This is a genomic window from Roseisolibacter agri (genome assembly GCF_030159095.1).
GTDB lineage: Bacteria > Gemmatimonadota > Gemmatimonadetes > Gemmatimonadales > Gemmatimonadaceae > Roseisolibacter > Roseisolibacter agri.
Window position 1 is genome coordinate 1 of sequence record NZ_BRXS01000008.1, and the last position, 57,671, is coordinate 57,671.

Annotated in this window: 36 protein-coding genes and 2 pseudogenes (1 of these 38 running past the window's edge); 28 read left to right on the plus strand and 10 right to left on the minus strand. The window is 74.4% G+C overall.

Translation table 11 applies throughout. The features are described from left to right. Nucleotides 1-1,313: 1,313 nt before the first annotated feature. The 4 genes from rosag_RS23200 (at nt 1,314) to rosag_RS23215 (ending at nt 3,901) form a co-directional block, all read left to right on the plus strand. Nucleotides 1,314-1,619: a BlaI/MecI/CopY family transcriptional regulator gene (locus rosag_RS23200; RefSeq protein WP_284352567.1), complete on the plus strand. Its 306-nt coding sequence runs from the start codon at nt 1,314-1,316 to the stop codon at nt 1,617-1,619. Nucleotides 1,620-1,623: 4 nt separating this feature from the next. Continuing rightward, nucleotides 1,624-2,844 (plus strand): M48 family metalloprotease, encoded by a 1,221-nt coding sequence (locus rosag_RS23205; protein ID WP_284352568.1) that lies wholly within the window; start codon nt 1,624-1,626, stop codon nt 2,842-2,844. Nucleotides 2,845-3,212: 368 nt separating this feature from the next. Further along, on the plus strand, nt 3,213-3,713 hold the full coding sequence (locus tag rosag_RS23210) for a hypothetical protein (RefSeq protein ID WP_284352569.1): 501 nt from the start codon (nt 3,213-3,215) through the stop codon (nt 3,711-3,713). After that, nucleotides 3,710-3,901 (plus strand): hypothetical protein, encoded by a 192-nt coding sequence (locus tag rosag_RS23215; protein WP_284352570.1) that lies wholly within the window; start codon nt 3,710-3,712, stop codon nt 3,899-3,901. Before rosag_RS23210 ends, rosag_RS23215 begins: the two co-directional genes overlap by 4 nt. 334 nt (nt 3,902-4,235) lie before the next feature. On the opposite strand, the gene rosag_RS23220 is transcribed toward rosag_RS23215, so the two are convergent. Together rosag_RS23220 and rosag_RS23225 are read right to left on the minus strand one after the other, a co-directional pair. After that, complete coding sequence (locus tag rosag_RS23220) at nt 4,236-5,174, minus strand: copper resistance protein B (RefSeq protein ID WP_284352571.1); 939 nt, start codon at nt 5,172-5,174, stop codon at nt 4,236-4,238. Beyond that, the gene (locus tag rosag_RS23225) at nt 5,171-7,330 is read right to left on the minus strand and encodes a copper resistance system multicopper oxidase (RefSeq protein WP_284352572.1); all 2,160 of its coding nucleotides are present in this window, start codon (nt 7,328-7,330) and stop codon (nt 5,171-5,173) included. Before rosag_RS23225 ends, rosag_RS23220 begins: the two co-directional genes overlap by 4 nt. Before the next feature lie 2,025 nt (nt 7,331-9,355). On the opposite strand from rosag_RS23225, the gene rosag_RS23230 reads away from it, so the two are divergent. Then, nucleotides 9,356-11,152 (plus strand): copper resistance CopC/CopD family protein, encoded by a 1,797-nt coding sequence (locus rosag_RS23230; RefSeq protein WP_284352573.1) that lies wholly within the window; start codon nt 9,356-9,358, stop codon nt 11,150-11,152. Nucleotides 11,153-11,280: 128 nt separating this feature from the next. Here the strand turns inward: rosag_RS23230 and rosag_RS23235 are convergent, their stop codons facing one another. Both rosag_RS23235 and rosag_RS23240 read right to left on the minus strand, forming a co-directional pair. Continuing rightward, nucleotides 11,281-11,901 carry a DUF305 domain-containing protein gene (locus rosag_RS23235; RefSeq protein WP_284352574.1) on the minus strand — a complete coding sequence of 207 codons (621 nt, stop codon included), beginning with the start codon at nt 11,899-11,901 and terminating at the stop codon, nt 11,281-11,283. A gap of 338 nt (nt 11,902-12,239) precedes the next feature. Beyond that, entirely contained in the window at nt 12,240-12,923 is a 684-nt protein-coding gene (locus rosag_RS23240; RefSeq protein ID WP_284352575.1) for a DUF305 domain-containing protein, read from the minus strand. Nucleotides 12,924-13,732: 809 nt separating this feature from the next. Between rosag_RS23240 and rosag_RS23245 the strand changes: the two genes are divergently transcribed. The 4 genes from rosag_RS23245 (at nt 13,733) to rosag_RS23260 (ending at nt 19,947) form a co-directional block, all read left to right on the plus strand. After that, the gene (locus tag rosag_RS23245; protein WP_345784878.1) at nt 13,733-15,736 is read left to right on the plus strand and encodes a heavy metal translocating P-type ATPase; all 2,004 of its coding nucleotides are present in this window, start codon (nt 13,733-13,735) and stop codon (nt 15,734-15,736) included. A gap of 237 nt (nt 15,737-15,973) precedes the next feature. Continuing rightward, nucleotides 15,974-17,476 carry a DUF4198 domain-containing protein gene (locus rosag_RS23250; protein ID WP_284352577.1) on the plus strand — a complete coding sequence of 501 codons (1,503 nt, stop codon included), beginning with the start codon at nt 15,974-15,976 and terminating at the stop codon, nt 17,474-17,476. 156 nt (nt 17,477-17,632) lie between these two features. Further along, the gene (locus rosag_RS23255) at nt 17,633-18,001 is read left to right on the plus strand and encodes a four-helix bundle copper-binding protein (RefSeq protein WP_284352578.1); all 369 of its coding nucleotides are present in this window, start codon (nt 17,633-17,635) and stop codon (nt 17,999-18,001) included. A gap of 866 nt (nt 18,002-18,867) precedes the next feature. Continuing rightward, a complete protein-coding gene (locus rosag_RS23260) occupies nt 18,868-19,947 on the plus strand; it encodes a DUF4198 domain-containing protein (RefSeq protein WP_284352579.1) in 1,080 nt (359 codons plus the stop codon). Nucleotides 19,948-20,023: 76 nt separating this feature from the next. Here rosag_RS23260 and rosag_RS23265 read toward each other — a convergent pair whose 3' ends face one another. After that, nucleotides 20,024-21,196 carry an acyltransferase family protein gene (locus tag rosag_RS23265; RefSeq protein ID WP_284352580.1) on the minus strand — a complete coding sequence of 391 codons (1,173 nt, stop codon included), beginning with the start codon at nt 21,194-21,196 and terminating at the stop codon, nt 20,024-20,026. A gap of 621 nt (nt 21,197-21,817) precedes the next feature. Here rosag_RS23265 and rosag_RS23270 point away from each other — a divergent pair. After that, on the plus strand, nt 21,818-22,396 hold the full coding sequence (locus rosag_RS23270; RefSeq protein WP_284352581.1) for a class I SAM-dependent methyltransferase: 579 nt from the start codon (nt 21,818-21,820) through the stop codon (nt 22,394-22,396). A gap of 1,006 nt (nt 22,397-23,402) precedes the next feature. On the opposite strand, the gene rosag_RS25475 is transcribed toward rosag_RS23270, so the two are convergent. Both rosag_RS25475 and rosag_RS23280 read right to left on the minus strand, forming a co-directional pair. Continuing rightward, nucleotides 23,403-24,020 (minus strand): DUF411 domain-containing protein, encoded by a 618-nt coding sequence (locus tag rosag_RS25475; protein ID WP_284352582.1) that lies wholly within the window; start codon nt 24,018-24,020, stop codon nt 23,403-23,405. Between the two features lie 79 nt (nt 24,021-24,099). Next, the gene (locus tag rosag_RS23280) at nt 24,100-25,398 is read right to left on the minus strand and encodes a type II restriction endonuclease (protein ID WP_345784880.1); all 1,299 of its coding nucleotides are present in this window, start codon (nt 25,396-25,398) and stop codon (nt 24,100-24,102) included. A 451-nt stretch (nt 25,399-25,849) separates the two neighbouring features. On the opposite strand from rosag_RS23280, the gene rosag_RS23285 reads away from it, so the two are divergent. From rosag_RS23285 to rosag_RS23350, 14 genes and pseudogenes are all read left to right on the plus strand, one after another. Beyond that, nucleotides 25,850-28,240 carry a TonB-dependent receptor gene (locus tag rosag_RS23285; protein ID WP_284352584.1) on the plus strand — a complete coding sequence of 797 codons (2,391 nt, stop codon included), beginning with the start codon at nt 25,850-25,852 and terminating at the stop codon, nt 28,238-28,240. 172 nt (nt 28,241-28,412) lie between these two features. Beyond that, nucleotides 28,413-29,996 carry a hypothetical protein gene (locus rosag_RS23290; RefSeq protein WP_284352585.1) on the plus strand — a complete coding sequence of 528 codons (1,584 nt, stop codon included), beginning with the start codon at nt 28,413-28,415 and terminating at the stop codon, nt 29,994-29,996. 595 nt (nt 29,997-30,591) lie between these two features. Then, nucleotides 30,592-30,972, plus strand: coding sequence for a PadR family transcriptional regulator (locus rosag_RS23295; protein WP_284352586.1), 381 nt, complete (start codon nt 30,592-30,594; stop codon nt 30,970-30,972). 17 nt (nt 30,973-30,989) lie between these two features. Beyond that, the gene (locus tag rosag_RS23300; RefSeq protein WP_284352587.1) at nt 30,990-33,641 is read left to right on the plus strand and encodes an ADOP family duplicated permease; all 2,652 of its coding nucleotides are present in this window, start codon (nt 30,990-30,992) and stop codon (nt 33,639-33,641) included. 245 nt (nt 33,642-33,886) lie between these two features. Then, nucleotides 33,887-34,763 (plus strand): annotated as a pseudogene (locus rosag_RS23305) (IS5 family transposase). 124 nt (nt 34,764-34,887) lie between these two features. Further along, the gene (locus tag rosag_RS23310; RefSeq protein ID WP_284352588.1) at nt 34,888-35,304 is read left to right on the plus strand and encodes a hypothetical protein; all 417 of its coding nucleotides are present in this window, start codon (nt 34,888-34,890) and stop codon (nt 35,302-35,304) included. Nucleotides 35,305-35,437: 133 nt separating this feature from the next. Next, complete coding sequence (locus tag rosag_RS23315; RefSeq protein ID WP_284352589.1) at nt 35,438-37,165, plus strand: TolC family protein; 1,728 nt, start codon at nt 35,438-35,440, stop codon at nt 37,163-37,165. Between the two features lie 146 nt (nt 37,166-37,311). After that, nucleotides 37,312-38,643 carry an efflux RND transporter periplasmic adaptor subunit gene (locus rosag_RS23320; RefSeq protein ID WP_284352590.1) on the plus strand — a complete coding sequence of 444 codons (1,332 nt, stop codon included), beginning with the start codon at nt 37,312-37,314 and terminating at the stop codon, nt 38,641-38,643. A gap of 16 nt (nt 38,644-38,659) precedes the next feature. Beyond that, nucleotides 38,660-41,899 (plus strand): efflux RND transporter permease subunit, encoded by a 3,240-nt coding sequence (locus tag rosag_RS23325; protein WP_425607534.1) that lies wholly within the window; start codon nt 38,660-38,662, stop codon nt 41,897-41,899. Between the two features lie 74 nt (nt 41,900-41,973). After that, entirely contained in the window at nt 41,974-42,546 is a 573-nt protein-coding gene (locus tag rosag_RS23330; RefSeq protein WP_284352592.1) for a hypothetical protein, read from the plus strand. A 180-nt stretch (nt 42,547-42,726) separates the two neighbouring features. Beyond that, nucleotides 42,727-43,548, plus strand: coding sequence for an alpha/beta fold hydrolase (locus tag rosag_RS23335; RefSeq protein ID WP_284352593.1), 822 nt, complete (start codon nt 42,727-42,729; stop codon nt 43,546-43,548). Between the two features lie 448 nt (nt 43,549-43,996). Further along, entirely contained in the window at nt 43,997-46,411 is a 2,415-nt protein-coding gene (locus tag rosag_RS23340; RefSeq protein ID WP_284352594.1) for a TonB-dependent receptor, read from the plus strand. 160 nt (nt 46,412-46,571) lie between these two features. Then, a complete protein-coding gene (locus tag rosag_RS23345) occupies nt 46,572-47,714 on the plus strand; it encodes a PepSY-associated TM helix domain-containing protein (protein WP_284352714.1) in 1,143 nt (380 codons plus the stop codon). A 357-nt stretch (nt 47,715-48,071) separates the two neighbouring features. Then, nucleotides 48,072-48,278: a hypothetical protein gene (locus rosag_RS23350; protein ID WP_284352595.1), complete on the plus strand. Its 207-nt coding sequence runs from the start codon at nt 48,072-48,074 to the stop codon at nt 48,276-48,278. Between the two features lie 89 nt (nt 48,279-48,367). Here the strand turns inward: rosag_RS23350 and rosag_RS23355 are convergent, their stop codons facing one another. From rosag_RS23355 to rosag_RS23365, 3 genes and pseudogenes are all read right to left on the minus strand, one after another. Next, nucleotides 48,368-50,791: a heavy metal translocating P-type ATPase gene (locus rosag_RS23355; RefSeq protein ID WP_284352596.1), complete on the minus strand. Its 2,424-nt coding sequence runs from the start codon at nt 50,789-50,791 to the stop codon at nt 48,368-48,370. Between the two features lie 96 nt (nt 50,792-50,887). After that, nucleotides 50,888-51,070: pseudogene (locus rosag_RS25435) on the minus strand (cation transporter); the annotation flags it as partial. Between the two features lie 362 nt (nt 51,071-51,432). After that, the gene (locus rosag_RS23365; RefSeq protein ID WP_284352598.1) at nt 51,433-51,828 is read right to left on the minus strand and encodes an ArsR/SmtB family transcription factor; all 396 of its coding nucleotides are present in this window, start codon (nt 51,826-51,828) and stop codon (nt 51,433-51,435) included. A 288-nt stretch (nt 51,829-52,116) separates the two neighbouring features. Between rosag_RS23365 and rosag_RS23370 the strand changes: the two genes are divergently transcribed. The 4 genes from rosag_RS23370 to rosag_RS23385 form a co-directional block, all read left to right on the plus strand. Further along, a complete protein-coding gene (locus tag rosag_RS23370; RefSeq protein ID WP_284352599.1) occupies nt 52,117-52,584 on the plus strand; it encodes a hypothetical protein in 468 nt (155 codons plus the stop codon). A gap of 405 nt (nt 52,585-52,989) precedes the next feature. After that, nucleotides 52,990-54,444, plus strand: coding sequence for a TolC family protein (locus rosag_RS23375; protein ID WP_284352600.1), 1,455 nt, complete (start codon nt 52,990-52,992; stop codon nt 54,442-54,444). A gap of 313 nt (nt 54,445-54,757) precedes the next feature. Continuing rightward, nucleotides 54,758-55,735 carry an efflux RND transporter periplasmic adaptor subunit gene (locus tag rosag_RS23380; RefSeq protein ID WP_284352601.1) on the plus strand — a complete coding sequence of 326 codons (978 nt, stop codon included), beginning with the start codon at nt 54,758-54,760 and terminating at the stop codon, nt 55,733-55,735. 11 nt (nt 55,736-55,746) lie between these two features. Next, on the plus strand, nt 55,747-57,671 hold the 5' portion of the coding sequence (locus rosag_RS23385; protein WP_284352602.1) for an efflux RND transporter permease subunit. Its footprint extends 1,231 nt past the window's final position; only the first 1,925 of its 3,156 coding nucleotides appear in the window; the start codon lies at nt 55,747-55,749; its stop codon lies off the right edge, out of view.

The window sequence follows — 57,671 nt, forward strand, 5'->3', positions numbered from 1 at the left end:
TGCTCGGGGAGGACGCCCGTCGCCCCGAGTTCGCGGCGAGCCCGAGACCGGAGCCCCGGGCGGTCATCGCCCAGCGGTCATCGCCCAGCGGTCATCGCCCAGCGGTCATCGCCCGCGGGACGGCGTGGGCGGTGCGCCGGGCGCCGGCGGCGCGCGGGGACGAGGCGGCGCTCGCCCCCTGGCCCCCCGGCCGCCCTGGCCGCCTTCGAGCCGTGCCGAGACGCCCCGGTGTCAGGGCGTGACCGGCTGTGCCGGCGGCGCGCTCTGGTCACGCAGTACGCAGGGGCCCCCGGGGAGGCGCACGCGGTCGGCGCAGAGCCGCCGCGGGGTGGCACGGTCGAGTCCGGCCGCCTTGCCAGAAGCCTGCGGGCGCGCCTTCACGGCCGAGACCGTGGCGTCGCGTGATACCGGTGATACCGGTCGCGCGCAGGCGGCGACGAGAAGGCTAAGACGCAGAACGGCTCGCATGCGTCTCCGAGGCGTCGAGAACCGGACTGTACTGCGCGCTCGCGAGACCTGTCGTCGCTGCACTATGAGAAGCGCGCCACGACCTCACGCGACGAGCCCGCGCCGGCGACACGGCCCTGCGGCCGCCCCCAAGCGCCATGCACCGAGCAGTCCGCGCGGTGGTGGGCACGGAACCCCTCAGGCTTCTCGGCGGCACGGCGCGGCGGCATGGCGCGGCGGCATGGCGCGGCGGCATGGCGCGGCGGCATGGCGCCGCGGCGCGTGTCGTCCTAGCCTCCAGGTGTGCATACCCCCCGCTCCCGCGGTCCGGCGGTGTGGTGATGGGTGCCGCGTGCGGTCACCGGATTCGGTCACAGGAGGCGCGCAGGCGGTGGTTGGACAGGCGTGAGCCGGCCGCTCCCCGGGCGACGACGGGCGGTGGTCACCCGCTTCACCCGGGCCACTCACGCCCACCACGGCGCGACCCCCGGCCCTTGGGCCGTGGTGGTGCCGCGAACGGTTGCGGGGAGCTCGGTGGACACCGCCGCGGGTGGCGGGTCGCCAAGGGGGGCAGGGAAGTATTTACGAGACGTAAAATGGCCACTAGCTTACACCGCTGTCCGGACCTCCCACCGCGAGCCCACCCGTGAGCACCCGCCGCACGCCCCGTCGGTCCGCCGACACCACGCCCCGTCTGCAGGACACCGTCCGCCTCTCGGCCGAGGGGCTCGCCAAGGTGCTGGGCGACCTCGAAGCGCGCGTGCTGCAGACCGTCTGGGACCTCGGCACCCCGGCGCCCGCGCGTGCCGTGTACGAGCGGGTCGCCGAGGAGCACCCGGTGGCGCCGCTGACCGTGATCGCTGACCGTGATCACGGTGCTCAACAAGTTGGTCGACAAGCGCATCCTCGAGCGCCGCAAGGTGGAGGACCTCTACCACTATTCAGCCCGGATGTCCGAGCCCGAGTTCATGGCGCACGCGTCGCGCCGGGTCGTGGAGGGCATCCTGTCGTTCGAGCCGGAGGCGGTCGCCGCCTCGATGGTGGACGTGCTGGCCGAGCGCGACCCCGAGCAGCTCGCGGAGCTCGCGCGCCTGATCCGCCGTCGCATGCGCGAGACGGGCGAACCGCAGGGCGAGCCGGCGCCGCCGTCCCGCGCGCGGAGGAAGCCCTAGGGTGATGAAGCCGCCGAGGCGGTCGCCCGCGCCGCCCCCGGCGGCCGCGCCGGGCGCGTCCGCGCCGTCGTACCTCCGCGCCTCGACCCGGGCGCGCGAGAACCGGCAGCGCCGCGTGCTCCTCCTTGGCATGGCGACGGCGGTGCTGCTCGCCCTGGCGCCCGTCGTCGGCCGCCACGTGATCGGCGCCGCCCACCAGCCGCTGACGGGCATCGACCACATTGGAGCGCTCTGCCTCGTGGCGTTGCACGTCCTGCTCACGCCGGTGCACGAGGCGCTACACGTCCTGCTGGCCGGCGGCTTCGCCTACGCGGTGTGGGACCGCGCACGCGCGTGGCGGCGGGCGCGGCGCGCCCTGACGCCGCTCGACGGGGTTGTGCCGGCGCGCGGCGACGCCTTCTGGGAGGCAGCCGCGCGCGGCGGGCTCGATCCGGCGAGGCTGCGGGTCGTGGCCGGGCTGCCGTCGCCGGCGTTCACCGCGGGTTGGCTGTCGCCCGTCGTCTACGTCGCGCGCGAGCTGGTCGAGGACGGGCCGCGCCGGCTGCCGCCGGAGGAACTGGCTGCGGTGATTGCGCACGAGCGCGCGCACGTGGTCCGGCGCGACCCGCTCCGGTTCTCGCTGTTGCGCGCGACGGCGAAGACGCTGTTCTGGATCCCGGGACTGCGCGGCCTCGCGGACGACGTGGCGGACGAGGCGGAGATCCGCGCCGACGACGCGGCGGCGGCCGTCGTGGGGCCGCTGACGCTCGCCTCAGCCCTCGTAGCCCTCGCGGCGTGGCGTCCGCCGGCCGCGGCCTTCGGCGAGCCGATGCCGGACTACACGGTCGGCTTCGCCCACCCGGTCCGCTCCATGCCCACAGGCGTGAGCCGGGCGGGCGTGCCGTTCGTGCGCCACGATCTGCTGGACCGCCGGGTGCGCCGCCTCGCCGGCGAGGACACGACGCCCGCGTCGCGCGTCACGCGCCGCTCGCTCGCGAGCGCGGCGGCCGCGCTGGTGGTGGTGTGGACGTCGGGCCTCGTGGATGTACACGAGCTGCCGCATGACACGGCGGCGAGCGGCGCGGTCGCTGTCGCGCACGCGGCGCACTGCCACCATCTCCGCACGTCCGCGATCTCGCACCTGTTCTGCCGGCTCGGCGCGACTGGCGGGTGGATCACCCCCGGCGGCTCCGACTGTCCGCACCGGGCGCGACCGGGCGCGCCGCCGCCCATTGGCGGCGCCTGACGGGCGCCGCGCGCCCACGATCCCCCGGTATTGTTGCGCGCTGGTACGTCCCACGGTCTGTAACGCAAGACGGACCGTCCCGTGCCTTCTGACCCGTGCCCTGGCGTCGTCCGCTGGCGCGCGCTGACTCCGCGACCGCCGGTCGCCGGCCCCCTCCGCCCCCGCGTTCTGGCCGCCGTGCTCGGGGCGCTTGCTGCCGAGGGAGGGGCGCGCCGCTTGGCGGCCCAGACAGACTACGACAACACGGACGGGGGCCGTCCCCTCACCACGGAGGGCGCGTACCCGGTCGGACGGCGCGCCCTCGCGTTCCCACTCGCGCCGCTGCGCGTGGAGCGCGCGCGCGGGGCGGCTTCTACAGCTGGGGCATCGTGCCGGCGGTCGCCCTCGGCGTCCTGACGCGCACGCAGCTCGAGGTCGGCGTTCCGCTGGCGTACGTCGGTGGCACCGCCAGGCGACGCGCGTCGGGCCTGGCGGACGTTGAACTCTCCATGCTCCGCAACCTCACCGTTGAGTCGGCGATCCCCGCGCTCGCACTGGTTGGCGACGTACCGATTCCCGCCGGCGGGTTTGGGCCCGACCGGGCGTACCCGTCCCTCAAGGGCATCGGGACGCAGACGGTCGCGTGGGCACGGTTCCACGTGAACGGCCAGCACACGTTCGGTGACCGCCTCAGCCGCGACGCGACCGACCTCGCCGCCGCGGATTCTGCCGGCGTACCGGACTGGTGCCGCCCGGTCACCGGACGCCCCAGAGCGGTGCACTCTATCCGCGGGCAGGTGACGACGTTGGCCCCGGCGCGGCGGAGCTATCGCAATGGCAGGCAGGCGTCGCCGTTGACCGCACCTTTCCCCTCCGCGCCCTCCTCGTGACCAGTGAGGTGGTCGCACGCCGACCGCTGCGCCGGGGCGAGGACGTGGAGTCGAGCACGGGCGGGGGCGTCCGCTACCAGCTCAGTTCCCGCGTCGCCGCCGATGCCGGCGCGGGCTATCGGCTCACGGGAAGCGAGGGGGGCTGGTTCGCCACGTTCGGCGCCGCCGTCGTCGTTCGCCGGCTGTAGTCAGGGCGCTGCGCCGCCGTCGCCTGCCGCCGCGTCCGTCCTGCGCTCCCGTCACCGCTTGGCACCTCGCGCCGCACCACCTGCCGCACCAGCTCCCGCTCCGCGGACGCGCAGGGCGAGCGCACCCGGGAGGCGCCGCCACGTCCTGTCGGCACCACCACACCGAGCGCCCCCGCCTCGCCGGGGCCCGCCTGACGCACGCGCACGCGCTGAGCCCACCGTTCGTCTGGCGTGCGCCGTGCGCGCGGCGTATCGCAGCGCCTCTCCGCGCCTCTCCGCGCCTCTCCGCGCCTCTCCGCGCCTCTCAGCGCCTCTCAGCGCCTCTCAGCGCCTCTCAGCGCCAGACGCGAACGCCCGCCACCAGACCTGCCGTGCGGTCCGACTCGCCCGCGGCCCGCGCCAGGCCTGCCGACCCGCCCGTGCGCCGGAACCAGGAGAGCCCCACGTAGGGCGCGAAATCACGCCGGAACTCGTAGCGCAGGCGCACCCCGAGCTCCGCGTCGGTGAGGCCAGGAGCGTACAAGAACTCTGGCACGCGCTGGACGACCGCGTGCAGCTCGGCGCGCGGCTGCACGATGAGCCGCTGCGTCAGCAGGAAATCGGTGGTCCCCGCGATGCGCGCCGAGACCTGTCCTGTCGGGCTCACGTACAGCGAGGGTTCGAGCGTGAACCACCCCGGTGCGAGACCCTCCATCCCAAAGTGCAGCAGCCCCCGCGTGCGCAGCGGGCCGACCTCGCCACGCCGGCTCTCCACGCGCACGCCGACGAGCGCACTCCAGAACGGCGAGACAAGCCGACCGTAGTTCACGTCGCCGCGCAGGTCGATCTCCCGCCCGCCACGCGTCGGCTGCTCGGCGTCGACGTTGAGGAAGACGCGGTGGTAGTCGCCGCCGATCCAACCCGTGCCGTCGAGCGTGATCGGCAGGGCTGACTCGCCCGAGGCGATCTCGAGCACTTCGGTCAGCAGGAAGACGCGGCGCGTGCGGTCCATCATCATCCCGTGCGCCGGTCCCGTGCCCTGTCCGTGCGACTGTCCGGTCACCCGACCCGACCGCCCGCCCGTGGTGTCGCCCGTGATGCGGGTCGGCGGCTCCGTCCCAGGCGGCGCCGGCGTGCTGGGCGATGCAGGCGTGCCCTGCGCGCCCGCCGGCCGCGCGGCCATGGCGGCGAAGAGCAGGGCCGCCGCCGCCGCCCACGCGCGCCGCCGCCTCACCTGACGTGTCGCGCCGCGCAGTGCGCAGCCGCCCGTGCGCGTACCAGCCAGGCCGCTCATCGGGCCTCCTGCGCGGTGACCGGCGCGCCACCCGTTGGCGGCACGACGTCGAAGACGCGGAACATCCCCATCTCCATGTGATACAGCACGTGACAGTGGAAGGCCCACGGCCCCAGGTCGTTCGGGACCGTCACGAACGACACGCGGTCTGCGGGCTTGACGTTCACCGTGTGCAGCCGCGGACATAGCTCGCCGTTCCCGTTCTCGAGCAGCATCCACATGCCGTGGAGGTGCATCGGGTGCGCCATCATCGTGTCGTTGACCATCGTGAAGCGCACGGGCTCCCCCTGCGTGAGCCGCAGCGCGTCCGGCGCGTCGGAGAACTTGACGCCGTTGATGGACCACATGTACCGCTCCATGTTGCCCGTCAGGTGCAGCTCGATCTCGCGCACCGGCTGGCGCCGCGACTCGGGGTGTGGCGTGAGGGCGCGTAGGTCCGTGTAGACGAGCACACGCCAGCCATCCTCGCCGAGCCCGGGCCCGGGCTCGGCGAGCCGACTCCCGGTGACCTCGGCCGGCTTGGTCATGGCGGTGTCGTGGTCGTCCGGGCCGTGGAGCATCGGATCCGGGAGCGTGCCGAGCGGGCGGAGCCCCGTCTTCCGCTCGATGCTGCCGTCGTACAGGCGCGTGCCGGGCTCCCACGGGCGTGGCTCGGCCATGCCCCCCATGGCCATTCCCCCCATCCCGCTCATGCCGGCCATGTCGTGGCCGGCCATCGCGCCGGCGGGCTGTCCGCTCGACTGCTGCCCTGTGGGCTGCCCTGTGGGCTGCCCTGTGGGCTGCCCTGTGGGCTGTCCCGTCGCCGGCATGCCGCCGTGGCCGGCGTGCCCGGTGGCTGGCGAAGGAGCGGGCGCCGGCGTCGGTGCGCCATGCCCAGCGTGGCCGCCGCCCGCGCTGGATGGCGCTCCCATGCTTCGGCCGCTCATCCCGCTCATCCCGCTCATCCCGGCGTGGCCGCCCATCGCCATGCCCATGTCCATCATGGTCAGCTCGGGCCGCGGCCGCCGGCGCGGGATCGGGCCCGCCATGCCGGCCTGCGGCGCGAGGGTTCCGCGCGCAAAGCCGCTCCGGTCCATCGACTCGGCGAAGATCGTGAAGGCGGCGGCAGCGTTCGGCTCCACGATCACGTCGTAGGTCTGTGCGATCTCCACGCGGAACTCGTCGACCGTCACCGGCTGCACGTACTGCCCGCTCACGGCGACGACCGTCATCGGGAGGCCCGGGATGCGCACGTCGAAGTACGTGCCGGCGCCCGCATTGATGAAGCGGAGCCGCACGCGCTCACCCGGACGGAAGAGCCCGGTCCAGTTCGCCGCCGGCGGGAGCCCGTTGCACAGGTACGTGTAGACCGGCGCGGTGATGTCCGAGATGTCGGTCGGGCTCATGCGCATCTGTGCCCACATCCAGCGCTCGCGGATCGCGTCGCGCCATCCCATGCGGTCGACATCACGGAAGAAGTCTGCAGCCGTGCGCCGCTGGAAGTTCGAGTACGTCGCCTGCTTCTTCAGCCGGTCGAGCACACGGTACGGGTCCTCGAACATCCAGTCGGAGAGCATGACGACGTACTCGCGGTCGTACGCGAACGGCTCCGGCTCGGCCGGGTCGATGACCAGCGGTCCGTAGTGGCCCACCTGCTCCTGGAGCCCCGAGTGGCTGTGGTACCAGTAGGTGCCGTACTGCTTCAGGGGGAAGCGGTAGGTGAACGTCGTGCCTGCCGGGATGCCCGCGAAGTTGACCCCCGGCACGCCGTCCATCGGGTTCGGGAGGATGATCCCGTGCCAGTGGATGGACGTGTCCTCGCGCAGGGCGTTCGTGACGCGGATGATGGCCTCGTCGCCCTCACGAAACCGCAGCAGCGGCCCCGGCACGGTGTCGTTCATCGCGACCGCGGTCGCGCGGCGCCCGTCGACCGTGATCGCGGTCTCCGCCACGCGCAGGTCGACGCTCGCGGCGCGAGCGGCCGGCGCGAGGCTCGCGCGCGCCGTCGGCGCCGGGCCGTGGCCTGCTGACACCTGCGCGTACGCGGGCGTGAGCCGGTTCACGGCGGCGAGGGCGCCCATCGCCCCGGCGGCGTGCAGAAAGTGCCGGCGCGAGACCGGCGTGGTCGCCAGCGCGCCGCTCTCGGGTACGCCGTGCACGTGTGTGTGGCGGGACATCAGACAGACGGGAAGACGGTGAACCGGTGAGCCGGCAGGCGGGCAGCGCCTGCCGATCCGGCGGCCAGCACGCGCGCAGCATTCTCGGGGGCAGCCTCGCTCCGCGGCCGACGCCGGCCCGGACGTCGACCCGGGTCGGCCGGACCGCCACCAAGCCAGGCGCGCGGGCCCTGGTGCGACGGGAGCCGGCGGGATCCGTCCGGTGTCTGCGCAAACACGAGGCTAGCGCGTTGCATTCTACGCATGATAAAATATACGCGTGGACGCCGCCACCAGGGCAACTCCTGTCAGAATGCGGGCGCCGGCCCGCGTCGGGCTCGTCGCGTGAACGACGGACGGGCGCCGTCTGGGCACGCTGCGCACGCGAGCACGCGCGCGAGCGGACGCGGCATCCGGGGGCGCGTCGGCGTCCCCCGTCCCCGGGGCAGGCGCGTCCACGCGCCGGCGACTCGCGCCGGGTCCGCACACCTTCCGTCGGGTTCAGTCGTCCCGAGGTGCCTTTCGATGCGATTTGATCTCCCTCGTGCTCCCCTCCTCGTCGTTGCCGTGTTGGTGGGCAGCGGATCGGCCGCCCACGGACAGTCGTCGGATGCGGGCGCGCACCCAGGTGCCCACGTGGTCGGATCGGTGAGCGCCTCGGCGGCCATGCCCGCGCGTGCGACCGGGGATTCCGCGTTGCTGACGGGCGCCTTGGGAACGCGGTCTCCGAGCGGTGCGGCCGTCCGCGAGGGGGCGACCGTACGTCTTGCCTGGTCCGGTGACGTACCCGGCGCCGTGCGGGACTGGGCGGTGCACCGCGGCACGTGTAGCCGAGACGCGGGCGTGCTCGGCGCGCCCGGGGCGTACCCGCCCCTTCGCGTCGGCGCGGGCGGCCGCGGGACGGCTGTTGCTACGCTCCCCGACCCGCTCGGCGGGACCGAGGCGTACTTCGTCGCCGTACACGCGGGGAGTGCAAGGGGGAACTCGTCGGCGCCTGTCACCTTCGTCGCGTGCGGGCCGCTCCAGAGCGCCGCGGCCCCTGACGCCTCCGCGGCCGCCCATGCGGGCATGGCGCACGGGGCGATGGCACCGGGGGCGATGGCACCGATGTCCGCCGGCAGCCCACCGTCTGCCGCCAGCGCCGGAGCGGCAGCCGCGCATGCGGCGATGGGGCACGGCGGGGCCGCACCGCCGGCCGCTGCCGACGCGCCGCGGACCGCGAGCGGAACCGCGAGCGAGACGGCGGACGCCCCCTCGCGGGCGGACCTGCAGATGCGCCTGATGGCCGACCCGGTGATCCGCCAGCGCGTCATGGCCGACACCGCAATGCACCGCATGATGATGGAGTCCATGCAGGACATGCCGGCCGAGCACCGCACGCACATGCAGGCCATGATGCACGGCGGCAGCGGCGGCGCCGATGGCCCGGCGATGCCCGTGCGCAAGGACGTGCCCTCGGCGGCCAACCGCACTGCGCCCGCGGCACCGAAGCCTATCGCTCGCCCGTCCGCCCGCCGCAGCGCGACCCCGGCTGCCCGGTCCACACCGGCGCGCCCACCGGGGCAGCCGTCGGCACCCGCCGCAGACCCGCACGCGGGTCACGGCGGCGCGCCGGCTGCCCCGCCGGCCGCCCGCCCGGCCGCCCGCCCGGCCGCCCGCCCGGCCGCCCGCCCGGCCGCCCCGCCGGCGGCCCTGACGCGGCCTCCAGCACGGACGCCCGCGCGGTCAGCGCCGAGTCCGGCGCCGAGCCCGGCGCCGAGCCCGGCGCCGAGCCCGGCGCCGCGCACTGCGCCGCGTGCCGCGCCCCGCCCCGCGCCGCGCCCCGCGCCGCGCCCCGCCCCGCGCGACTCGATGGCCGGGATGGATCACAGCAAGATGGGGCGTCCGTAGGGCGCCGTAGGGCCCCGTAGGGCGTGCATGCGCTTTCGCGGCTACGCACGGCGCAACCAAGGATGCCCGCCTCCGGCAGGGCGGGCACGTCTGCACGTGCCGAAGCCGCGTGCCCCCGGCGCAGGCCGGTGCCACATCCCTCCCTCGCATCGCCCGATGCACACTCAGTCCTTGTCCACACCGGCGCGCGGGCCGGCCCGCGCGCCGGCCACCCTTCTCCTGGCGTTGCTGCTCGCCCTGGTGGCGCCGGCCGTGGCCTACGCGCACGGCGGACTCCGCCGCGCCGTCCCGGCCAGCAACGCGCGGCTCTCGGCGGCACCGCGCGAGCTACGTCTGACGTTCACGGAGCGCGTGGAGCTGTCGGTCAGCCGGGTCGCGCTTGCGGGACCAGGCGGGGCGACCGTCGCGCTGGCGCCGCTCGCGACCGTCTCCGACTCCGCAAACATCGTGGTGGCCGCGATCCGCGGCGGGCTCGTGCCCGGCGCGTACACCGTCACCTGGCAGATCGCCGGCCGGGACGGGCACCCGGTGCGGGGCCGCTACACGTTCGCGATCCTTCCGGGGGCAACGGGTCTCGCCGATGCCGGGGCGGGGCCGGTTGGGCCGACGGAGGGGCAGCGTGACACGGCGGCAGGCGCGCAGGCTGCGCCGGCGGCACCCGGCGCGGGCGAAGCCGGCGTGACGGTCAGCGCGCCGGGACAGGCGCCGGGACAGGCGCCGGGACAGGCGCCGGGACAGGCGCCGGGACAGGCGCCGGGACAGGCGCCGGGACAGGCGCCGGGACAGGCGCCGGGACAGGCGCCGGGACAGGCGCCGGGACAGGCGCCGCCCGCCGCGCCCCAGCCGGTTCCGCCGCTCCCTGAGGCGGGCGCCTTCGACGCCGAGTCGCCGGCATACGTGGTGGTCCGCTGGGTCACCTACGCCGCGCTCCTGGTGGTCCTCGGAGTGGCGGCGTTCCGGACCGTCGTCATCGGATTCCTGCGGCGCCCGCCCGCGCGGTCCGACGCCGCCTCGACCGCCGCCTCGGCCACCGCCTCGGCGGTCGCGCCCGTGCTGGTACCGGAGTTCACACCGGCGGCAGAACGTCGGGCGGCCTCGCTCGGTTTCCAGGGAGCGGTCGCGCTCCTCGCGGCGGCGCTCGTGCGGCTCGGGGCGCAGTCCGTGGCGATGAACGGGACCGCCGACGCGCTGGACCTCGCGCGGCTCGGCGCCACCCTCCGCCACACGGTGTGGGGATGGGGCTGGCTGCTCCAGGTCGCGGGCGCCGTCGTGGCGGCGCTCGCCTTCGCGCGCGCGCGGCGCGCGGGCGGCGGTGCGGCCCCACGCGCCGAAGGCGGCCCGTGGGCGGCCGCGACGCTTGCGGCCGTGGTGCTCGCGTTCACGCCGGCCCTCTCGGGGCATGCGTCGGCCGCGCCGCGGCTCACCCCCCTCGCCATCGTCGGCGACGGCCTGCACGTGCTGGGGGCCGGCGGCTGGTTGGGGAGCCTCCTCGTGGTGCTCGCGGCCGGCGTGCCGGCGGCGCTCGCGCTCGGCCCCGAGCGGCGCGGCGCCGCTGTGGCGGCGCTGGTGCACGCGTTCTCGCCGGCTGCGCTGGCGTTCGCCGGCGTGGTCGCCGTGACCGGCCTGTTCGCCACCTGGCTCCACGTCGGTCGTCTGCCCGCGTTGTGGGGCACCTGGTACGGGCAGCTGCTGCTGCTCAAGCTCGCCGCGCTGTCGCTCGTCGCGGGGACGGGCGCCTACAACTGGCTCCGGGTGCGGCCGGCCCTCGGGGACGACGCCGGCACGGCGCGGATCCGCCGGTCCGCGACCGCGGAGCTCGCGGTCGGGGTGCTCGTCCTGCTGGCGACCGCGGCGCTCGTAGCGACGCCCACGCCGATGGACGACGCGATGGCGGGCGGTGATAGCGCATCCGGCGCGCCGGTCGAGCACGCGGCCGCGGTGGGCAACCGCTGACAAAGCTCGCGCCTCGGACCTCGCCCTCCGCGCGCACGACGACGGGCCCCGATCCGCGCGGATCGGGGCCCGTCGTCGTGCGCGCGGCGCCGCGCGCCGCGCGCTGGCGATCAGCGGTTCTGCACCAGTCAGCGGTTCTGCACCTGCTCGATCAGGCCCTGCCGGCAGTCGTCGTACCACTGGCAGTCCCAGGTCTGCATCTGCACGACCTGACGGCTCTGGTTCGTGACGGTCATCTGCGCCTCGCGCCGCAGCTCCTCGTGGTAGACTCGCTCGACGGCCTTCTCCGATTCCTTGATGATGCGGAGGTGGTGCTTGCTGAACTCCGTCAGAAACTCGTCCTCGAACGCGGCGCCGGAGAGCTCGGACAGACGCCGGATGTCCTGCGCCGCGCTCTGGGGGATCTCGCCAGCGTAGCTGATGCCGTACCACTGCTGGAGCCACGACCGGTAGAGCGCGATCTGGCGCTGCTGACTCGCCAGCGACTCGCGGCAGAGCGCACGCAGCTCCTCGTGCACCGCCTTCTCGATGCACATCTGCGCCATCACGATGCCGGCGAGGTGGTGGTCGATGGTCATCATCATGTAGTCGACCTCGAACTTCGCCACCGACGGCTGCGGCGCGGCGGCGCTGAGCGAGGGCGCGTCGCCCGGAGCAAGCGACGCGGACGGGGCAGACGGGGCATCGGCGCACGCGGCGGCGCCGATCACGGCGGCGGCGAGCGTGGCGACGCGAACGTGGTGCAGCATGGGGCAGCCTTCACGCTGAGAGTGACGGCCGTGGGAACCTCGCGAGCCGCAACAGCGGAGCCGAGGCACGGCGCGGCGTGCAGCGGCAGATTCTATGCCTGGTAAAATGGCACGCGGCGGGGCGTCCAGTCAGCCCGCGTAGCGGTCGTTCCGTTCCGCGAGCGCGAGATCTTCCGCCTCCGCGCCTCGCGCGCGTGAGGGCCCGCCGTCACCGCCGGCCATCCCGCAACGGCGCAGGACGCGCCACGCCAGGCCGGCGAGACCGGCGAGGGTCAACACCGCGGGCCGGCCACCGCGAGAGGCGCGTCGCGCGGCGCGCGGCATGACGCCGGACCCTCTTAGCCCTGTCCGCCGGCCGACGCCTTCCGCTCGAACTCCTGGATCTCGCGACGCTGATCGGCGACCATCCTCTCCGCCATCTGCTTGACCTCGCCCGTGAGGTGCGGGAGCAAGGGCTCGGTCATCTGGATCGCCTCGCGGTGGTGCGCGATCACCTGCCGGTAGTAGGCACGGTCCGCCTCAGCGCCCTGTGGCGCCCGGGTCACGGAGTCGATCATCGCGCGGTTGCTCGGCATGATCATCGGCGTCACCGAATCGCTGTACTGCCCCGAGAGCATCGCCAGCATCCGCTGCTGCTCCGACTCCTGCTTCTGCCGGAGCTTCTGCGCGTCGGACTTCGCGGTCGCGCCCGTGAGGCGCGGCTGCGCGGAGTCGGACATCGCGACGAGGCCCTCGTGGTGGTCGCCCATCATGCGCAGGAACGCCTGATTGGAGTCGCGCGGCGCCGGCCGGTGCATCGTCATCTGCGAGTGGTCCATCCCGGCCATCCCGGCCATGCCCGTGTCCTGCGCCGCGGGGGCGGGGGCCGTCGCCACACCCGCCGTGTCGCCGGCGACACCCGCGGCGCTGTCGGTCCCCGCGTCCTTGCTCCCGGAGCAGGCCGCCATGGCGAAGGTGGCGAACAGCAGGCTGGCGCCGAGGTTGAGGCGGCTCGCCGTCGCGTGGGCATGGTCCTGTCGCATGGGTCGTCGAGGTCGGTAGAGGTGGGGTGGTCGTGCAGACGCGAGCGGCCGCGCGTTGCCAGCTTCCGGCTTTACGGGGCATCAAACATGCCGGATGCCGTCGCCGCGTCCGGCCGCGGGTTCGCGGCCGGCCCCTGAGCCTCCGCGAGGCCGGTGCTCATGAGCGCGGGCGCGCACGCTGCCGACGGGGAGCCGACGGGGAGCAGATGGGGCACCGAGCGGTCGCGACGCCCGACGCCGGTCGGTTGACATAGGGGACGGGGGTATGAAGGATATACCCTCCACTGGTATGTGCTCCTCTGCAGGAGGGAAGGATGAGCGGCTCCTCAAGCGACCAAGACGACGCGCACGCGGGCCACACGGCCCACGCGGCCCACGCGGCCCACGCGGCCCCGATGACCACGGGTCCCGTCGCACCCGAGGCGAAGCCCGCCGCCGCGCCGGCGGTCGCGCCGAGCGCTGACCCTCCGACCCGGCAGGCGCGTGCGGAGGTGGCCGCCGACCTGGCCGCCGATCTGGCCGCCGATCTGGCCGCCGATCTGGCCGCCGATGGAGCCGGGTCCCGCTCGGACGGACGGCCCGCCGCCCATGCAACCGAGCCTCACGCGCATGACGGCATGGCGCACGGCATGGCGCACGGCATGGCGCACGGCATGGCGCACGGCATGGCGCACGGCATGGCGCACGGCATGGCGCACGGCATGGCGCACGGCATGGCGCACGGCATGGCGCACGGCATGGCGCACGGCGGGCCGACCCGCGCGTCCGGCGCTGTGGACGCCGCGCATGCCTCGCACGCGGCGGGCGGCATGGTCGTGCACGACCACGCCGCCCACGACAAGCACGCCGGCCACTCGGTCGCGATGTTCCGCGACAAGTTCTGGCTGTCGCTCGCGCTCACCGTGCCGACGCTCGTGTGGGGGCACATGCTGCAGCGCGCCCTCGGCTACACCGCACCGATGTGGCCGGGTACACGCTACATCCCCGCGGCGTTCGGCACCGCGGTGTTCCTCTACGGCGGGACGCCGTTCCTGCAGGGCGCCGTGCGCGAAATCCGCGACCGGCTGCCTGGCATGATGACGCTGATTGCGCTCGCCATCAGCGTCGCATTCGTATTCAGCGCCGCGGTGTTCCTCGGCTTTCCCGGGATGCCGCTCTGGGAGGAGCTGGCGACGCTCGTCACGATCATGCTCCTCGGCCACTGGCTCGAAATGCGCTCGATCTCACAGGCGCAGGGGGCGCTCGGCGAGCTCGCCAAGCTGCTGCCGAGCACCGCCGGGCGCGTGACGGGCGTGGGGGCCGCCGAGCGGGTGGAGGAGGTGCCGGTCACCGAGCTGCGCAATGGGGATCTCGTCCTCGTCCGACCCGGCGCCAACGTCCCCGCCGACGGCGTCGTGCGCGCGGGACGTAGCGCGGTCAACGAGGCCCTCATCACCGGCGAGTCGGCGCCCGTCGAGAAGCAGGAGGGCGACACCGTGATCGCCGGCGCGGTGAACGGCTCGGGCTCGCTCCGCGTCGAGGTCACGGGTACGGGCGAGCGCACCGCCCTCGCCGGCATCATGCGCCTCGTGCAGCAGGCGCAGACGTCCCGCTCGCGCGCCCAGGCGCTGGCCGACCGTGCGGCGTTCTGGTTGACCTGGGTGGCGCTCGGCGCCGGCGCCGTGACGTTCGCCGCGTGGCTGCTCGCCGGCGCGAGCGCTGCCACGGCGGTGGAGCGCCTGGTCACCGTGCTCGTGATCGCCTGCCCGCACGCTCTCGGCCTGGCCGTGCCGCTCGTCCTCGCGATCTCGACGACGCTCGGCGCGCGGGGTGGGCTGCTCGTGCGCGACCGCCGCGGGCTCGAGGAGGCGCGCAACCTGACGGCCGTCGTCTTCGACAAGACGGGGACGCTCACGCTCGGTGAGCACCGTGTGGTCGCGCTCCGCACCACGGCCGGACTCGCGGAGGACGAGGCGCTGCGGCTCGCGGCCGCCGTCGAGCGCGATGCCGAACACCCCGTGGCGCGCGCCATAGTGAAGAGCGCCGAGGAGCGCGGGCTGGCGGTCCCCGCGGCTCAGGGATTCGAGGCGATCCCCGGACGCGGCGTTCGGGCCACGGTGGACGGCCGCCAGTTCGCCGAGGGCGGGCCGAACCTCCTCGCGAGCCTCGGCGTGACGCCCGCGCCCGAGCTGCAGCGATTCGCCGAGGAGGCGGCCGGGCGCGGGCAGGGGGTCATCTACCTCGTCGAGGGCGGGCGGACGCTCGCCGCCCTCACGGTCGCCGACGCGGTGCGCCCCGAGTCGGCGGAGGCCGTCCGCACGCTGCACGACGCGGGGCTCGAGGTCGTCATGATGACGGGCGACGCGCGGGCCGTGGCCGACGTGGTCGCGCGCGACCTCGGCATCGACACGGTGCTCGCGCAGGTCCTGCCGGAGGACAAGGCGGCGCACATCGAGCGCCTCCAGCGGCAGGGCAAGCGCGTGGCGATGGTCGGCGACGGGGTGAACGACGCCCCGGCCCTGGTGACCGCCGACGTGGGCATCGCCATCGGCGCCGGCACCGACGTGGCCGTGGAGGCGGGCGACGTGGTGCTCGTGCGGAGCGACCCGCGCGACGTGCCGCGCATCATCAAGCTCTCGCGCGCCAGCTACCGGAAGATGGTGCAGAACCTCTGGTGGGCCGCCGGCTACAACATCGTGGCGATCCCGCTGGCGGCCGGGGTGCTCGCGCCGTGGGGCGTCGTCCTGACGCCGGCCGTGGGAGCCGTGCTCATGTCGCTCAGCACGATCATCGTTGCCGTCAACGCGCAGTTGCTGCGCCGCGCCGACCTGTAGGGCCTTGGTAGGGGCAACGCGACGGGGCGACCTGCTGGGCGGACCCGTCGATGGAAGGCGGGCCGCCGCGGCGGCGAGGCCGCCGGGGGGAACCCGCACGGGCGACGTCGAGCACGGCCCTTCCCGCACGGCTTGCCGGACGGTTTTACGGGTGGTAAAGTCACGCGGGTCCGCCCGGACTGACCCGGCACCGACGCGCCGCGCGGTCCGCCCCGACGATCTCCGCCCAAGGTTCCCGTGGCTCGCAGCTCCTCACGTCGCTCACGTAACGCCCGCCGCACCATCCGGCGGTCCGCGGCCGCCGTCGCGCTCCTCGGTATCGCCCTGACGGCGGAGACGGTCGCCGCGCACGACTTCTGGCTCGTCCCGGACGCGTTTACGCTGGCGTCGGGCGGCACGCTGTCGGTACGCGGCCAGACCAGCAGCCGCTTCCCGACGAGCGAGTCGGCGGTGGGCGCCGAGCGCGTCGCCGACGCGCGCGTGCTCGGCGCCGCCGGGTCGGCGCGCGTCACGGGCCTCTCGCGCGACGGCACCTCGCTCCGCCTGCGCCACCGGCCGGACGCGCCGGGGCAGTACGTGGTGGCCGTCGCGTTGCACCCGCGGTCGGTGCGCGAGTCGGCCGCCGGCTTCCGGCGGTACCTGGAACTCGAGGGTGCGCCCGACGCGCTCGCGCGCGTGGACCGCGATGGGTTGCTCACGGGCCGCGACAGCGTCACGCGCCGGTACGCCAAGTACGCGAAGACGCTCGTGCAGGTGGGGCGCGACGCCGGGAGCGCGCCGCGCGCGTTCGACCGCACGGCGGGCTATCCGCTCGAGTTCGTGCCGCTCGCCGACCCAGTGGCGCTCCGGGCCGGCGACACGGCGTCCCTACGCCTGCTCTACCGCGGGCGCCCCCTCGCGTCCGCGCGGATCCACGCGGGGGCGGTCGACTGGCCGCTCGCCGCCGGCGCCACCGGCCCCGCGCGCAGCGGGGCCGCCGCCGCCGCCGACATCCAGCTCGCGTCGGACGCGAACGGGATCGTGCGGGTCCCGCTCGCTCGCCCAGGTCTGTGGAACGTCCGGACCATCCACGTCGTCCAAGCGGACTCGGGGTCCGGGGCCGACTGGGACACGCACTGGGCCACCCTGGTCTTTGCGGCGGCGCCGGGCGGCGTGCGGCGTGCCGCGGCCGCGACCGGAGAGGTGGAGCCGACGCCGGCGTCCCCCGTCGGACCGTCCGCCGCCCGTCCGTCCGCCGCCCGTCCGTCCGCCGCCCGCGCACCGGGCACCGAAGCCTCGGCCACTCGAGCCTCGGCCATCCCTGCGCCTCCGGGCGCGCCTCCGGGCGCGCCCGTCCAGATGCTCGACTCCGCGGAGGTGGCGCGCACGGTCACGCGTTTCCACGAGGCCCTCGCAAGCGGGGACAGCGCGGCCGCGCTGGCGCTGCTCGCACCAGACGTCGTCATTCTCGAGAGTGGCGGGATGGAAACGCGGGAGGAGTACCAGGGGCACCACCTGCCGGGCGACATCGCGTTCGCGCGAGCCGTGAAGGCCGCGCGTGGCCCGGTCCGGGTCTCGGTGCGGGGCGACGTCGCGTGGGCGAGCTCGACGTCCGTTACGCAGGGAGAGTACCGCGGCCGGTCGGTCAACTCGGCGGGCGCCGAGCTGATGGTGCTCACGCGGGCGGCCGCGGGCGCCACCGGCTGGCGTATCGCCGCGATTCACTGGTCCTCCCGCGCCCGGCGGCAGCCACCCCAGTAAGCGAGCACGGGTCGTGCGGCTTTACGAACCGTAAAGCGTGCGGCACGCCCCCTGCGGCGTCGTGCCCTCCGCGCACCCCGTCGGCGTCCCGAGCCGGGGTCGGGGGCGCGCCGGCCGTCGGACGGCGGCCGTTCACCGTTTGAGGAGGAGGACCGCATGGCGCACACCGCCAGCCACACGACGATGAGCCGGGACATGGAGCAGTGCATCCAGGAATGCCTCAACTGCTACTCCGTGTGCACTGTCACCGCGGGGCACTGCCTCGACTTGGGCGGGCCACATGCGTCACGGCAGCACCAGACGGCGCTGCTCGACTGCGCCCGGGCCTGCCAGACCTCCGCCGACTTCATGCTCCGGGGCTCGCCGATGCACGCCCGCGCGTGCGCCCTGTGCGCCGAGGCGTGCCGCGCCTGCGAGCAGTCCTGCCGGAGCGTGGGCGGGAGCGATCCGATGATGCAGCAGTGCGCCGAGGCCTGTCGCCGCTGCGCCGAGTCCTGTGAGCGGATGGCGGCCATGGCCGCATGATGGCCGCCTAGGCCTGTGGGGTACGGGAGGCTTCCGGGCGCCAGGGTCGCCCCCGGCCGAGCACATGCCTCCCGTGCACCGCAGGACGCGGCGTATCCCATTGCTCCCGAGCGGCCGCGCGGCCGCGCGGCCGCGATCTCGCACCGCCGCTGCCCAACGCTGCCGCGACGACGTACCTACGCTCCCATCGCAGATGGCTGACCCGGACTCCTCCGGCATGCCCGGCGACGCCGGATGGACAGACGTCGGACGGACGTCGGACGGACGCCTGATGACGACACCCGTGCATGGCGGGGGGGACGGGGGGGGCGGCGCCGTGCCCTCCCGTTCGTTGCTGTGCACCTGGCCAGCCGCGGCTTCCGCGGCCACGGATCGTGACCGCTCCGCCGATGATGGACGGCGGGGGGCGGAAGCTCGCCTGCCGGGCCACGTCGCCGTCTCGGTGGGCTGGCTCGAGGCGGTCGCCGCGTTCCTCGCGCGCGCCATCTCCGCCCTGACCTCGGAGGAGAGCCGACGCGCGCGCAGCGTACGTCGCGATGGATGTCGCCGGCTCGTGGGTCGTGTCGCATCGTCGCCGTGGGTCATGTCGCATCGTCGCCCTGTGTCTCGCCTCGTTCGCCACGGGGCTCGTACAGGTCGTGCTACCGCTCGGGCTGGCGCTCGGGACGGCCTCGGGGTGGCGCCGCTCCTTCAGTCGTCATCAAGCTCCCACTCACGACGGGCTCCACCGTCGTCCTGCTCATCCACACGCAACCGATCCGGCATGTCGCGTGGGGCGCGATGTGGCAGTCGCTCGCGCCAGGCGATCTCCGGGCGATCCGCCTGCACCGGCCGTCGACGCGGGCGCCGCCCTGCTGGCGCTGCCGGTGACCACGCCGCTCTCGGTAGGCAAGCCCCGAGGGCTGACGGCGTACGGACGTCGTGCCCTGCGCGAACACCCAGCCGTACCGCGCGAGGCTCCCGACGGCCGGGCGTCCCGCCGCGGTGGCCGCGTGCCGCTGCCCCGCTCTCCGTGTCCGTCCGAGTACGACCTCACCTCGCGCGTCCTCTCCTCCACCACACGGCCCCCCCCTTCGATGTCTGCATTCGTCCGCCAGCGCCGCGCCTCACGTCGGACCTCTGTGGCGCTCGCGTGCGCCAGCCTGCTCGTCGCCGTCGGCGTCGCCGAGGCGCATGACACGTGGCTCTTGCCCGACCTCTTCACGCTCGCGGCGGGAGGGCGCCTCGCGCTGAGCGCACGCGCCGGTGGCGGGAAGTTCCCTGCCGGCTCGGCGGTGCCGATCACGCGCGTGGCCGCCGTGCGCCTCGTCGGGGCGGCGACGGAGGCCCGGATCACGGACTTCGCGGCCGAGGGCGGCGCGTTGCGCATCCGTCACGTGCCGCCGGCGGCCGGCCAGTACCGCGTCAGCCTGTCGCTGTCGCCAGGCACGATCCGCAGCACGCCGGCCGGGTTGCTGCGCTTCCTCCGGCTGGAGGGCGGCGCCGCTGAGGCGCAGCGGGTCGAGCGGCTCGGCCTGGTGACGGGGGAGGACAGCCTCGTGTTCGTCCACGCCGCGTCGGCGAGTACCGTCGTCGAGGTCGGGCGCGGCGGCCCGCGTGCGTATCAGCGGGCGGCCGGTCTGCCACTCGAGTTTCTGCCGGTGAATGATCCGCTCGCGCTCGCTGTTGGGGACACGCTCCACGTGCGCGTGACGGGCGACGGCCAGCCGGTCGCCGGGATCGGGGTCGAGTACAAGCCTGCAGCCGACACGCTCGCGGCCGGGGCCACCCCACCGGCGTATCTCTCGGCGGTGGCCGATGGGCGCGGGATCGCGCATCTGCCCCTGACGGCGCCCGGCCTCTGGATCGTGCGCGCCGCCTACGTCAGCCCCCGCGCGGGGAACACGCCGCGAGAGTACGCGGTCTCGCGGGCGACCTTCGTTTGGCAGGTGCGCGCGCGACCGTGAGCGGGGTAGCCTCCGGCTGCGCCGTGCGCGCGCAGAGACTCCGGCGCGGTCCCGCGAATGCGGTCCAGCCGACGCGTCACGATGTGCGGGCTCCTGCGCCCGGAACACGCCGCTTCAACTGAAGCCAGTGCTTCTCGTAGAGGTGGTAGCTGACGTACGCCAGCGCCGTCGCGGCTCCCGCGGCGGTCACGAGCACCAGGGTGGCGGCGGGAACCTGCGACCCGGCCACCCTCGGCAAGGCGGCGGCGAACGGCACTGCCCCACGCATGGCCACGTCGACCAGCCCCGAGAACACGTAGATGCCGTAGCTGTACTGCCCGAAGAAGCGCATCGCGGGATGGCGGAACAGTCGCGCCGTCCGCGTCCCGGGCGGCGCGTCGAGCGCCAGCACCAGCAGGGCGCCGCTGGCGATGGCGACGCACGTGAAGCCGACGGTGTAGGCGGCGGTGTGTCCCGTCGGGTCGCCGGTGTGGCCCCACGCGATGAGCGCCAGGGCGAGCGGTGCGGCCAGCAGGAACGCGGGCTGGGCCCACCGCGTCGCGCGGTCCCACCAGCACGCGGCTCTCGCCGCGAGCGCGAGCAGCGCGCCGACGAGGAGGCTGTCGGCGTGGGTGGGAGTGAGGACGTACACGGCCGCAGCGCTCCACCCGCTGGCGAGACACCACATGCGCAGCGCGAGGGCGAGAGCGAGCAGGCCGACGCAGCTCTTCGCGAGTCGTGAGGGAGCCAGCCACAGCACGACGGCGGGCCAGACGAGGTAGAACTGCTCCTCGACCGACAACGACCAGAAGTGCCCCGTGCCGTACGGTGCGGGCTCGGGGGCGTCTCGCGCCATCCTCACATTGACGAGGTAGCCCCAGTACCAGCCCTGCTTCTGCAGGAACGCCACCCCTCCCTCGCCGGGGTCCGACAGGAAGACGGCGCTCCCCGTCACGAGGGCGAGGAGCACGCCGTAGTACAGGGGGGCGATACGCAGCGCGCGGCGGGCGTAGAAGTCGCGGAAGTAGTGCCGCGATCCGCGCGCGTCGCACAGGATGCCGGTGATCAGGAAGCCCGACAGCGCGAAGAACAGGTCGACGCCGACCCACCAGAGGTTGGTCGCCGCTTCGACCGCGCCGTCGAACCGCGTCGACGGGTGCTCCGGGTACAGGTTGTTGACGAGGACCAGGAGGATGGCAAGCCCTCGGAGCCCGTCCAGGGCGGGAAGCCGGCCGTGCGCGTCGGGCGTGCGACCTCCTGCGCTGCGCACACGCGTGGCCACCCACGCCGAAGGCGACCGCGGGGCCCGCACGTGCGTCGATGTGCAGAACCCCACTTCGATCACGCGCGCAGGCATCGTTCGGCGGGAGCGGGTCCCGGGGGAGCGCCGGTCGGCAGCCATCATGCGATCCTCGCCGGCTTTACGCAAGATCAAGCGCGGCGCGTGTGGCCTGCACGCCGCGTCCGTCACGCCACGTGGCCTGCCCAGTCCGCCGTCGAGCGTCGCCGCCAGTCGCGTGGCGCGGCGCGGCGCGCCGCTGAGCGAGCGCCTGGGCCCTCGGGCGCCGCGCCCGCGTACGGAGTGCCGAACCGCTATTGCGGAAAACCTCGACGGCCCTAATGTGCACAGCGGCCGCCGTTATACGGCCCGTAAAATCGAGGCGATCCTCGAGGCTTAGGTCCGTGCCCGGCCCGAGCCGCGGTGCGGCATCATCCGTGATCGCGGCGGTCGGAGGCACGCTCGTCCGCGCTCGGACGGGAGGCGTTGATGCGGAACTACGATCAGGCGCACGCGGCGCGGCTGACGGCGGCGGAGATTGGCGTCCACTGGCGCGGCAACGTGTCGCGGTTCGAGCGCCCGCACGCGCGACTCCACCTCGTCGCGCGCATCGTGTCCACGCTGCCGGGGAGCAGTGGAGCGCAGGCCTCCCATCCGCGCACCCTGCTCGACCTCGGGTGCGGGCCGGCGGCACTCCGACGGCTGCTGCCAGCCGACATCGCCTACTACGGAGCGGACCTGACGGCGGAGGCGCTCCCTCCCGGTCGCGAGTCGGATCGGTTCGCCGTCGCCGACCTGAACGCGGATGCCGATCCGTTCCCCGGGCGCACATTCGATGTGCTCGTCGTCTCGGGCATGTTCGAGTACGTCCGCGATCCCCGGGCGTTTCTGACGCTGGTGCGTCGGAAGACGCGACCGGGCGGCCACCTGGTGCTGACGTACCTGAACCGCTGGCACCATCGCGAGCTGCGCGCGCGCCTTTTGCACCGCGCCCCCACGTACCCCGACCCACACATCAACTTCATCTCGATTGCGGAGGCCGCTCGTGGTATCAAAGCCTCGGGGTTCGTGATCGAGAGCTACGCGATGCTCTCCGCCGGGCAGCGTGTGCTCCCGGTCGTTCCCGGCACCCTGCACTTCCCGCTCAACGTGCTCGCGCGAACGTTCGTGTTCGTGTGCCGCAGGCTGTAGACGGTCGAGCGATGTCGGCCATCGAGCCGCGAGGGCCGGCCGCGTGCGGCCGGACGGCCCTGCGCGAGGAGTGGACGGACCCGCAGCAGTCGCGCGCGATGCTGCTGCCCGGCTCCGGACGCGCAGGAGGGGCACGCGGCGGAAGCAAGCCGACGCGCGCGCGGCCGATCCCGATAGACGGAAGGACGGCCCCCGGGGCCGTGTACGGGCGGGCACGTGCGCCGGTCCGCCTCGTGCATCGCCGCGGCGCGACGCTCTGGGGACGCAGGTGGCGGCGATCCGCCGGCGATCCGCCGGCGATCCGCCGGCGACGGGTGCACGCGTGGCCGGGCACGGGGGCAACCGTGACGACTGCGACGATGGCGGCGCGCCCCGAGGGTGCGGTGCGCGGCGGCGCGTACCCATCCGGGCTCCGCGGAGAGCCGCGGCCCCGTGCGCGCGTCGGCGGAGCGCGTCTCCGCGTCCTTCGTCGGGAAGGCGCGCCTGGCCGCGCCCGTCGTGGCGCATGGGCTGTGGGCGGATGCCCAGGTGCCGACCCGCAGCGGGACGCGCGTCGGCTCGCGTTGCCGCCTCAAGGGCGCGTCCTCGGCATCCGCCGGCCGGTGGATGAGGAGCTCACCGAGCCCGTGCCGCGCACGCGGAAGACGTGAGACGCCGTGGTGCGCAGCGTCTGCTGGTGATCGGCCCCTACCAGACACCGGATCCGCGCGCGCTGCAGAGCACCCTGCCGGCGGCGTGGCGCTCACCGCGTGCCTCGACGTCGCGCCCTTGCGGGCCGGGTGCGTGGCGGCTCGGCGGAGGCTGCGGGCGCTGGTCCGCGCGCTGGTCCGCGCGCTGGTCCGCGCGCTGGTCCGCGCGCTGGTCCGCGCGCTGGTCCGCGCGCTGGTTGGTGCACGTCACCGATGGTCGCCGACGCCTGCCCGCGTTCCCGCTGGCGCCCCCGCTGCCCGCTTGATGCGGCGGCGCTGGTCCGTCCACGCGGCGCCGGCGCGTGGTCTCGACGACGTCAGTGGCTCGCGTACACCCGCGTCGCACCCGCGCGGTCGAAGCTGACCACGTCGTAGCGGTCGGCGGGCGCCCCGGGCATCTCCATCCCCGGAGAGCCGGACGGCATCCCCGGCGCGGCGATCCCCGCGACGGCCGGGCGCTCCGTGAGCAACCGCACGATGTCCGCCGCCGGCACGTGCCCCTCGACGACGTAGCCGCCGATCAGCGCCGTGTGGCACGAGGCGAGGTGCTCGCCCACGCCGTGCTGCGCCTTGATCGGCGCGAGGTCCTCCCGGTCCACGGTCGTCACCCGGAAGCCGCTCGCCGTCAGGTGGTCGACCCACGCCTGGCAGCAGCCGCACGTCGGCGTCTTGTAGACGGTCGCGACGCGCATGCTGTCCGGCAGCCCTGCCATCACGACGGCGCTCCCGGCCGGCCCGCTGGCGGGCGTGGCGTGCCCCGCGTGCGTGTCGGCTGGAGCGCCCGCGACAGCCGCGCTCTGGGAGGACTGCTCCCCGGTGCCGCCTCCGCAGGCGGCCAGCGCTGCCGCGAGGGCGATGCCGAGCAGGACGGGCGTGCGACGCGCCGCGGCGGCAGGCGAGCGACGAAGGGCGGACAGGCGGTTGAGGTGCGGCATGGGCGCAGTCAGGGCGGCGACGTGGAAGGGGTGCCTGGGAATGGTACCCGGGAATGGTACCCGGGACGTGGGAAGCGGATCAGACGAGGGTGCGCGCGACCGCTTCCACCGCCTTCATGCCGGTGCCGAAACGCGCCATCGTCTCGCGGTGCCGCTCGAGCTCGCCGTAGGGGAGGTAGCGCACGCGCAGGTCCGACACGCGGCTGAACGCCGGCCGGGCGAGTTGTGCCCGCACGTCGTCCTCGCGCCCGTCCGGCGCCACGAGGAACAGGTGCGTCACCGCGGCGTCGGGCGCGCCGAGCGCGAGGTCGAGCATCCGGACGATCCCCGAGTAGATGGACGTCGTGTGCTCCACCTCGAACGCCCCCGCCACGCGGCCCGTCGGCGCGCCCGCCGCGTCGCGCTCGAGCCAGAGCACGTCAATGAGCTTCACCGCGTCGGCGCCCGGCGCGCCCGCCAGCGGGGCCGGCAACGCGTCGAGGCACCCGTCGGCGAGCCGCCCGTCGCCGAAGGGGCGCGTCCGGTCGTTCGCCGCGACCCACACGGCGTATCCCAGCGCGCGCCCCAGGTCGCGGAGCCAGCCCTGCACCTCCGTGTGCGTCCGGTCGCTCTCGCGTGCGGCGGCGAGCGCCTTCGCATCCTTCGCCGAGTCGTCGCGCACGCGCGCGAGGTCCGCCTCCCACGCCGCCCGCGCCGCCGCGTCGTCCGCGCGGGGCGGCGCCGGGTACCGCCCGCTGCCGACGTCGAAGAGCAGCCCCGCGACGGCGCCCAGGTCGTTCGAGAGCAGGTCGCGGTAGCGCGCGTTCAGTTCGAGGACCCCGGCGCGCATCGCGAGGTAGTGCTCCCAACTCCCGAGCTTCACCTTCGCGCCCGTGAGCGCGTTGTAGCCGGTCACCATTGCCGTGTTGAACGGCGGCACGAGCGTCGGGTGCAGGAAGTACATCAGGTTCGCCGCCGTCGGCCCGAGCCCCTTGATCCCGAGCGCGTCGAGCCGGCGGACCGCCGTGAGCACCTGCTCCTCGGTGCTGCAGCACACGCAGGTGTCGAGGAAGCGGCCGAACGCCCGCTGGTTCTCCGGCGACTCGTAGATGTCGGGGATGCGGAGCTTCGGCTTCCACAGCCACGCGTGGTCGGCGCCTTTGAAGAGCTGCCGCTGCTCCGCGACCGAGTGCACGACCGTCTCCAGCGACGAGCCGCGGTAGGCGTTCCCGAACGTCCCCGCCTCGATCTCGCGCACGACGGCCTGGATGCCGCGCCGGATCGAGCGGAAGTTCTTGACCCGCTCTTCCCAGAGGAACCATGTGCGGTACGTGGCGCCCGGGTCCTCGCGCCAGCGCGCGATGAGGGCGCGCAGCGCGTCCCCGGCGCCTGGTGGCATGCCGGAGGCGACGTGCGGCGTCAGCGCGTGCGTGAGTTCGGGGGTGAGGGACACGGCGGGGCAGGGCGGGGCAGGGCGGAATGAGGCGACGGCCGTTTCCCGGGCGACGGCCGTTCCTGGGCGACGGCCGTTCCTGGGCGACGGCCGTCGGCGGACGCCGCGCCGAACAGCAGCAGGGCGCCGGGCGACGACAGGCGGCGGCGCACAGCGGCGTCCTCGGCGGTGGGCGCCACGCGCACGTTGCCCGTATGGTTGCTCCCCTTCTACGGAATGTAAAGGTGGGCCGCGCATGGGCACGCGGCGCGCCGCGTCCCTTGACGAGCTCCGCTGCGCGAGGCATCTTCGGCGGCGTACTACGCCCCGTAAAATGTCCCGTTCGTCGCGCGCTGCGACGGCGCGGCCTTCGCGCATGGCCGGCCCTCCGGCCGGCAACCACTCCTGCCGCCCTCTCATGCCGACCCGATCTTCCGCGTCCCGTCGCCAGCCGCTGTGGTACGCCCTGCTGTCGCTCGCCACCGCGGTCCCGGCGGTGGCGACGCCAGCCCGCGCACAGGGCGAGCAGCCCGCGGCGTCGGTGGTGCGGGGGCAAGTCCGCGCGGCAACGGGAGCGCCCATCGTCCGCGCGACCGTCGAACTGCTCGATGCGGGCGGCGGCGTCGTGCGTGCCGCCAGAACCGACGAGTCGGGGCGGTTTCGCCTGATGCCCCCGAACGCGGGCCGATACCGCCTGCGCGGCGTTGCTCTGGGATACCGGGCCCGCATCGTCGACGTGACCGTGACCGTGGCCGCGACCGGCGCGGGCGACGGAACGGCGGCGGTTGACCTCACCCTGGAGGCCGTGCCCCAGGGGCTGGGCACCGTGGTGACCGCGGCCACCCGCAGCGGCCAGCAACTCGGCAACGTGCCGGCGGCGATCAGCGTGGTCTCGATGGAGACCATTCAGGGCACGGGGCGCCGCAACACGAACCTCGAGGAGGCCCTGCGGACCGTGCCCGGCCTCGTCATCCGCGACCAGCTGGGTGGCGCCTCGCGCGTGACCATCGCGATCCGCGGCGCCGGCTCCTCGAACGCGTTCGGGGTGCGCAGCATCCGGCTCCTGATCGACGGCATCCCGAAGAACAACGCCGGCGGGTCAGGCCAGGACCTGGCGAACCTCGACATGGCCTCCGTGCAGTCCATCGAGGTGCTGCGCGGCCCGGCGTCCACCCTCTATGGGAACCAGGCCGGGGGGGTCGTCGCGGTGACCACGGAGGCCGGCGGCGAGACGCCTCGCCGGCAGCTCCAGGTGCTCGGCGGCAGCTACGGCTTCGCGCGCGTGCACGGCAAGGCGACCGGGCAGGCGTTCGGCGGTGCCGTGAGCTATCTCGGGAGCGCCTGGCGCACGCAGCAGGACGGCTACCGCGCCAACTCGAACTTCGACCAGACCGGATTCTCGTCGAAGCTCGTGTACCGGCCGAACGACCGGAGCACCATCACTGGCGTGATGTCCTACGACAACCTCGGCCAGGACGTCTCCGGCGCCCTCACCCTGGAGGAGTTCCAGACGCGGCCGCGGCTCGCCGACTCGACGAGCTTCCTCACGCTCAACGGGCGGCGGCTCGACAACTTCGGCCGGCTCGACGAGTTCCGCTTCGGGCTCAACGTGCAGCGCACGCTCACGGCGACCGAGCAGGTGGAGACGCAGGTCTTCTACGTGCCGCGCGCCACGCGCAGTCCGAGCCTCGCGCAGTACATCCAGCAGAGCTTCGTGAACCGCGGCGCGAACGTCCGCCTCCTCACGACCCGCGCCCTGGGGGCACTCGGCAACCGGTTCACCACCGGCGTCGACTTCCAGGACACGCCGATCCAGACCGCGACCACCGGTCGCGCGGGCACGACGAGCGCTGGCCGTTCGTTCTCGGTGTTCGACGAGGGGGCGACGACCTACGGCGTGTACGCGCTCGACGAGCTCTCCCTGCACCGCGACGTCACGCTCACCGGCGGCGTGCGCTACGACAACATCCGCTTCCGGCAGCAGAACCAGCTGCTGGCCTCGGTGACCGAGCCGCGCACCTTCAAACGGGTGACGCCGAAGGTGGGGCTCACCTACCGCGCGACGCCGTCGTTCTCGACGTTCGCCAACTTCAGCGAGTCGTTCGAGGCGCCGGTCATCGGGCAGCTGCGCAACTCGCCGGCCCCCACGGGCGAGTTCGTGACCAACCAAGTGGTCCGGCCGCTCACGGTCCGCACCTACGAGGTCGGCACGCGCGGCGCGGCGGGCCGCGCCTCCTTCGAGGCGGTCGTCTTCCGTCAGTCGCTCCGCGACCAGCCGGTGAACGTCAGCTTCGCGCGCCCGGCCCCGGCGACCGGGCAGTTCGCGGCGCTGGTGAACGCGGCGGAGGTGCGGCAGTGGGGCGTCGAGACCGGCGCGCAGCTCGCGCTCACCAGCGCGCTGACGCTCGCGGGCACCTACACGTACTCCGACTTCGCGTACGACCGGTTCGTCGCGGGCACGAACGACTTCACCGGCAACGAGCTGCCGGGAATCCCGAAGCACAACGCGTTCGCCGAGCTCCGCTACCGGGATGCCCGCGGGCTCACGGGCGGCATCGAGGTCCAGTCGGTCGGGCAGTTCTTCCTCAACGACGCGAACACGGTGACGAACCCCGCGTACCAGGTGGTCAACCTTCGCCTCGGCTGGGAACGCGCACTCGGGGCGGCACAGGTGGCGCCGTTCGTCGCGGTGAACAACCTGTTCTCGGAAGCGTATTCGTCGCAGCCGCAGATCAACGCCGCGCTCGGCCGCTACTATAACCCCCTGCCGGGGGTGAACTACTCGGCCGGCCTCCGGGTCGCGTGGTGACCATGTGGCACCACGCGGCGACGGTCGTTCGCCCGCCGGGCGTCCGCCGGGCGGCGCTGAGCGCCGCGCCGCGGACACCCAGCCGGCAGCCACCTGTGCGGCGGGCGCCGGCCGCGCGCGCGCCGCGCCGCCGGCGCCCTGGCGACGCCCTTCCGCAGCGATAGGAGTCGAGATGTTCGGAAAGCGTGCGAAGGCCCGGGTCGCGTCCTGGCACAAGTGGCTCGGCCTGGTGCTGACCGTCCCGCTCCTCGGCTGGATGGCGTCGTCGGCGGCGATGATGCTGATGACGATGAACGCCCCGAACGGGCTGGCCGGGTCGTACACGCTCAATCCGTACAACTCGGTCGACGTCCGGCTCGACGAGGCGACGGTCGCCCCCGACGCCGTCCTGCGTCGGGCGGCGGCGGAGCACGGCCTCGAGCGCGTCTACTGGCTGCGGCTGCAGTCGCGCGGCCCGCACCTGTGGTACGTGGTGAAGCCGACGCCGTACGCGGCGGCGATGGTGTTCGACGCGCGGACGGGGGCGCGGCTCGACCCCCTGTCTGACGAGCTGCTCGCCGTCACGGCGAACGAGGCGCTGCTCGGGAGCCGGTTCCAGGGGCTGGAGCACGCGACGGAGTACAACCGCTACTACGCGGCCGACCGGGTGCCCGCGGTGCGCGCCCGCGTCGGCGGCGCGCAGCCCGCGACGCTCATCCTCTCGCGCGACGAGGGGCGCACGCTGCGGCGGCTGAACGCGGCGTCCGGGCAGTTCGAGTGGTGGTACCGGACGTTCCACGTCAACCAGTACAGCGACCACCTCGCGCTCTGGACGACGCTGCTCTACGCCTGCGCGCTCGGCGTCATCGCGCTCGCGATCTTCGGCTACCAGCTCTTCTGGTGGCGCCGTCCGGCGGTCGCGACGGCGCTTGCGCCATCGCGGGCGCGGAGCGCCGGGCCGTTCCGTGCGCGCAACCTGCACCGGAAGCTGGGCGCCGCGGTCGGGGGCGTGCTGGTCGTGCAGCTCGTCGTCGGCATCTACCTGTGGCTGTGCCTCGGCCCGCTCGAGGACCCGTTCCGCGGCAAGTCGAGCTTCAGCACGGACTGGCGCGGCGGGTTCGCCGCCAGCCAACCGCTCGCCGACGCCGGCACGGTCCTGCGGCAGGTCGCGGCGTCGCTCCCCGCGGACTCGGCGGGCGCGCGGCCCGTGCAGGCCATCGAGTGGCGCCGCCTGGGCAACCAGGACGCGTGGCTCGTTATGCCTCGTAAAGACGAGCCCCCGCGCGTCTTCTCCGCCGCGACGGGGCGACCGCTCGCGGCGCTGTCACCCACGCTCGCCGGGGCCATCGCGCGCGAGGAGGTGATCGGCAAGCCCGACTTCTTCTACGTGGCCGTGGCGCCGCAGCTCTGGATGGACCTCAACCGCCCGGTGCCCACCTACCGGTTCCGGTTCAATGATCCCTGGCACACGGACGTCTACGTCGCGCAGGGCACGGGCGAGGTCGTCCAGCGGCGTCCGTACTTCTGGCGCCTGTTCGACCCCTTCCTCGCGGTGCACATGTTCGCGTTCACGGGCGTCAAGCCGCTCGACGCGGCCCTGCTCGCGCTCGTCCAACTCACGATGCTGGGGGTGCTCGCGACGGGATGGCGGCTGCAGTTCCCCGGGTCCTCCCGCCGACGGACGGCGGTTGCGGTCGGTGCGCCGCCGACGGTCGCCGCCGCCGACGCGACGGCGCGCGCCGAGCCGGAGGACGTCCTGCGAGGTGTGAGCGCATGACGCGGCGCGTCTCGTCTTCGCCCTCGCGCTCAGATGCGGGGGCGCACCCGCGCGACGGAGCCGCCACGGCCGCGCGGAACGGGGCCGCGCACGCGCCCCGGCGCCGCGACCGGGCGCTGACGCCGGGGGACCGCGCGGCGCTCGGCGTCGGGGGCGCGCTCGTGCTGCTGATGCTCGCCTGGGGCGGGTGGAGGCTCGGGCAGACGGTGGCGCGAGACCGCGCCGTAGCGCCGGGGGTCGCGCCGGCGCCGGTGATGCCGGGACACTAGGCTCTGTGCGACAGGGGGGACAGGAAGGGCATGGCTCGGCTCGCTGACGCCCTCGCCACGGCGAAATGCTGCGTTCGCCGTAGCCCGGCGCGCTAAAGGGTGGGCGCACTTCGATGGAGGCGATCACCTCGTGCATCTCGTGGCCGCATACGCTCTCGGTACCGGGTCGGGAGGGACCACTCGCGGGGACGCCGGGGCGTTGATGCTCCGGAGGACCGAGCATCAGGTCCTTGACGGCGGACGGCGCGACCGTACGTTCCCCTTCCGCAAGAAGGGGAGTACGCACGTTCTACCCACCCCGCGCCCCTCGCCGACCCCTGCCTGCCGTGCCTGACGTCTCTCCACCCGATGTCCCGCTGGAGCTGCTGCCCGGCACCGTCGACCTGCTCGTCCTCCGGGCGCTCGTCTGGGGGCCCCTGCACGGCTTCGCCGTCGCGTGCTGGGTGCGGCGGCGGACCGACGGCGTCCTCGCCCTCGAGGACGCGCCCCTCTATAAGGCGCTGCACCGGCTGGAGCGCCGGGGCGACGTGGTAGCCGAGTGGGGACTCTCGGAGCACAAGCGGCGCGCCCGCTACTACCAGCTCACCCCCGCAGGGCGCGCACGGCTCGGAGCCGAGGCGTCCGCCTGGCGCCGCTACGCTGCGGCCGTGTCCCGGGTGCTCGACCCGGCTCTCGATGCGGCCCTCGACCCGGCCCCGGGCGTCTGAGGTCGACGGCGCCGCCCGTGTCCCGCATCCCCGGCCTCCGCCGCGTCTTCCAGTTCCCGCACCGCACGGCGCGCATCGTTGCCGCTGATGTCGACGAGGAGCTCGCCTTCCACCTCGACCTACGCGCCGCGGAGCTGATGGCCGAGCGCGGCCTGAACGCCGAGGCCGCCCGCGCCGAGGCGCTCCGCCAGTTCGGCGACTTGGAGGAGGCCCGCCGGTACCTGCGCGCGCTCGATGCGCGCACCGAATCCGCTGCCCGGAGACGCGACATGCTCGAGACCCTCGTGCGGGACCTCCGCTTCGCGTTCCGCGGGTTGCGGCGCGCGCCGCTGCTCGCGATCACCGCCGTTGCCATCCTCGCCCTCGGGCTCGCGACGGCCGCGGCGATGCTGAGCGTCTCGGACGCGGTCCTCCGCCGCCCGCTTCCCGTGGCCGACGCGGGCCGCCTCGTCGTGCTCTGGAACCTGCGTGGCGACAACATCGAGCACGGGTTGCTGCCCCAGCAGGTCGCGCCGTTCGCGCGGGATAGCCGCACGCTCCGCGCGGTCGCCGGCTACGCGCACTTCGGCGTCTACCCGTTTCCGCTTTACGACGGCGGGCGGCCGCTCGTGCTGCCGCAGGGCCGCGTGACCGGCAACTTCTTCGACGTATTGGGCGCCCGCCCTGCGCTCGGCCGGCTCCTCCGCCCGGAGGACGACGTCCCCGGCGCTCCGGGTGTGCTGGTGCTGAGCCACGACACGTGGCGGCGCGCGTTCGCGGGCGACCCGCGCGTCGTCGGGCGGCGCCTGCACCTGGCGAGCGTGGGGCGCGACTTCACCGTCGTCGGCGTCGCCCCGCCCGGGCTCGACTTCCCGGTGGGTGCGGCGTACTGGGCGCCGCTCGCCACCGCGGGCCCGAGCACGGCCGACCTCGTCGGCCGCCTCGCCCCGGGGCGCACGCCGCGGGAGGCAGCCGCGGAGCTCTACGCCTGGAGCGGCCCGCGCGCGCCCGAGGCGCACCTGACGGGCGCGCACGCCGCCCCGTTCGGCGACGCCGTCGTGGGCGCCAGCCGCCCGACGCTCGTGGTGCTCACGGCGGCCGCCGGGCTCCTCCTCCTCATCGCCGCGGTGAACGTCAGCACGCTGCTCGTCCTCCGCACCACGGCGCGGGCGCGCGAGCTGGCCGTGCGCCGCGCGCTCGGCGCGCGCCCGTGGGACGTCGCCCGCCCGCTCGCGGCCGAGTGCTTACTGCTGGTTCTCGCAGGGGGCACGCTCGGGGTGTTGGGTGGCGCGGTGCTCCTCCGCGCGTTCGTGGCGACTGCGTCGGCGCGCGTGCCGGTGGTGCCGCGCGCCGACCTGATCGGCCTCGCACCGGGGCCGGTGCTCCTAGCCCTGGGCCTCACGCTCGGCGCCGTCCTCCTCGCTGGCGTGCTGCCGGTGCGCTCGTTAGTCCGCGCGCCGGTCGCGCCCACGCTGCGCCTTGACGCGCGCGCCGGCCGGGGGACGCGCGGGCGGGCGCGGACGCGCCAGGGCCTCGTGGCGGCGCAGGCGGCGCTCGCGCTTGTGCTGCTCGCCGGGGCGGGACTCTTGGTGCGCTCGCTCGCCAAGCTCGAGCGCGTCGACCACGGCTACGCGCCGGGCGGCCTGCTCATCGCGCAGATCACCATGTCGCAGGCCGACTACACGACGGCACCGGCGTTCCGAGGCGTGCTGGCCCGCGCGTACGCCCGGCTCCGCGCCGTGCCGGGCGTCACGTCCGTCACGCCCGTGCTCATCCCGCCGTTCCTCGGCGCGACCGTGTGGTCGTGGCCGACGGTCGTCCGCGGCCCGGACGGGGGCACAGGCGGGGCGGTGCAGTCGTTCCCAGTCGAGGCGGGCGGCGCCGAGTATTTCCGCACGATGGGCGTCCCGATCCGCCGGGGCCGCGGGATCACGGACGCCGACGGCGAGCACGCGACGCCGGTGGTCGTCGTGAGCGAGGCCGCCGCGCGACGGCTCTTCCCGGGGCGCGACCCCATCGGCCAGCAGCTCCGATTCCCCACCGCCGACAGCACCGCGTGGTGGACGGTGGTGGGCGTGGCCGGCGACATCCGCTACCGCAGCCTGCGCGAGGCCACACCCACGCTCTACCTCTCCTACCAGCAGGTGGGCGACCAGGGGGAGATCGCGCTCCGCACTACGGGTGACCCGGCACGCCTGGTCCCGGCGCTCCGGCGCGCGCTCGCCGAGGTGGACCCGCGGCTCGGGCTGTGGGACGCGCGCCCGATGGGCGACTACCTGGCCGGCCCGCTCGCCGTGCCGCGGCTCGCGACCGCGCTCGCGGCGGGGTTCGGTCTGGTCGCGGCCGTGCTGGTGGGACTCGGTCTCTACGGCGTGACGGCGGCCGCCGTGGGCGAGCGGACGCGCGAGTTCGGCGTGCGCTCAGCGTTAGGCGCCACGCCCGGCGCGCTGCGGAGCACGGTGCTCCGCCAAGCGCTCGCCGTGGCCGGGGCCGGGGCGGTGGTGGGGCTCGCGGGCGCGTGGGGCGCGTCGCGGCTCGTGCGCGCGGTGCTCTACGACGTGAGCCCCGCCGACCCGGCCGCCCTTACCGGCGCGGTCGCGCTGCTCGTTGTGGTCGCGCTCGCGGCGGCGTACGGCCCGGCGCGGCGCGCAACGCGTGTCGACCCCGCCGGCGCGCTCCGCGCGGAATAGTCGGTCGGCGGGGCTTCGGGGTGCTGCTACCGTGCCGAGCGGCATGAGCGAGAAACCCATCTCCGCCGGTCGGTAGTGCGGCGGCGCCACTTCTGATGCGGCGGTCCGTTACGCGCAGGCCGTGGCCGCCGCGGAGCCCAGTGTTGAATCAAGATCTCAGTTCCGCTGCGCGCAGTGGGTAGTCGGACGCCGACAGTGCGGACCAAGCCCACCACCACGGAGTGGATATGAGACCCGGGGACCAGATGGCGGCCCGGCACGAGTTGACCGTGGCGGAGTGGGCGCGAATCGCGCCCCTCCTGCCAGCCCGCGAGACGCGGGGAACGTACTACGCCGACCATCGGCGTGTGCTCAACGGAATGCTCTATCGACACGCCACCGGCTGCGCGTGGCGCGACCTGCCCGAGCGCTACGGGCCGTGGTCGACGGTCGCCTCACGCCAGCGGCGCTGGACCCGCGAGGGACTGTGGGAGCGCATCCTCGCGGCGCTCCAGCGCGAGCTGGCCGCCGCGGGGCGGATCGACTGGGAGCTGTGGTGCATCGACGGCAGTCACGTCCGGGCGCATCGCCACGCCGCGGGCGCGGGGGGAAAACCTGCCCGCGGGGGAGCCGCCCGACCACGCGCTCGGGCGTAGCCGCGGCGGGTTCACCACAAAGCGGCACCTCGTGACCGACGGGCGCGGGCTGCCGCTCGCCGTCGCGCTCAGTGCCGGGCAGGCGCACGAGAGCCGGTACGCCACGCGCGTGCTCGATGCGGTGCGCATCCCGCGCCGCACGCCCGGCCGGCCGCGCCTCAGACCCGAGGCGCTCGCCGGTGACAAGGGGTACAGCTACCCCGCGATTCGCGCCTGGCTGCGTCGCCACGGTGTGCGCGCCGTCATCCCGGAGCGGGCCGACTAAGTGCGGCAGCGTGCACATCGGCCGGGGCGCAGGCCACGGTTCGCCCGGGCAGCCTACCGGCGTCGCAGCGCCATCGAGTGCACCGTCGGTGCGCTCAAGGAGGCACGCGCGGTCGCCACGCGTTACGAGAAGCTCGCGATCCACTACCTCGCCCTCGTGCAGCTCAGCATGATCCGCTTCCTCGTGCGCCGGCTCGAACGCCCCCTGCCACACAAAGCCTAGCGCAGCCCATGTGGCCGGACTCGCCGGAGGTCGCCGGACGTCGCCTGGCGGACTCCGGGAATCCCTGACCCGGTATCAGGTTGATGGCGGTACCGAGCACCCGCGACCGGGGTATCTTCCTCTCGTGCCTTCCGCTCTCCGCCGCCTCGCCGCGTTCGTCAGCGGCGTGATGATGCTCGTCCTCCTGCTCGCCGAGTCCGGCTTCGCCTGCGCGATGCAGGAGATGGTGTCGTCCGCGGGTGCGGGCGCCGGGATGAGCGCGATGGCGGACATGCCCGGCATGGCGGCCATGGCCGAGATGGCGGATGTGGCGCCGCCGGACGGCACCGCCCCGGCGGAGGGCCAGGACGAGGCCCCCTGCCGATTCCCGTGGGCGCCCTCCGGGTGCCGGGACATGGCCCCCTGCGCGCCGGCCGCGCTGACCGTCGCCGCCTGGCGAGCCGAGGGTGGCGCGCGCGTGCACGACGTGCAGCGAGCGGCCGCGGTCCTCGCGCCGCCGTCGTTCGGCACGCCTCCCGAGCTGCCCCCTCCTCGGGCGTAGTCCACCTCACGCCGGCATCGGGCCGGTCGTGAGCCGCTCCCGGGCCGTGCGGCCCGGGGGACGCCCGCGCCGTCGACTCCCCGTAAGTGCGGGTGCGTCCGGGTGCGCGGGGTGGACTCGTGCTCGAACCCTCATGCAGCTCGCACGTGTTGGCGCCGGCGTTGTCGGCGTGTTGTTGGTCGTGGCCGGCGCGGGAGTCGTCGCCGCGCAGGCGGTACCGTCCGTCCCGCCACGATCCGTAGCAGCCCCCACCACGCCCGCCGCAGCGCCTGCCGCAGCGCCTGCCGCGGCGCCCGGTGAGCCTGCTGACGTCGACGCGCTCGTCGCGCACGCGCTCGCCGCCAACCCCCTCCCGCGGGCCGCGGCGGCGCGTCTCGACGCGGCGCAGGCTCGCGTGAGCCCCGCCGGCGCCCGGCCGGACCCGATGCTGATGGCGGGGGTGCAGAACCTCCCGGTCACCGACCCGGGCTTCGCCGACGAGATGACGATGGCGATGGTCGGGGTCGGGCAGACGATCCCCGTCCGCGGCAAGCTCGCGCTCCGCCGCCGTACCGCGGAGCGGCAGGTCGACGCCGCGCGGGCGGACGTCGAACGGACGCGGCTCGAGGTCGCGCGCGACGTGCGCGTCGCGTTCTACGAGTTGGCGTATCTCGACCACGCCCTCGCCGGAGTCGAGCGGAACCGCCGCGTCTTGGTGGATCTGGTCCGGGCGGCGGAGGCGCGGTACGGCGCCGGTGCCGACCTCGCGCAGGGGGCGAGCGCGGGAATGGGATCAGCCGGCGCCGCCGCGTCGCCTCCGCGCCCGCCGTCTGCGATGTCCCCGGCGATGGTGGCCGCGTCGGGATCCCCCGTCCCAGCCGGCGGCGGCATGACCTCTGGCGGGATGACCGGGATGGGCGGGACTGGGCGTGGCGCAGCCGGTGTCGCGCCCCCGACGCCGCTGAGCGCCGGACCTGCCGCGGGCTCGACCGGTGGCATGTCGTCGGGTGGGATGTCGTCGGGTGGGATGACCGGCGGCAGCATGCGCTCCGCCGGCGGGATGGCCGGCGGAGCGCTGCAGGAGATCCTGCGTGCGCGCACCGACCTCGCACGCCTGGGCGAGGACGCGTCGGCGCTCCAGGAGGAGCGGCGCGCGGTGCGCGCGCGCCTCAACGCGGCGCTCGACCGGCCGTCCGACACGCCGGTCGACGCGCCCCGGGTGCCGGAGCGGATCGTGCGCGCGGCGGTCGCCGACTCGGGGCGTGACGTCCGCTTCGCGTCGGCCGCGCTGGGGGCGCGCGCGGCCGACTCGCCGCTGCCCACGGTCGACGTGCTCCAGGCGTTGGCGACCAGCCGGAGCCCGGCGCTCCGCGCGCACGAGGCGCTGATCGCGGCGCAGGGCGCGCAGGTGGAGCTCGCGCGCCGCGAGCGCATGCCGGACATCGACGTCGCCGTCCAGTACGGGGTGCGACCGATGCACCCGGACATGGTGACGGCGACCGTGTCGGTGCCGCTGCCGATGCAGCGCGGCCGGGTGCAGGACCAGGCGGTCGCCGGCGCGCGGGCGGAGCTCGCCGGCCTCGAGGCGGAGCACCACCGGCAGCGCAACGCCATCCGCGCCGAGGTGGCGCGGCTGCACGGCGAGGCGGAGCGGGCACGGACGCAGCTCGCGCTCCTCAAGGCCGTCGTGCTGCCGCAGGCGCACGCAGCGCTCGCGGCGGGTGCGGCGAGCTATCAGGCGGGACAGGCGGGACTCAGCGCCGTGCTCGACGCCCGGGCCGCCGTGTTCAACCAGGAGACGGCGTACTTCCGCGCTCTCTCGGAGTTCGCGAAGGCCGTCGCCGAGCTGGAGCTCGTCGTCGGCGGAGAGGTGCTGCCGTGAGCGACGACAGGACGAACCAGCAGAACCACGCGAAGGGGGATGAGGCGGCGCACGAGACGACTCACCGGCGTCCAGGCGTCGTGTCGCCGCCTGCGCGAGCCTCACGGCGCATGGTCTGGGCGGCAGCCGCTGCGAGCCTTCTCGCGGTGGGCGCCGCAGGCGTCGCGGTGACGCGCGGCGGCCGTGATAGTGCGGCTGCCGCCGCGCAGCTCGTGAGCGGCATGGATGGCATGCAGGACATGCCGGGCATGCCCGGGATGTCGATGGGCGGGGACGGCTCTGTGCGGCTCACGGCGGCTCAGGTCCGCCAGTTCGGCGTCACGTTCGGCACGGTCGAGGAGCGCGTGCTCACGGCCGCCGTCCGCACGGCGGGCGTGGTGGCGGTCGACGAGCGCCGCCTCGCCGCCGTCGTGCCGCGATTCGCCGGCTACGTGGAGCGGCTCCTCGTCGAGACGACGGGCGAGCGGGTAGGACGCGGCCAGGCGCTCGCGGACGTGTACGCGCCCGAGGTGCTCGCCGCGCAGGAGGAGCTGCTCGTGGCGCGGCGCCTCGGGAGCGCGCTGGCGGCGAGCGCGGTGCCGGGCGTCGCGGTGCCCCCGGCGGACCTGGTGGCGGCCGCCCGGCGCCGCCTGCTGCTCATGGGCGTGGGCGCGGGGGAGATCGATGCCGTGCTGCGGACCGGGCGCGCGCGTCGGACGGTGACGCTGCGGGCCCCCGCGTCGGGCGTCGTGCTCGAGAAGCGCGTCGTGCAGGGGCAGGCGGTCGCCGCCGGGGAGCCACTCTACACCATCGCGGACCTCGGCGCCGTGTGGGTCGAGGCGGAGCTGCGCGAAGCCGACGCGGCGAGCGTGCGCCAGGGGAGTGCCGCGGAGGTCGAGCTCGCGGCGTACCCCGGCCGCACGCTCAAGGGGACCGTCGCCTCCGTCTACCCGACGCTCGACGCCGCGACGCGCACGCTACGCGCCCGCGTCGTCGTGGCGAACGCGGACGGTCTGCTGCGCCCCGGGATGTACGCCACCGTCCGGTTTTCGACGCCGACCCGGCGCGCACTGACGGTGCCCGCGACGGCGATCATCCGCACGGGCGAGCGCTCGGTCGTCTTCGCCGACATGGGCGCCGGGCGGCTCATGCCGCACGACGTCGAGACCGGCCGCGCGTCCGGCGAGTTCGTCGAGGTGCTGGCCGGGGTGGAGCCCGGCCAGCGGGTCGTCACCTCGGCGCAGTACCTCCTCGAGTCGGAGTCGAACCTCGCCGAGGTGATGCGCGCGATGATGGGGCAGATGGGGAGCCAAGGCATGGGCGACATGCCGGGCATGGAAGGCATGCCCGGCATGGAAGGCATGCCCGGGATGGAGGGCATGCCGGGCATGGAGGCCAAGGGGGCGGACACGCGTGGGCTGCCCCCGGCCGCTCCCGCGCGGCCGCAAGGAGGCTCGCACGGGAGCCCGCAGGGTCTCACGCAGCCGCCGCGGAGGTGATCCGATGCTGACGCACATCCTCCGCGGTGTGATCGCGTGGTCCGTCCGGCACACGCGGGTCGTGCTCGCGGTCACGGCGCTCCTGACACTCGCCGGCGCGTGGGCGGCGCTCCGCACGCCGGTGGACGCGATTCCCGACCTGTCGGACGTGCAGGTGGTCGTGATGACCGAGTGGCCCGGTCAGGCGCCCGCGCTCGTCGAGGACCAGGTCACGTACCCGCTCTCGACCGAGTTGCTCAAGGTGCCGCGCACGAAGGTGGTGCGCGGGATGAGCCAGTTCGGGCTCTCCGCCGTCTACGTCGTGTTCGAGGACGGGACGGACCTCTACTGGGCGCGCTCGCGCGTGCTCGAGTACCTGAACGCGGCGCGCGAACGGCTTCCCGACGGCGCGATGCCGATGATGGGGCCCGACGCGACCGGCGTCGGCTGGGTCATGCAGTACATCCTCGCCGACACGACGGGGCGCCTGAACCTGGCCGACCTGCGCGCGGTGCAGGACTTCACCGTGAAGCCGGCGCTCACGGCGGTGCCGGGCGTCGCCGAGATCGCGACGCTCGGCGGCTTCGAGAAGCAGTACCAGGTCGAGGTCGACCCGACGCGCCTGCTCGCGTACGGCCTGTCGATGGCGCAGGTGGTCGCGGCGGTGCAGGCGTCGAACGCGGACGTCGGCGGGCGCGTGCTGGAGATGGGGGGCACGGAGTACGTGGTGCGGGGCCGCGGGCGCTTCGCGACGCTCGACGACCTGCGCGCCGTGGTGCTCGCGACCGGCCCCGCCGGCGCGCCGGTCACGGTCGGCGACGTGGCGACCGTGCAGCTCGGGCCGGAGCTGCGTCGCGGCATCGCGGACCTGAACGGCCGGGGGGAAGTAGTCACCGGGTTCGTCGTGATGCGCTACGGCGAGAACCCGCGCGACGTGATCGACGGCGTGAAGGCGCGCATGGCGCGGCTCGAGGGGGCGCTGCCGCGCGGCGTCACGTTCGTGGCCGGCTACGACCGGTCGGGGCTCATCGACCACGCGGTCGCGAACCTCCGCGAGAAGCTCGTCGAGGAGTCGCTGATCGTCGCCGCGGTGACCGTGCTCTTCCTGCTGCACGCGTCGAGCGCGCTGGTCGCGGTAGTGACGCTGCCGGTCGGGATTCTCATGGCGTTCCTCGCGATGCGCGCGCTCGGGCTCACCGCCAACATCATGAGCCTGGGCGGGATCGCCATCGCCATCGGCGCCATGATCGACGCGTCGGTGGTGATGGTGGAGAACTACCACAAGCACCTCGAACGCCACCTCGCCGGTCGAGATCCTGCAGGTCGCCCGGCGGGTCGCGATGGCGACGGCGCCCTGGACGCGGCACGCCTGCCGGCAGGGGAGCGCTGGCGACTGGTGCGCGAGTCGGCCGGCGAGGTCGGCCCCTCGCTCTTCGTCTCGCTCCTGCTGATCACGGTGTCGTTCCTCCCCATCTTCGCCCTCGAGGCGCAGGAGGGGCGGCTCTTCCACCCGCTCGCGTGGACGAAGACGCTGGCGATGGCGGCCGCTGCGCTGCTCTCGGTGACGCTCGTGCCGGTGCTCATGGGGCTCCTCATCCGAGGTGGCGTGAGGCCCGAGGTGGCGAACCCGGTGAACCGCGCGCTGATCCGCGCGTACCGCCCCGTGATTGCCCTGGTGCTCCGGCACCGATGGGCGACCGTCGGCGGCGCGGCCGCGGTGCTCGCGGTGACCGTCCTGCCGTGGGCGCGCCTGGGCAGCGAGTTCATGCCGCCCCTCGATGAGCAGAGCGTGATGGACATGCCGTCGCTCGCGCCGGGCGTGGGTGCCGAGCAGGCGAAGGCGATCCTCCGCCAGCGCGACCGCGCGCTCGCCGCGATCCCCGAGGTCGCGATGGTGCTCGGCAAGGTCGGGCGCGCCGAGACGGCGACCGACATGGCGCCGATGTCCATGATCGAGTCGACGGTGCTCCTCAAGCCGCAGACCGAGTGGCGCGACGGCGTCACGCGGGACTCGCTGATGGCGGAGATCGACCGCCGCGTCCGGACGCCTGGCGTCGCCAACATGTGGTCGATGCCCATCAAGAATCGGCTCGACATGCTGGCGACGGGCATCAAGACGCCGGTCGGCATCAAGGTGTTCGGCCCCGACGCCGCGACGCTCGACCGCGTCGGCCAGCAGATCGAGCGCATGCTCCCGCGGGTGTCGGGCACGGGCTCGGTGTTCGCCGAGCGCACCGTCGGCGGCCGCTACCTGGACGTGGCGGTCGACCGCGAGGCGGCGGCACGCTACGGCCTCACGGTGGGCGAGGTGCAGGCGGCGCTCGCCGCGGCCGTCGGCGGTGCGCCGGCCGGGCAGGTGCTCGAGGGGCGCGAGCGGTACTCGGTGCTCGTGCGCTACCCCCGCGCGCTGCGCGCCGACCCGGAGGCCGTCCGGAACGTGCTCGTCTTGACGCCCTCCGGCGCGCAGGTGCCGCTCGGGCAGGTGGCGCGGGTCGGCGTGGCGCGCGGCGCGACGCTCATCAAGTCCGAGGACGCGCAGCTCAACAACGTCGTCTACGTCGACGTGCGCGGGCGCGACGTCGGCGGCTACGTGGACGAGGCGCGGGCCCTGCTCGCGCGCGCGCTGCGGCTCCCTCCCGGATACCGGCTGGAGTGGTCGGGGCAGTTCGAGGCGATGGAGCGCGCGGAGCGGCGACTGAAGATCGTCGTGCCGGCGACGCTCGCGGTCATCTTCCTGCTGCTCTACGCGAACTTCCGGAGTGCCGCCGAGAGCGCGCTGGTGATGCTCTCGTTGCCGTTCGCGCTCGTGGGCGGCGTGTGGCTGCTCTGGCTGCTCGACTACAACCAGAGCGTCGCCACTGCGGTCGGCTTCGTCGCACTCGCGGGCGTGGCGGCGGAGACCGGCGTCATCATGCTCCTGTATCTGGACCACGCATACCGGGACCGGCGCGCGGCCGGGCTCCTCCGCTCACGCGCGGACGTCGACGCGGCGGTCGAACACGGGGCGGTGGAGCGCGTGCGGCCGAAGATGATGACCGTGACCGCGATCATGGCCGGCCTCCTCCCCATCCTGTGGGCGGGCGGCGCCGGGGCGGACGTGATGAAGCGCATCGCCGCCCCGATGGTCGGCGGCATGGTCTCGAGCACCGTGCTCACCCTCGTCGTCATCCCCGCCGTCTACTCGCTGTGGAAGGAGCGCGAGCTCCGTCGCGCGGCAGTGCCCGCGGAGGCGGCGGACGGGGTGGGAGCGCCGGAACCGCACGTCGTTCCGGCATGAGGCGGGACCACATCGCGTCGCCAAGCGTTGAACGGCGAGATCACGTGCGCCACGCGCAACTTCACCGAGCTCACATGGACCACGACACGACCATCAGCCACGACGGGCGCACGGCGCCCTTGCGCTCCCGCCTACGCCGTATCCGTCTCCCGCGCGTCGTCATCGCCGGGGCGGCGCTCGCCGCGGCGGCGTGTGGCGGCGAGAGGAGCGGCGCCGAGCGCGCGCAGAGCGACTCCTCCCGCGCGGCCGCCGGCGCGTCGGGCGGTCGTATGGACTCGATGCCGGGCATGGGCGGCATGGCGAACATGCCGGGCATGGGGCAGATGATGAGCGGCCGCATGATGGCCGAGATGGACGCGCACATGCGCGCACTGCGGGGCGCCGGCCCGGACAGCCTCCGTCGCTCGCTCCCAGCACACCGGCAGATGGTCGCCAACATGATCTCGCAGATGAACCGCGAGATGGGCGAGATGAACATGGCCGCCGACGCGGCGTGGACGGCACTCATCGACTCGGTGCGCGCCGACCTCACGCGGATGCCGGAGCTGAGCGCCGGGGAGCTCGCCCGGGCCATGCCCGACCACCACGGTCGCGTCGAGCGACTGGTGCGCGCGCACGGGGACATGATGCGGAGCATGTCGCGATGAGAGTGCAGCGTGCGCGCGCGCGTGGCGCCGACCTCCGCGTCGGGCGCGGCCGCCCGTGAGGGTGCCCCGCCGAGGCGGGACGGATGCACGTGTGCCGGGAGCAGTACAAGACGTGTCGCGGCGTTTCCTCCTCGAGCGGGTGGCAGCGGGGGCGGCGTCCGGACGGTCGGTGTCGCCGGGATGGCGGTGGCCGACGCCGACCATCCGGATACCGGGCGGCCGCTCTACGTGCGGGAGCACGGGGCGAGCGGACCGCTCGTCGCGTTCCTGCCCGGCATCGGCGCGACCACGCGCTACTGGGAGTTCGTGGTCGGGCCGATGGCCGACCGTGCACGGCTTCTCCTCGTCGGCCAGCTCGGGTTCGGACGCTCGCCGAAGCCGTGGACGACGTACTCGGTAGAGCGGCCTGTTGCGGAGCTACACCGCGTGCTCGCGCCGGCGGCGGCGCGGGGCCCGCTCACGCTCGTCGGCCACTCGTTGGGCGCGGGCTTGGCCGTGGCCTCTGCGGACCGGCATCCGGAGTACGTCGAGTGGCTCGCGCTCGTGAGCATCCCGTACTTCGGTTGGGGGAAACTCGCGAAGCGCTACCTGCGGCAGCGCGGTGCCGCCGGCTGGTTCGGGACGTACATGATCCCGTTCGCGCTCGTCTGCCTGCTCGGGCGGCGGCGGCTGGGGTGGGCGGTGCCGCTCCTTGCGCGGGACGTCCCGCGTCCCCTGGCGGAGGACCTGAACCAGATGACCTGGCGCTCGTCAGCGTCGCCGATGTGGGAGGTCGTCGACGGCCATGACCTCGCCGTCGATGTGGTGCGCGTGGCTGCCCACATCCGGTTCCTCTGCCTACACGCTGACGCGGACGCGAGCGCACCGCTCGAGCAGATGCACGAGCTCGAGTGGCTGCACCCGAACAGCGTGATCCGGGTGTACCGGGGAGCGGACCACCAGGTCCCGCTGCGGCAGCCGGCGTGGGTGTGCCAGCAGCTCGCGACGTCGGTCGCGCTGTGAGCGAAGGCGGTGAGTGGACGGGAACTTCCCCCTTGCATACGAGCGGCCCGGAGGCCGCCGCGTACGGGGGGAGCTCGGGGTGGCGCGCACCGCCGCAGGTCGTGGCTGAGCTGATGATCCGGCCGGTAGTCGTGGCCGAGTCGCAGCACACCTGGCCGGCCGCTGCCCTCGGCACGGCCGCTCTCAATCCCGATTGACTCTCTCGGGATTGCCAGCTACCGTTGCCGGGGCGGGCCGAAGAGAGCCGTTCTCAGGCGCTCGAAGGCTGGCGGAGGCGGCTGGGGACCAGACGAGTGTCCGCGCGCATCCGGCGGCCGCGTTCACTCCCTACAGCACGACGCCGATGCGCGCCTCGTCCGCCCTCCCGACACGCCCCGCCCGGGGAGTCGTCGCCCTGTTCCTCGCCGCCGCCCCCGCGGCAGCCCAGGCGCCAGTCGCCGCTGGTGCCGTGCGTGGCCGTGTGGTGGACGCGGCGGGCGCCCCCGTACGGCATGCCGAGGTCGTCGTCCGCCAGGAGCGCACCGGCGCCGAGCGGGCGGCCGCGGTCGACGCGGAGGGGCGCTACACGCTGCGCCCGCTCGCGGCCGGCACGTACACGTTGCGTGTCCGGGCGGTGGGCTACCAGCCGGTCACGCACCCGCTGGGGGCGCTCGCCGCCGGCGAGACGCGCGAACTGGACGTGCGACTCACGTCCGCCGCGACGGCGCTCACGCAGCAGGTCGTCACCGCGACGCGCAGCCCCGTGTCCATCGCCGCCGTCCCGGGGGCGGTGACCGTGGTGACCCGCGGCCAGATCGAGGCGCAGACCAAGACGGCCCCGCGGCTCGGCCCCATGCTGGCGCAGCTCGTCCCCGGGCTCGGCGCGGCGACGGAGAACCTGAGCAACTTCGGGCAGAACATCCGCGGCCGCGCGATCCTGGTGCTCGTCGACGGCGTGCCGCAGTCGACCTCGCGTAACGTCAGCCGCGACTTCATCAACATCGACCCGGCGATGGTCGAGCGCGTGGAGGTCGTGCGCGGGGCCACCTCCGTGTACGGCAACGGGGCGACCGGCGGCGTGATCAACATCATCACGCGCCGCGGCGACGGCGAGGCCCAGGGCGGCGCGCTCCGCTTCGGGACGGACCTCAGCACCGAGGCGTCGCTGTCCAATCTCGGGGGCGCCGGCCTCGGGCCGCGCGTTGCCCAGCGCGTCTCCGGCAGGCGGGGCGCGTGGGACTTCATCGCCAGCGGCGCCCTCGCGCGCACCGGCGCACTGTTCGACGCCGAGGGGGACCGCGTGCCCCCCGACCCCACGGGGCAGGGCGGGTTCGCCGAGACGAACAACGCCGACCTCTTCGGCAAGGCGGGCTACGCGTTCGGCGCCGCCCGCGCGCAACGGCTCGAGCTCTCGGCCAACCACTTCCGCAGCCGCCAGGCGACCGACCTCGCGTCGGACTTCTCGATCAACGCGCTCCCGGCGTACCAGCAGAAGTCGCGCACCATCTCCGGGCTCGAGCTGCCGAACCCGCAGGGGACGCGCAACACGATGCTCAACGCCGAGTACACGCACGCGCGGCTCGGCGCCCTCTTCGGGAGCCGGGTGCAGGCGCAGGCGTACGCCCGCGACTACCACACCGTCTTCCGCCCGTTCGACGACCGGCGCTACCGCACCGTCGCCGCGACCGCCACCACGCCGGCGCGCCGCGAGTACGCCGGCGGGTACGTCATGCAGACGTACGTCAACTCGGCGAAGGCTGGCGGGCGGCTCCAGGTCGAGACGCCGCTCGTGAAGCGGCTCGCGGCGAGCGCGCTGTGGGGCGCCGACTACACCGGCGAGACCACCGAGCAGCCGGTCCACCTCTACGACTCGACGGCGTTCGACGCCAGCAGCGGGCGCGTGTTCGAGCAGGCCGGCGGCGCCCCGTTCGTGCCGCCGCTCGACCTGCGCACGCTCGGCCTCTTCGCGCAGCTCGCGGTCAACCCCGTCGACCGCGTGACGCTGCGCGGCGGCGTGCGCCACGAGCGCGCGTCGGTCTCGGTAGACGATTTCACCGCGCTCAACGGCGTGGCGATCACCGGCGGCACGCTCCGCTCGCGCCCCGTGCTGTTCAACGCGGGCGCGGTCGTGCGGGTGACGGAGGCGGTGAACGCGTTCGCCAACTACAGCGAGGGCTTCTCGCTGGCCGACGTCGGACTCGTGATCCGCACGCCGCCTGCGGGCTTCCGCCTCGGCGACCGCGAGGCCGACCCGCAGCAGGTGGACCAGGTGGAGGCCGGCGTGCGCGGCTCGTGGCGGCGCGTACAGGCGTCGGCGACCGCGTTCCGCAACACGTCGGAGTTGGGCACGTCGGTGGGCGCCAACCTGCAGGTCGTGCGCGCGCCCGAGCGGGTGCGCGGCGTGGAGCTCACGCTCGACGGGCAGCCCGTGGATCGCGTGAGCCTCGGCGCCACGTACACGCGGAGCGAGGGGGAGTTCTGGACGCGCGTGGGCGCCGACAGCGTGTGGCAGCCGCTCAACAGCTTCCGCATCCAGCCGGCCAAGCTCACGGCGCACGTGGAGCACCAGACGCTCCCGCGCTGGCGCAACCGCGTGCAGGTGCTGCACTCGGGCGCGCGCGACCGCGCGTACGAGGCGTTCCTCGCCCGCCCGGGCGTGAATCCGGCGGTGCCCGCCTTCGGCGAGCGGCGTGTGGCGAGCTACACGCTCGTCGATCTCCTCAGCACCGCCGACGTGGGGCGGGGCACGCTCAGCGTGGGCGTGCGCAACCTGCTCAACCGGCAGTATTTCCCCATCGTCTCGCAGCTCATGCCCGTCGGGAACGTCAGCTACAGCGCGGCACCGGGCGCGACGCTCAGCGTTGGCTACTCCGTCAGCTACTGACAGCTCTTGACAGCTCTTGACAGCTATGGATCGCCCACCGCGGCCTGCCAAGCGCCACGTAGCCACGACACGCACCCGACCCCCGGCCGGCGCGGCCGAGCACCGCGGGGACGCGCGTGCCGGTCGCCGACGAGCTAGGGAGGCAGGCGCGCGCGGCGTGATGCGTTGGCTACACCGGGCCCTCGGGCTGACCGCGGGACTGGTGCTGGTCGTCACCGGACTGTCGGGTAGCGCGCTCGTCTTCCGCGAGGAGATCGACCGTGCGCTCAACCCGCACCTGCTTCGGGTCGAGCCGACCGCGGCGCGGGCGCCGCTGCAGGCGATCCTCGACGCGGCGGCGCGCGCCTACCCCACGGAGCCGGCAACCCGGGTCCGCATGCCCCGCGGCCCGGACGGCACCTACGAGGTGTGGCTGGGCGCGGCGCCCGAGCGCTACGTCTACGCCGACCCGTACCGCGACGGCGCGATTCTCGGCGCACGGCGGCCGACGGAGTTCCTCACCGGGTGGCTCTTCCTGGTCCACGCGCACCTGCTCTCCGGTGAGGCCGGACACACGGTCGCCGGTGTGGCGGCGCTGCTGCTCGTGGTCCTCAGTGCCTCCGGGCTGGTGGTGTGGTGGCCGCGAGGCGGCCGGGGCGCGGGGTCGCGCTGGCGCGCCGCGCTCACGGTGGCGCGCGGCGCGGGGGGCGGGCGCGTGACGTACGACCTGCACCGCGCGGTCGGCTTCTACGCGTCGGCGCTGCTGTTGCTGGCCGGGGTGACGGGGGCGTCGCTCGTCTTCCACGAGGCGTTCCAGCGGGCCGCGTACTGGGTGACGGGCACCGTCGCCCCGCCCGCGGTTCCCTCGCGCGTCTCCGCGCCCACTGCAGCTGTCGCGTCCCTCCCGGTCGACTCGCTGCTCGCGCGCGCAGTGCGCGCACAGCCCGGCGGCGTGATCTCGTACCTGTACCTGCCGACCGCACCGGGACAGACGTTCCGGGTCCGGCAGCGGCTACCCGGCGAGCAGCACCCGAACGGCAAGAGCTTCGTGCATGTCGATCCGACCGCCGGGCGCGTGGTGGCGGCGGAGGATGGGGCGCGGGCGGCGGGTGGTGCGCGGCTCTACAGCGTGCTGTACCCGCTGCACGTCGGGGTGCTCGGCGGGTGGCCGACACGGGTGCTGACCGTCGCCGCCGGCCTGTCGCTGCCGCTGCTCGCGGTGACGGGGTTCCTCGTGTGGCGGCGTCGCGCCCGCCGCAGACACGCGGGTTCCGGCGAGGTGCCCGCGGCAGTTGGACGTTGGTCGACGATCAGGCGCGTGTGAGCCTCGCGTTCCTCTGGCGGCCGACGTTTGCTCGCGGCGGTGACCACCCAAGCCGACGCCAGTCCGCTCCGGTCCTGTCGAGGAGCCCCGTCATGCGTCACGCGCTCCTCTCCAACGTCCACGCGAACTCGGGAGCGCTCGAGGCGGTCATCGCCGACGTAGATCGGCGTGCCAGGTTCGGCGCGATCCATCGCTGAATGACCAGGTGGGCGACTCAAGCGATCCGAACGAGGTGGTCGCCCGGCGTCGCGAGTGAAGGCCGTGGGGATCGCCGGCACCCACGAGTCCGTGGTCGTGGCCGACTGTACGCGCTGCGGCTGCAGGATCGAGAGCCCGGGGCAGGAGGATCTCGCGCACGTGAGCTACACGTACCGGAACCGTGTGGTGACGGCATTCACGTCGTGGGCACAGGCGGCGTCGGCCGTTGGACGCACGGCGACTGGCGCGGACGACGGGATCATGGCCCTCAACGAGAGCAGGCCGCCGGACGCGGCTGGGCGCCTCGCGCACGCCGGTGTCGCCCGCGACCTGAGGGCGGCCGTGGTGATCGCGGCTGGGGAGTGAAAGGAGTTGGCGAACGTCCTGCGGACCGGCGGTCGACCCGCGGCCCTGCAGGTGAGACCGCGGGGGTCCGCGGGGGCCGCGGTGATACGCTACAGGCGCCGGGCGCGCAGTCCGTTCGCGACCACAACCAACGACCCGCCCATGTCAGCGGCGACGGCCATCCACAGCGTCGCCCAGCCGCCGACAGCGAGGACGAGGAACACCGCCTTGACCGCGAGCGAGAACGCGATGTTCTGCTTGACGATGCCCAGCGTCTTGCGCGACAGCCGCATCGCGAAGGGGAGCGTCTCCAGGTCGTCGGCCATGAGCGCGACGTCCGCGGTCTCGAGCGCGACGTCGGTGCCGGCCGCCCCCATCGCTACGCCGACGGAAGCCGCCGCGAGCGCGGGCGCGTCGTTCACGCCGTCGCCGACGAACACGACTCGCTCGCCGCGTCCCTCCAGCTCACGGACGACGCGCACCTTGTCGTCGGGCAGCAGCTCGGCGTGGACCTCGTCGGCGCCGACCGCGGCGGCGACGGCGCGCGCGGTCCCGTGGCTGTCGCCGGTGAGCATGACGAGGCGTCGCACGCCCGCGGCGCGGAGTGCGTCGAGGGCCGTCCGCGCGTTCGGGCGCAGCCGGTCGGCCAGCCCGAGGACGCCCAGCACCTCGCCAGTCCTAAGGCCGGCTTCGTGACGCTCGACGGCGACCGCGACGGCCGTCTTCCCCTCAGCGGCCAGCCGCGCGAACGCCGCCCGCACCGGCGGCGTGAGGAGCCGCCGCTCCTCCAGCAGGCGCTCGTTGCCGAGGTAGACCACGGCGCTGCCCACATGGGCGCGGGCGCCCCGGCCGACGAGCGCCTCGAAATCGACCGACTCGGGTGCCGCAAGTCCGCGCGCGGCGCCCGCGTCCAGCACCGCGCGGGCGAGGGGGTGCTCCGAGTGCCGCTCCACGCCGAGGGCGAGCCGCAGGATCCCGTCGAACGCTTGAGCGCCGGGGGCGGCATCGCCGAACGGCACCACATCGGTCACCGCCGGGCGCCCCTCCGTGAGCGTGCCCGTCTTGTCGAGGCAGACCACCGTCGCGGTGCCGGCGGTCTCGAGGTGGGCGCCGCCCTTGATCAGCACCCCACCACGCGCGGCGCCGGCGAGGCCGCTCACGATGGTGACCGGCGTCGAGATCACGAGCGCGCACGGGCAGGCCACGACGAGCAACGCGAGCGCGCGGTAGACCCATGCGTCCGACGTGCCCCACCCGAACGCGGGCGGGACGACGCCGACGAGGACGGCGACGAGCACCACGAGCGGCGTGTAGGCCCGCGCGAAGCGGTCCACGAACGTCTGGCTCGGCCCGCGCGACGCCTGCGCCTCCTCGACTGCGTGGATGATGCGCGCGAGTGTCGTGTCGCTCGCCGGCTTGGTCGAGCGCACCTCGAGCACGCCCTGGCCGTTGAGGCTCCCGGCGAAGACCTCCGCGCCCGGCGCCTTGTCGACGGGCATCGACTCGCCGGTGATCGGCGCCTGGTTCACGCTGGAGCGGCCACCCGTCACCTCGCCGTCAACCGGGAGCTTCTCCCCCGGGCGGACCACCACGGTCTCGCCGGCCTGCACGTCGGTCGCCGGGACGCGGACTTCGGCGCCATCCCGGCGCACCGTGGCCTCCGCCGGCGAGTGGTCCATCAGCGCCTTGATGGCGTTGCGCGCCCGGTCCATCGAGTGGCTCTCGAGGAGTTCGGCCACGGCGAAGAGGAACAGCGTGGCCGCCGCCTCCTCCGGCTCCCCGATCAGCCACGCGCCGATGGCCGCGATGGACATGAGGACGTTCATGTCGAGCGCGCGGTGCATCGCTGCGCGCACGCCGCGGGGCACCACGAACCAGCCGCCCGCGATGGTCGCGGCGCCGAGGAGCGCGAGCTCCACCCCCGCTGGCAGCCCGGCCAACGTGGCGGCCAGCCCTAGCGCGACGCCCCCCCCCGACGCCGCGGTCATGACCAGCCGCCCACGCCGGCGCCAGAACGAGGCGGGAGCCGCCTGCTCGCCCTCGGCGCGGGCGGTCATGCCGAGGTCCTGGATGGCGCGCTGCACCTCGGGGGCGGTGATCGTGCCCTCGACGATGAGCCGGTGGCGCATGACGTCGAACTCGAGCGTCGTGACCCCCGGCAGGTTGCCGAGCCTGTCCTCGAGCTGTCGGGCCTCCGCGGCGCAGCACAGCCCGTCGACCAGGAACGCGGCGCGGCGCGACACGCGGTCGTTCGTGTCCTCGACCGTGTACCCCACGCGACGGATCGCCCTCGCGAGGTCCCCGCGCGCGAGCGTGCCCTCCGCGTAGCCGACGCGGACCTTCCCGCCGACCACGTCGACCCGGACGTCCTGCACCCCCTCCAGGCTCTTGAGCGCGCGCTCCACCGACGCGGCGCAGCTCGCGCAGTCCATGCCGCCGACGCGGAGCTCGCACGTGGTCGCGGCCATCGTGACTGAGCCGGCGCCGCTCGCGTCGGCCGTCGTCGTGTTCGCCGCGGCGGAGCGGCGGGTCAACGTCACAGGAACGGCATCTCCGCCCGCCCGTCTGCCGGTGGAGCGGTGCAGCTCATCCATGCTCGGTACCGGTGTTCATCCACCCCAGTCGCCGCGTCATCCGCCGCCCGCCTCCCGCAGGTCCGCGCGGGCGTCGCGGACGATGGACCAGGAGGACTGCCCGGAACAGCGCGGCGATGACGACCGCGACGACCAGGTCGGGCCACGGCGTCCCGGTCCACGCCACTAGGCCGGCCGCGACGACCACCGCGGCTGCCCGAGCGCGTCGTTCCGCGAGAAGTGCCGGCCGGCAGGGCGCGCCTCGACCCGCTCGAGCGGCGTAAGCCCGTAGCCGATGGCCGCGACGGCCTGCTCGACCGCCGGGAGGGGCCCGGCGTCGTTCACGCGGGCCGTCATGACCTGCGTAGCGACCGAGACCTTCACGGCGTCCGCCACCGCCTCCTCGCCGGCCACCGCGCGCGCCGCCTGCTCGATCTCGGCCGCGTGTGCGCGCAGTCCACGCCGGTCACGCGCTAGCGCACGGCCGGCCCGGCGGTCGCGCCCTGCGGCCCGCCCGCCCGCCCGGTCGCGTACGCGTGCGCCGTCGCGTGCGCCGTCGCGTGCGCCGTCGCGTGCGCCGTCGCGTGCGCCGTCGCGTGCGATCACGCGGTCCGCGCCGCGGTCGACGTGGAGGCGTCGGCCGGACCCGGGATTCCGAAGAGGTCCGCCACGAGCTGCCGCGTCGCCGCGTCGGCGAGCCGGTAGTACGCGTTCTTTCGCGCCTTCCGGAACGTTACGAGGCCGCTCAGTCGGAGCCCTCGAAGGGCGTGCGAGACCGCACTCTCGGTGACCGTCGGCGCGCCGCCGGCGCCCACGATGAGCGTCAGGTCGCACACGCAGAGCTCCTCCGCGCGCGCGAGCGCCGCGAGGAGCCGGAGCCGGGTCGGATCCCCCAGCAGCTTCAGCCGCTCCGCCGCGAGCGCGACGTCGGCCGCCGCCGGCATCTCGGCGCGTACCCGCGTGACGGTCGGCGCGTCGATGCAGCGAACCTCGCACACGTCCCCCGTGCCTGCGACCGTACCGCGGGCGGAGGTTCGGGCCGTGGGGGGCACGGTGGCGGGTGCAAGCGCCGCGGCGGGAGCGCGGGGACGGCGGGATTGCGGCATCGGGATCGGGCCGGTATGTTGCGTGCACACCTGATAGGTAGTTCAGGCATGGTAGCCGTCCGGCGCCGCGTCCGCAATGCAACTTTAGGGCGGCCGCCATCGTACGTGACCGCGGGGCGGCTCCCGATCTTCCCCCTCGCGCACCGCGTCTCACCCGCGTTCGGGCCACCTGGCGACTCGATGCTCCGCACCCTGCACCGACCTGGCTCACCCTCCGCCCTGCGCCGCCTTCTGGCGTTCGTGCTGGGCGTGGTGCTGCTGGCCGGCTGCGTGGAGCCGCTGCTCGCGGACTCGTGCGACGGCGACGCGCCGCAGGCGGTAGCGGCCGCGGTCCTGCCGCACGTCGACAGCCCCCTGGTGCGCACCGCCGTCGCCGGCCTGTCCGGCCCTGCCGTGGCAGCAGCGCCGAGAGGCAACGCCGGCATCGACGTGATCGCGGCGGATCTGCCGGGCGGCCGCTCGGGAGACGACCGCGCGCCGACGCACGTCGTGCACGTCTGCCACTGCACGCACGCGCATGCGGTGTCGCCCGCGACCGCTGAGGCGCCCCAGGTGCCCCGGGCCGACCACGGCCGTAGGCTCAGCGACGGCCCCTGGTCCTTGCTCGAGCGCGCCCTTCCGCCGCGCCTGCGGCCGCCCATCGCCTGAGTCTCTCCCGCGGCGTGGACGCCGGGCGCCAAGTGCCCGCGCGTTCCTACCTCACGCCGCGTGTGCCGCTGCCTCGCTGAGGCCGGCCCCCTTCGACAACTCGCCGCTCGCGACGTCGAGCGCCGGCGTGCCTGACCAAGCAGGCGCCCGCGCTGGCGTCCGGCGCACGCCTGGCCGCGGGGCCCCTCGATGGGCCGGCGCGCCCGCGTGTCCCGGGTGGCGTGACACGGGAGAGACGTGTTCGTGCACCTCCTTGCTAGGTCGGCGTACGCCCGGCCGGGCGCCGCCTGCGCGCCCCCCGCCGCCCGCGCGAACGACCCGCGGCCCGACGTGCCCTCGCGACCCCTGGGGCCGCGCCTCAGGCCGCGGCTCCGGCGTGGCCGCCCCACCCCTGCGCTGCTGCTGTTGGCGGCGACCACGCTCACCGCCGCGGTGGCCGTGACCGCCCCTCGGCGCGTCGTCGCCCAGGGCGGCAATCCGTCGAGCAGCGCGTCGGGCGGCGCGGCCGCTGACACCCTGACGCTCACGCTTGCCGAGGTGCGACGCCTCGTCGAGCGGCAGAACCCGACCTTCCTCGCGGCCCGGCAGGACGTCCCCGTCGCGCGCGGGGCCCTGCGCCAGGCCGGCGTGCTGCGGTTCAACCCGGACGCGGTCGTGCAGGCGCCCGGCGGCGGCAGCCCGACCCAAGCCACCGTCACGCAGGAGCTGGAGTTCGCCGGCCAGCGCGGACTCCGGCTCGGCGCGGCGCGCACCGGGGTTGAGCGCGCCGTGGCCGGCGTCCGGGACGCCGGCCGCCGCACCCTCGCCGACGCCAGCGTCGCCTTCTACCGCGCCCTGGCCGCCAGCCGCCGGCTGGCGGTCGCCACCGAGGTGATGACGCTGAACGAGCGCCTCCTCAGCGCCGTGCGCATCCAGCGGCGCGAGGGCGAGATCAGCACGCTCGAGGCGAACCTCGGCGAGATCGAACTGGGTCGAGCCCGCGGCCGCGTGCTCGCGGAGCGTCGGGCCGCCACCAGTGCCGCGCTGGAGCTCTCGCGGCTGGCCGGCCTCGACCCCGGTCGGCCCGTGCGCCTCCTCGACGATGCGCCCGAAGCGCTGACGTCGGTGGCCGCCCCGGCGGTCGTCCGTGCCGCTGGCGCCCCCTCCGGCGCCCCCTCCGGCGCCCCCTCCGGCGCCCCCTCCGGCGCCCCCTCGCCGCCCGCCTTGGCCTCGCCGGGCGTCGCACATCCCGATCCGGACCGCTTGAACCCGGATTCGCTGATCGCCATCGCACTGGCGCGCCGTCCCGACCTCGCGGCCGCACAGGCGGCGACGCGTGAGTCGGAGACGCTGACGTCGCTGGCGCGACGGGAGGCGCTGCCGAACCTGCGATTCGGGGCGTACGTCGAGCGCGACCGCACGAGCCCCGGCACGCGCACGCGTGTCGGGCCTGCCCTCGGCATCACGCTGCCCCTCTTCAACCGCAACCAGGGGGTTGTGGCGCAACGCGAGGCCGAAGCGGTCCGCGCCCGGCTCGAGCGGAGCGCGGCCGAGCTGCAGGTGCGCACCGACGTCACCGACGCCGTGCGCGCCGTCGCCACCGCCACGGAAGAGGCGCGGGTCTTCCGCACGGCCGTGCTCGAGCCGGCGCGCCAGAACAGCGCGCTCCTCGAATCGGCGTACCGTGCGGGCAAGCTCGACCTGCCCACGCTCCTGCTGCTCCGGAACCAGCTCCTCGACGCCGAAATCGGCTACTGGAACGCGTGGCTCGCCGAGCATGAGGCGCTCACGCGCCTCGAGTCGGCGACTGGCGCGCTGGCCCTCACGCTCCCCACCGACAGTTCGCCAGCCCCGGCCCGCGCGCCGGGTGGAGACCGATAGCCCTATGATGATCCCACAGATGCCCGTGGTGCGACACCCGCGGGGGCCGCGGCGCCGCACCGCGCGCGTTGGCGCGCTGGCGCTGGCCACTGCCGCCGCCACTGCTGGCCTGATGGCGTGTGGCGGTGGCGACGCCGGCGCAGACGTGAAGGATACAGCCGCGAGTACGGCCGACGCCGGCACGGCACGCGCCGCCGGCACGCCGCCGGCCGCCGCGGCGAGCGGTGGCGCCACGTCCCATGCGAACGAGGCGCCGGAGACGGTCACTTTGGACACGGCAGCGGCACAGAGCGCCGGGATCCGGGTGGAACCCGTGACGACCGTCGCGTCCAGCGGCCTGTCGGTCACCGGGACGATCACGTACGACGCGAACCGCGTGAGCCACGTCGGCGCGCGCACGCCCGGCCGCATCGTCACGCTGAGCGCCGACATCGGACAGCGCGTCCGCGCCGGGCAGACGCTCGCCCTGCTGGAGAGTCCGGAGGTCGGCCAGCTGCGCGCCGACGCGGGCGAGGCGGACGTGCTCGAGCGCATCGCGCGCGAGAACTACGCGCGCGAGCGGCGGCTCGAGGAGCAGGGGATCTCCAGCCGCAAGGAGCTGCTCGCGGCCGAGGCGGAACTCCGCCGCGCGGAGGCGGCGCGGCAGAGCGCGCGCGAGCGGCTCCGGGTGCTGGGCGCGAGCGGCGGGCGCGGCAGCCAGTTCGCGGCGACCGCCCCGTTTGCCGGTGTCGTCGTCGCACGTGCGGCCAACCGGGGCGAGATGGCGACTCCCGAGGACCAGCTCTTCACCGTCGCCGACCTGTCGCACGTGTGGATCGAACTCGACGTGTTCGAGCGCGACCTGCCCCGGGTGCGCACGGGTCAGCCCGTGACGGTCAACGCGGCGGCCTTCCCGGGCCGCACGTTCCCGGGGCGCATCGTCTACCTGGGTGCCGTCGTCGACACCGCGCGCCGCACCGTGCGGGCGCGCGTCGAGATCCCGAACGCCGACGGCGCACTCCGCCCGGGCATGTTCGCGACGGCCCGCGTTCAGACCGGAGGGGGCGGGCCCCCGCTCCTCGTGGTCCCCCAGGAGGCGGTGCAGGAGGTGGAGGGCCGCCGGGCCGTCTTCGTCCCCGGCGACCGCCCCGGCCAGTTCCGCGTGGTGCCGGTGGACGTCGGCGAGACGCTCGATGGCGGCCGCGTCGTGATCCGCACCGGCCTGACCCCGGCGAGCCGGGTCGTGACCGCGGGTGCCTTCCTGCTGCGCTCCGAGCTCGCCAAGCGCGAGATCGGCGAAGCCGGGCACTGAGGAGGCGACCGATGCGACGTCTCATCAGCTTCGTCCTGCAGCAGCGCCTGCTCGTGCTCGCGCTCACGATGCTTCTCGTGGGGGTCGGCGTCTGGTCCGCGATGCGGCTCCCCATCGACGCGGTGCCGGACGTGACCAACGTGCAGGTCCAGGTCAACACGAACGCGCCCGCGCTCTCCCCCGTCGAGGTGGAGCGGCAGATCACGCTCCCGGTGGAGCTCGCGATGTTCGGGCTCCCGCGGCTCGAAGAGATCCGCTCGATCTCCAAGTTCGGGCTCTCGCAGGTCACCGTGGTCTTCGAGGAGGGCACGGACATCTACTTCGCGCGCCAGCAGGTGCAGGAGCGCCTCCAGCAGGCCCGGGAGGAGATCCCTGAGGGCTTCGGCACCCCGGCGATGGGCCCGATCTCCTCGGGCCTCGGCGAGATCTTCCAGTACACGATCACGGGCCGGGACACGACGCGGGCGGCGGCGACCGAACTCCGCACCCTGCAGGACTGGGTCGTGGCGCCCCAACTACGCGGCGTCCCGGGCGTGGCAGAGGTGAACTCGTTCGGCGGCTTCGAGAAGCAGTACCAGGTGCTCGTGCGGCCGGACGCGCTCGTGCAATACGAGCTCACGCTCCAGCAGGTGCTCGACGCCGTCGCGGCGAACAACACGAACGCCGGCGGCGGCTACATCACGCGCGGCGCCGAGCAGCTCGTGGTCCGCGGCGTCGGGCAGGTGCAGGACCTCGACGCGATCCGCAACGTCGTCGTCACCAGCCGGGGCGGGGCTCCGGTGCGCGTCGGCGACATCGCCGACGTGGTGATCGGTGCGACCATCCGCCAGGGCGCGGTGACCAAGGACGGGCGAGGCGAGGCCGTCACCGGCATCGTGATGATGCGCATGGGGTCCAACTCGCGCACCGTGGTCAACGGCGTCAAGGAGCGCTTCGCCACCGTCGCGCGGAGCCTGCCGGCCGGCGTGCGCCTCACGCCTTTCTACGACCGGACGGAACTGGTCGACCGCACCATCAAGACGGTCGAGAAGAACCTCGTCGAGGGCGCGGTCCTCGTCGTGGTGGTGCTCTTCGTCCTCCTGGGCAACCTGCGCGCGGCGCTGATCGTCGCGCTGGCGATCCCGCTGTCCATGCTCTTCGCGGTCAGTGCGATGGTGAAGGCCGGCATCGCGGGTAGCCTCATGTCGCTCGGCGCCATCGACTTCGGGCTCGTCGTCGATGGCTCGGTCGTGATGGTCGAAAACTCCATGCGGCGGCTGGGCCACCGGAAGGAAGGCGAGAGTTTCCTCCACACGGTGCTGGAGTCGTGCGCCGAAGTCGCGCGGCCCATCCTGTTCGGCGTCGGGATCATCATCGTCGTCTACCTCCCCATCCTCACGCTCGAGGGGGTGGAGGGCAAGATGTTCAAGCCCATGGCGCTGACGGTCGTGTTCGCACTCGTCGGGTCGCTGCTGCTGACGTTCCTCCTCACCCCGGTCCTGATCGCGCTGCTCCTGCGCGGGAAGATCGAGGAGAAGGACGTCTGGCTGATCCGGAAGGCGAAGCGCGTCTACGAGCCCGCGCTGGAATGGACCCTCGCCCACGGCCGGCGCGTGCTCGCCGTCTCCGGCGCGTTCGTGGTGCTCGCGCTGGCGGCCGTCCCCTTCCTCGGCACCGAGTTCATCCCGCGCCTGGATGAGGGGTCGTTCGCGATCCAGGTGCTCCGGCTACCGAGCGTGTCGCTGGAGGAGTCGGTCCGGCAGTCGTCGGTCATGGAGCGCCGACTGCGGCAGGCCTTCCCGAACGAGATCGCGGACATCGTCTCGAAGACGGGGCGCGCCGAGATCGCGACGGATCCCATGGGCGTCAACATCAGCGACGTCCTCGTGATGCTCACGCCGCACGACCAGTGGACGCGCGCGGCGGACAAGGCCGATCTCGAGCGCCAGATGGGCGA

Excerpts from the sequence above, each read along its gene's own strand:
- rosag_RS23205 (WP_284352568.1), top strand. The coding sequence starts at position 1,624 with ATGAAGCCGCCGAGGCGGTCGCCCGCGCCGCCCCCGGCGGCCGCGCCG.
- rosag_RS23220 (WP_284352571.1), bottom strand. The coding sequence starts at position 5,174 with ATGAGCGGCCTGGCTGGTACGCGCACGGGCGGCTGCGCACTGCGCGGC.
- rosag_RS23225 (WP_284352572.1), bottom strand. The coding sequence starts at position 7,330 with ATGTCCCGCCACACACACGTGCACGGCGTACCCGAGAGCGGCGCGCTG.
- rosag_RS23230 (WP_284352573.1), top strand. The coding sequence starts at position 9,356 with ATGCACACTCAGTCCTTGTCCACACCGGCGCGCGGGCCGGCCCGCGCG.
- rosag_RS23235 (WP_284352574.1), bottom strand. The coding sequence starts at position 11,901 with ATGCTGCACCACGTTCGCGTCGCCACGCTCGCCGCCGCCGTGATCGGC.
- rosag_RS23240 (WP_284352575.1), bottom strand. The coding sequence starts at position 12,923 with ATGCGACAGGACCATGCCCACGCGACGGCGAGCCGCCTCAACCTCGGC.
- rosag_RS23245 (WP_345784878.1), top strand. The coding sequence starts at position 13,733 with ATGGTCGTGCACGACCACGCCGCCCACGACAAGCACGCCGGCCACTCG.
- rosag_RS23255 (WP_284352578.1), top strand. The coding sequence starts at position 17,633 with ATGGCGCACACCGCCAGCCACACGACGATGAGCCGGGACATGGAGCAG.
- rosag_RS25475 (WP_284352582.1), bottom strand. The coding sequence starts at position 24,020 with ATGCCGCACCTCAACCGCCTGTCCGCCCTTCGTCGCTCGCCTGCCGCC.
- rosag_RS23280 (WP_345784880.1), bottom strand. The coding sequence starts at position 25,398 with ATGCCACCAGGCGCCGGGGACGCGCTGCGCGCCCTCATCGCGCGCTGG.
- rosag_RS23285 (WP_284352584.1), top strand. The coding sequence starts at position 25,850 with ATGCCGACCCGATCTTCCGCGTCCCGTCGCCAGCCGCTGTGGTACGCC.
- rosag_RS23290 (WP_284352585.1), top strand. The coding sequence starts at position 28,413 with ATGTTCGGAAAGCGTGCGAAGGCCCGGGTCGCGTCCTGGCACAAGTGG.
- rosag_RS23315 (WP_284352589.1), top strand. The coding sequence starts at position 35,438 with ATGCAGCTCGCACGTGTTGGCGCCGGCGTTGTCGGCGTGTTGTTGGTC.
- rosag_RS23330 (WP_284352592.1), top strand. The coding sequence starts at position 41,974 with ATGGACCACGACACGACCATCAGCCACGACGGGCGCACGGCGCCCTTG.
- rosag_RS23335 (WP_284352593.1), top strand. The coding sequence starts at position 42,727 with ATGGCGGTGGCCGACGCCGACCATCCGGATACCGGGCGGCCGCTCTAC.
- rosag_RS23345 (WP_284352714.1), top strand. The coding sequence starts at position 46,572 with ATGCGTTGGCTACACCGGGCCCTCGGGCTGACCGCGGGACTGGTGCTG.
- rosag_RS23370 (WP_284352599.1), top strand. The coding sequence starts at position 52,117 with ATGCTCCGCACCCTGCACCGACCTGGCTCACCCTCCGCCCTGCGCCGC.